The sequence below is a fragment of the Kitasatospora sp. NPDC051170 genome, assembly GCF_044455705.1.
GTDB lineage: Bacteria > Actinomycetota > Actinomycetes > Streptomycetales > Streptomycetaceae > Kitasatospora.
Window position 1 is genome coordinate 109,244 of record NZ_JBITFA010000009.1, and the last position, 55,542, is coordinate 164,785.

Genomic DNA, 55,542 nt, shown 5'->3' on the forward strand with positions numbered 1-55,542 from the left:
CCCGCACGGCGAGGGCTCGATCGCCATGCTGGAACGGCTGCTCTCCTTCTGGCAGGGCAAGCTCTTCGTGCTCACCCTGCTCGGCTTCGCGGCCACCGACTTCATGATCACCATCACCCTCTCCGCCGCCGACGCCACCGCCCACCTGGTGGAGAACCCGCACCTGCACAGCGCCCTGACCGGCAAGCAGGTCCTGCTGACGCTGATCATGGTCGCCCTGCTGGGCGCCGTCTTCCTCAAGGGCTTCAGCGAGGCGATCGGCCTGGCCGTCGTCCTGGTCGGGGTCTACCTGGTGCTCAACGTGGTGGTCGTGGCCAACGGGCTCTGGCACGTGCTCAAGGCCCCGCACGTCTTCCACGACTGGACGAACGCCCTCACGGCGGAGCACGGCAACGTGGTCGCGATGGTCGGCGTCGCCCTGATCGTCTTCCCCAAGCTGGCCCTGGGCCTGTCCGGCTTCGAGACCGGCGTCGCCGTGATGCCCCACATCGAGGGCGACCCGGACGACACCGAGGCCAGGCCCGTCGGCCGCATCCGCGGCGCCCGCAAGCTGCTCACCACCTCCGCCGTGATCATGAGCTGCTTCCTGATCACCACCAGCTTCATCACCACCCTGCTCATCCCCGCCGACCAGTTCAAGACCGGCGGCCAGGCCAACGGCCGAGCGCTCGCCTTCCTCGCCCACGAGTACCTCGGCAGCTCCTTCGGGAGCGTCTACGACCTCTCCACCATCGCCATCCTCTGGTTCGCCGGAGCCTCCGCGATGGCCGGACTGCTCAACCTGATGCCCCGCTACCTCCCGCGCTACGGCATGGCCCCGCACTGGGCGCGCGCCGTACGGCCCACCGTCATCGTGCTCACCCTGATCGCCTTCCTGGTCACCTGGATCTTCGACGCCAACGTCGACGCCCAGGGCGGCGCCTACGCCACCGGCGTCCTGGTGCTGATCAGCTCCGCCGCCATCGCCGTCACCATCGCGGCCCGCAAGGCCGGTCAGCGCAACTGGACGATCGGCTTCGCGGTGATCTCCGCCGTCTTCCTCTACACCACGGCCGTGAACATCGCGGAGCGCCCGGACGGCGTCAAGATCGGCGCCTGCTTCATCGCGGGCATCATGCTGGTCTCCTTCCTCTCCCGCCTCAAGCGCGCCTTCGAACTGCGCGTCACCGACGTGGTGCTGGACGGCACGGCCGAACGCTTCGTCCGCGACTACCAGCACCGCCCGATGCGGCTGATCGCCAACGAGCCCAACAGCCGCGACCTCGCCGAGTACCGCGACAAGCTCCGCCAGATGCGCGAGGACAACGACATCCCCGTCGAGGACGACCTCGTCTTCGTCGAGGTCACCGTCCTCGACCCCTCCGACTTCGAGGCCGAACTGACCGTCCGCGGCGAAGTCCTCCACGACCGCTACCGGGTCCTGTCGATCCAGAGCTCCAGCGTGCCCAACGCCCTGGCCGCCCTCCTCCTCCTGGTCCGCGACGTCACCGGCCAGCAGCCCCACATCTACTTCGAGTGGACCGAGGGCAACCCCTTCGCCCAGTTCCTCCGCTTCTTCCTCTTCGGCCAGGGCGAGATCGCCCCCGTCACCCGTGAGGTCCTCCGCGAGGCCGAACCCGACCGCACCCGCCGCCCGGCCGTTCACGTCGGCTGAGGACCGTTCGCCTCAGTATTCGCCTCAGCAGCGGAAGGACGCCTCGTCCCCGCGTATGTGCAACAGGAACCCGTCCACCGGACCACCGGGAGCGACCGGGGGCATCGACTCCCCGATCGGGTCACAAGCGCGCTCGAACCCGTCGAAGTCCTCGGCGTCCACCAGGGCCGCCGACTCGTCGAACCAGTGCTTCACCGGCATGGCGCACCTCCCCTTCGGACCCGTCCACCCGGGCCCGAAGGGGAGTCTTGCACCTGCCACTGACAATCCGGCTGCCGGGGCTCAGCGTCTGGGGTGGGACTTGGCCCAGACCGGGGCGACGAAGGCCACCAGGGCGACGGCGAAGCCGATCTGGAGGAAGTGGCGGATCCAGTCGATGCCGGAGGTGTGCCGGACGCCGATCCAGCCGGAGACGGCGTTGCCGAGGAGGGCTCCGCCGGCGCCGAGGAGCATGGTGAGCCACCAGGGGATCGACTGGGGCCCGCGCAGGATCAGTTTGGCGAGCACGCCGAGCACGAAGCCGATGAGCAGAATCCACAGGAGCTGGAACATCGCGGTCCACCTATCGCCGAAGACGCGGTTCGTCCCATGATCGCCCGGGTCCGCCGAACGGGCACGTCGAGGAAGGCGGCGCTCACGGTTCGCGGACGTCCTCGACCGCGCGCCGCACCGTCGGGTGCGGGTCCTCCGCGAGTCGGTCGAGCAGTTCGGTCACGCCGGGGGTGGACCAGCCCTGGACGGCCCAGACGAGCTCCCGGCGCACTCCGAAGTCCGGATGGTTCGCCAGCCGCGCCAGCACGTCCACCGGGCCGCGCCTGCGGCGCAGGCCGAACCAGTGCAGGGCTTCGCGGATCGCGTCCACATCGCCCTCGCCGTCGCCGGGGTCCGCCGACGGGCTCTCTGCGTCGGCGAGGGCGATGGGGGCTGCGGGGGCAGTGGCGGCGCCGGGGACGGCGGGTGTGCGGAACCCGGCCCAGGCGGCCTCGAGCCGGGCCAGCAGGACGGGTACGGGCGGCGGCGGGCCGTCCAGCGGGTGGGGGTGGCGCTCGCGCAGTCGGCGGTCGCCGTAGCCGCCGCGCGACCTGCAGCCCTGGCAGTTGCACGGCCGGCTGCCGTGCGCTCCCGGCACGTAGCGCCAGCCCGCGACCTGCGGCACCGCGCGGATGCGGTGCACCTCCCGGGCGGTGACGGCCCGTGGCAGGACCACCTCCCACCCGCGCGGGTCCGCCAGCGCGCCGATCCGGGCGACGGCCTCGGCGGCGGAGCGCCACTGCTGGCGGTCCATCCACTTGTCGCCGTAGTGGCCGGTCAGCACCTGCTCGTCGTCGTCCAGCCGTACGTGTACGGCGATCAGCGAGCCCTTGGGCCCGAACCGGGCCAGCTCGCGCAGCCACTGGTGGGTGAGGGTGTAGGAGGGCAGGACCGGGAAGCAGTAGACACCGCGCACCCCGCCCTGGCCCGGGCTCTCGGCCCGGATCCCGGCACGCCGGATGCGCGGCGCGTTGGCCGCGGAGGTCAGGTGGACGAACATCGCCATGGCGGCCGATGCTAGCGCCGCGTCAGGCAACCTTCGCCCCGTCGCGGCCCCCGGCACGCACTCTCGCCGCACCGGCCGAAAGCCCAAGTACGTCCAGTACGAGGGCTTCCGGCCGGCACGCCGAGAGCACGCACCGGACGCCGCTCCTTGAGGGGCAAAGGTTGCCTGACGCGGCACTAGCGCCCGGGGCGGGCCGGGGCGCAGCGGTTTTCCGGTGCCGGGTCGGCCGGCGCCTGGCCAACGTCCGGTCGGCAGCCGGTCGTTCAGTGCTGAGCGGTGATCCGGGTGCCGCCGTCGAGCTGGGCCTCGACCTGGACGGGGGCGCGGGTGGGGCGTTCGAGGGCGAGGGTGCGGTCCGGGGCGGCGCGGTCGGCGGACCAGTCGGGGCCCTTGACGGTGAGCCGGGTGGTCCGGCGGCTGCCGGCCGCGAGCAGGTACTCGGTGCCCTGCGGGGAGCGCCACCAGGCCCAGGCCGCCACCTCCGGTTCGTAGCGGCTGCACGCCCGGCCCTGGCCGCCGCCGGTGCGCTGCGGGGTGCGGGCGCCCGGCAGCAGGACGGCGGTGGCGGCGCTGCCGTCCCCGTTCCAGCGGTCGGCGCGCAGGCAGTACCAGGCGGCGGTGCCCGCGTTCTGGGGGAGCTGCTGGGTGGCGAAGGCCCACAGGCTCAGCTGCCTGACCCCCGGGCCGGCGTCCGGGACGGCGCAGCCCGCGCGGGCCCACGCCTGGAGGGCGTCCTGGGCGACGGCCTCGCGCGGCCCGGCCTCGGGCTGGGGCTGCGTCTGGTTGGTGTGCTCCGGCGGCGGGGACCAGGTGAGGTGGGCGGGCAGGAGGCCGCCCAGGTCGGCCAGCAGGAAGGCGCCCCGGTCGGCCATCGCGGGGGAGGTGTGCAGCTGGAGCACGGTGGCGCCGTGGCAGTCGGCGAGCCCGCCGCCGGGGGTCGGGGCGGTGATCCCTTCCGGGTGCTCCAGGGCGCGGGCGGGGGCGTCGGGCTGGTCGATCCGGCGGGTGTCCGCGTCCTCCACCCAGGGCGCCAGCAGGTAGCGGACGGTGGCGCCCTGACGGCGCAGCACCAGCGCCCCCGCCGTCGTGGGGTCGGCGCCGTCGGCGCGGGCGAGGTCCAGTCCGCCGCCGGGCCCGTCGGTGTACCGGGCGAGGCGACGGCCGTCGTGGAGCACCACCACGCCCGTGCCGTCCACGGTTCCGGCGTACAGCAGGTGGGGCGCCGCCGCGGGCGGGGCGGGGTCGGCGCCCGGTTCGGCGTGGACCTGCGGCCCGGGCCCGGCCCAGGCGGCGAGGGCGCGGTCGAGCAGGGCGGTGTCCTCGCGCCGGTCGCCCCGGGCGGGCCAGACGTCGAAGTCCACCCGGGTGGTGTGCTGCCAGGCGTCCGGGGCGACCTGGACGAGGCGGGCACGGCCGACGGCGGCACCGGGCGGCGGGGCTCCCTGAGGCGCGGCGGCGGGTGCCGAGTCGCCCAGGACGGCGGCGGTGGTGGTCAGTCCGAGGACGGCCACCGCGAGCGCGGCGGTGAGGGTGCGTCGGCGGCGCAGCAGGTCGGTGGGCTGGACCCGGACGGCGCACGGGTCGAAGGCGGGCGGCTCGGGCGACGGCCCGTCGGGCGCCTCGACGGCCGCGGCGACGGCCTCCTCCGGCCGTTCGACCCCCGCGGCGCGCAGCACCTCGGCGGCGGCCTCCGGTGCGAGGCCCTCCACCGCACGGAGGGCGTACGCCGCCCGGGTCGGCGCGTCCAGGGCGGTGAGCGCGTGGTCGAGCGCCGCGTCCTCCTCGCCGCCGTGCGGGGTGAACAGCCGCAGGCCCCACACCCGGGGCGTCGACAGGCGGGGTGCCGGGAGCCGGTGTGCGAGGAGCCCGTGTGTGAGGAGCCTGTGCGCGAGGACCCGCTGCGCCGGGTGCGGGCGCAGAGCGGTGCGCAGCACGCGCAGCCGCAGCCGCGCGTACACCTCGTCCTCCGTCGGGGCCGGTTCGGCGCGGCGGGTCCAGGGCGGGGGCAGGGCGCGCTGGACGGCGGCGTGGGCGGCGAGCACCCGGGTGTGCCGGTCGCGGTCCGCGGGCAGCGCCAGGTAGGCGAGGCGCACCAGTCTGCGGTAGTGGCGCACCAGCGCGGCCTCCGCCAGGGCCACCGGGCGCTGCGAGACGCCCCGGCGCCGCCAGGGCGCGCCCACCGTCCGTGCTGCCAACGGGCCCTCCCGGTGCCGTCCGTACTGTCCCTCGTGCCGTCCTTCGTGGTGGACGGTCCAACGAGTCGATCATGTGATGGTTGCGCTGTCCGGGGCGGTGGGGTCTTGCGGGGGGCGGCGGCGGGCCGTTCGCCGGTGCCCTGTGGGACCTGTGAGGGTGTGCGGGCCCAAGGTCCCACCCGTTCGGCCCAATGGGCCCTGGCCTTTCCGCCCGGCGGGCGCGATGCTGCGGGTACCGGCCGGGACGATCCGCACCCGGCGGGCCCAGCGTGGTGGACGAGGTGAACCGGCGTGCGGCATGCCAGCGTCGAATCGGTGATGACCAGCCCCGTGGTCCGGGTCGCGCCCGAGACCGGCTTCCGGGAGATCGTGGCGTTGCTCACCGAGTACGACATCACCGGCGTACCGGTGGTCGACCCGGACGGGCGGCCGCTCGGCGTGGTCTCGGAGGCCGACCTGCTGCGGACCCTGGCGGCGCAGGAGGACCCGCACAGCCTGCTGCCCGCCCCCGAATCGGCGTGGGCCGGCGACGGCGGCTCGGTCACCGCGGCCGACCTGATGACGGCCCAGCCGGTCTGCACCACACCCGGGACCAGCGTCGTCGCGGCGGCGCGGCTGATGAGCCGGCACGGTCTCAAGCGGCTGCCCGTGCTGGACGCCGACGGGCTGGTCGTGGGGATGGTCAGCCGGGGAGACCTGCTGCGGGTCTTCCTGCGCGAGGACGTGGTGATCCGTCGGGAGATCGTCGAGGAGGTCCTCGGCCGGATCGAGGGCGTCAGCCCGGCGCAGGTGGGGGTGGAGGTCACCCAGGGCCGGGTCGTCCTCAGCGGCACCGTGCCCGAGCCGCACCTGGTGCCCATCGTGCTCAACCTGTGCCGGTCGGTGGACGGCGTGATCTCGGTGACCGACCGCCTGGAGGCGGGCGAAGCGTCGTCAGCCGTCGGCTGATCCCGTTCGCATACTGCGGAGCGTATCGGGTAACTCACTCTGTGTGCCCGGCTTCGCAGACTGCCGTGGCACCGGGACCCCGGGGAGGCGGCCGTGACAGTCGTGTTCGACGCGGATTTCACTTCGACCAGGCAGTGGATCGCCGGGCGCAGCAGCGCCTACCCGAGGATGGGGCCGACCAACCGGAGCGACCACAAACTCGACTTCCTCAGCCGGGCCCACTGCCCCGGCGGCGTGTTCGCCGCCACCAGGCGGCGCACCGGCGGGCTGTGGACCTGCAACCTGCTCACCACCGAGGGCAGCCCCGACGGCTTCCAGGTGCGCACCGGGGACGTGCTGTCGGCCGTGGTGACGCTGCCCGCCGAGCTGGGCGCCTGGCCCGCCATCTGGACCTGGCGCGACGGCGGCAACGAGGTGGACGTCTTCGAGTACCACCCCGACAACCCGGACCTGCTGGAGATCTCCAACCATGTTCGCGGCGGCTTCCGCTACTGGCACGGTGGCGGCGCCGGAGTCGCCCCCGGCGCCACCCTGGGCCTGCAGGTGGTGCTCGGGTCGCACTCGGTGGACTGGTACGTGGAGGACGAACTCGTCTACGCGGACCTGCACGGGGTCGGGCCCGGCTGGCACGCCTACCTGATCGTCAACCTCTCGGTGGCGGACGGGACGTACCACGACCGGCCGCCGCTGGACGGGCCGGACCGGCTCAGCTGGGTCTGCCACAGCCTGCGGGTGGAGCGCTGAGCCGACCGATCGGGGAGGGCCGGTCAGGGAAGACCGAGCGGGGAAGACCGAGCGGGGAAGGCCGGTCAGGGAGGGCCGTTCAGGGAAGGCCGGTCAGGGAAGGCCGGTCAGGGAGGGAACATCGCGGTGATGGGCCCGCGTGGCCAGGAGCGCCGGAACCAGACCGTCCTGCGGTGCGGGCCGATGTGGGCGGGGTCCGTCTCGTACAGGTCGTCGTGCGGGGCGCCCTCGTTGCCCGGGGCGAGCGCCGCGTCGCGGGCCTGGGCGGCGAGTTCGCGCAGGAGGGCGGTGGCGGTGGCCTCGGCCGCGGTCGGCGCTATGGCCAGGGCGGCGAGCGCGGCCCACAACGCGGTCGAGACGTACGAGACCGCGGAGCCGCCCAGATTCGGGTGGGCGGTCGGGTCCCCGTGGGGGCGCAGCAGCCCGGCCGCGACGAGCTGCTCGGGGGAGCGGTCGTCGGTGGGCGGGTGCTGGCGCATGGTGGGCACGCTACCCGGCGGGGCGCTCACCCGGTGCCGGAACGGATTCTCAGACTCTCCTCATGCCGCTCCGACCGGTCCCGGGCGCAGGATGGTGATAGGCGCTGATCACCTCGGCGGGCCCGATGGGGCCGGAGGAGGAGGTCCTGATGAGGCACTGGCACGGATATGGGCACGGGTACGGCCACGGGCCGGGCGGCTGGGGCATCGCCGTGATGACGATCGGCTCGCTGCTGCTCCTCGCGCTGCTGGTCCTGCTCGCCGTCGCCCTGTTCCGGTACGTGTCGCGGTCGCGGCAGCCGCTCGCGCACGGCGCGGCGGGCGCGGCTCCTGGGCCGGGCCGGCGGCACGGCTGGACGGGCGGGCCCGGTGGGCCCGGCGGCGCGGTGTACGGGCCGGCAGCGGAGCAGGTGCTCGCGGAGCGGTTCGCCCGGGGCGAGATCGACGAGGAGGAGTACCGGCGCAGGCTCGACGTCCTGCGCTCGGCCGACGGGCCGGGGAGCGGGCCGGGGAGCGGGCCGAACGGGCCCGGGGGTGGCTGATGGGTGACCGATGACCGGTGACCGAAGACCAGTGACCGGTGGCCGGGGCGGGTGGTCGGCCACGTGCCGACCACCCGGTCACCGGGGCACCGGGTCATCCACTGGCCCGGCGGAACGACTACTCGACGACGAGCTCGACCGGGATGTTGCCCCGGGTGGCGCGGGAGTACGGGCAGACCTCGTGGGCCTGCTTGACCAGCAGCTCGCCGGACTCGCCCGCGAGGGACTCCGGCAGTTCGACGCGCAGCACGACGGCGAGGCCGAAGCCGGCGCCGTCCTTGCCGATGGACACCTCGGCGGTGACGGAGACCTCGCTGGTGTCCACCCGGGCCTGGCGGCCGACCAGGCCGAGGGCGCTGGCGAAGCAGGCCGCGTAGCCGGCCGCGAACAGCTGCTCGGGGTTGGTGCCGTTGCCGTCTCCACCGAGCGCCTGGGGCATCGCCAGGGCGAGGTCCAGTCGGCCGTCCGAGCTGACGGCGCGGCCCTCTCGGCCGTTGGCGGTGGCGGCGGCGGTGTAGATCGCGTCCATGGTGCGTCCCTTCGGAAAGCTGCGGTGCGTTGGCAAGGACAAGTAGAGCACGCAATTGAGTTGTGCACAACTGAGTGATGCATCTTTTGGTTGCGTGACACTCGATGGTGTCGCAGCGATCGCTACCATGGAGGCATGACCACGCTCCCCGGTATGGCGGACGAGGATCTGCTCCGCCTCGACCAGCAGATCTGCTTCTCGCTGAACGCCGCCTCGCGCGCCTTCGGCGGCGTCTACCGCGTCCTGCTCCGGGATCTCGGGCTCACCTACCCCCAGTACCTGGTCATGCTCGTGCTCTGGGAGGACGGCGACCTGCCCGTCAAGCGGATCGGCGAGCGGCTGCGGCTCGACTCCGGCACGCTCTCCCCGCTGCTCAAACGGCTGGAGGCCGCCGGGCTGGTCCTCCGTGAGCGCAGCGCCGAGGACGAGCGCTCGGTGACCGTTCGTCTCACCTCCGAGGGCGCCGCCCTGAAGGAACGCGCCGGGCAGGTGCCGCGCCGGCTGCTCGCCGCGACCGGGCTGCCGGTCGAGGACCTGGCCGCGCTGCGCGGGCTGCTGGACCGGGTGACCGCCGAGCTGGACACGGCGGTGGTGGAGCCCGCGCCGTAGCGCCGGGGCGGGTCGGAGTGCGCTCCGCCGCGCTTGTCAAGCCGGGCGCCCGCGTGCTGTGATCTGGGTCACGTGGCCGTGGTCCGGTGAGGGTCGATCGGGTCGAACCGGCAGGTCAGCGGGGGTGATCGAAAGCGAACGGAAACGTTCGGCAATTGTCCGCCCGATCCGGTCGACAATCCGTACCTTCCGGACGGTTACACCACGAGCCCTTCCGACGGGCCGTCGGCGTGCCACCCGGTGGGCCGACCAGTTGACCCATGAAAGGGGGACGGGTGTGAGCACCCCCGAGCCGGGCGAGGAGCGGGCCCTGCGGGCGGATCCGCTCGCCGGCCTGCCGGCCGACTTCGAGGCATTCTTCACCCGCGAGAACCCCGGATACCTCCGCTACGCCCAGCAGCGCCTGCACCACCGCGAGGACGCGCAGGACGCCGTCCAGAACGCAGGCGCCACCCTGTACAAGAACTGGCGCCGCGCCCTCGCCAGCGACGACCTGCAGGCGTTCGGTTTCAAGATCCTCAAGGACGCCGTCGTCGACGTCCTGCGCGACCGCCGCCGCACCGAACGCAAACGGCTGCGCGTCATCGCCCAGCGCCGCCCCGACACCAGCCAGGACGAGCTGGAGGAGCTCGCCGAACTCGACGCCCTCGACTGGGCGATGGACGAACTCGCCCGCGCCGCCCCCGTCCAGGCCGACGTCGTCCGGCTGCGCCAGGCCGGCCTGTCCTACCCCGACATCGGCCGGGCGCTCGGCATCGCCCACACCACCGCCCGCACGTACTACAGCCTCGGGCGGCGCCACCTCGACTACCTGCTGGAACACCCGGACGACGAGGAGGCGCGGTGAAGGCCGCCGAGCTGCTGGACGTTCACGCCGCCGAGCTGGAGCGGGAGTTCCGCGACCACGACCCGGTGGACTTCACCCGTCGGCTCGCCGAGCGACTGGCCGCCGCCAGGCGGCTGGTGCCGCCGGTGCGCGAACGCCCGGCCCGTCCGCCCGCCACCGCCCGGCCGCCGCACGGCGCGGGCCCTGGTTCGGGTCAGGGATCGGGCCAGGGTCCGGGCCAGTGTTCAGGTTCCGGGGACCCTCCCGGGGGCGGTTGGCGCGCCGAACTGCGGCGGGACCTGCGGTACCTGTGCGCGGCCGTGGCGGGCGCGGCCGAACCGGGGGAGCTGGCGCTCGACCTCGAGCTCGCCGAGAAGACGGCCTTCCGCACCCTCGGATGCCTGCTGTACGGCCTGGGGCGCGCGGGCGACGGCGTGTTCTGGTGGAGGATCGCGGCCCAGTACGGCGACCAGCTGGCCGTGCACTGCCTCGCCGTGCACTACGCCGCCGAGGGCGAGGCGGGCGACGCCGCTCGCTGGGCCGTCCAGGCGCAGGACCTCAGCGCCCCGGGCCGGCTGCCCGAACTGGCCCCGCACGCCCGCCCCGGCGGCGTCGCCCGGCTGGCCCGGTGCCTGGCGGAGGACTACGACGGCGAGATCCTGCTGACGCTGAGGGACGCGGTGGCGGCGCGGCAGCGGGCCCGAGCGGGAGCGGCCCTCGTCGACGCCCGGCTGGGCGTGCGCACGGTACGCGGCCGGGGCGTCGTGCGGATACGGTGACCGGCGGCCCGAGCCGGCCCGGGGGCGGGCCGGGCGGGCGAGGCGGCTGGGCGGTCGGGGCGGATCGGGGCGCTCGGGCGGGCTCTCGGGCGGCCTCTGACCGCCGGCCCGGACGGGCGCGATCTCCCTGGCGGCCGATGCTCGGCGTGACCGTCCCGGCGCTGCCGTTCTGCGGCGGGCGGGAAAGGGTGGTGACCGCCGCACCCCGTGCGGGTACGGCGGTCACCACCCTCGGCAACGGGTCGGGCTTCGGCCGGGGCTTCCCGCGGGCGGCCCCGGCCGGGCCTCGGGGGATCAGTCGGTGCCGGACTCGATCGCCGCGTGATCCAGGGCGCTGGACTCGGCGTCGTCACCGGTGCCGGCCGCGATCGGCGCGGCGCCACCCGGGGCGAGCTCGCCGATCAGCCCGGTCCACGGCGCCAGCTGGCCGTGGACGGCGTACTGCTCCAGCTTGCTGCGGGAGTCGGCGATGTCCAGGTTGCGCATCGTCAGCTGGCCGATCCGGTCGTCCGGGACGAACGCGGCGTCCACGCTGCGCTCCATCGACAGCTTCTCCGGGTGGTAGCTGAAGTGCGGGCCCTGGGTGTCGATCACCGAGTAGTCCTGGCCCCGCCGCAGCCGCAGCGTGACGCTGCCGGTGACGCCGTGGCCGACCCACTTCTGCAGGCTGTCGCGCAGCATCAGCGCCTGCGGGTCGAACCAGCGGCCCTCGTACATCAGCCGGCCGAGCCGGCGGCCCTGGGTGTGGTAGGTGGCGAGGGTGTCCTCGTTGTGGATGGCGTTGAGCAGCCGCTCGTAGGCGATGTGCAGAAGCGCCATGCCGGGGGCCTCGTAGATGCCCCGGCTCTTGGCCTCGATGATCCGGTTCTCGATCTGGTCCGACATGCCCAGGCCGTGCCGGCCGCCGATGGTGTTGGCCTCGTGCACCAGCGCCACGTCGTCGGCGAACGCCTGCCCGTTGATCCGCACCGGGCGACCGAACTCGAACTCGACCGTGACGTCCTCGGTCGCGATCTCGACCGACGGGTCCCAGAAGGCCACGCCCATGATCGGGCTGACGATCTCCATCGAGGTGTCCAGGTACTCCAGCCGCTTGGCCTCGTGGGTGGCGCCCCAGATGTTGGCGTCGGTGGAGTAGGCCTTCTCGGCGGAGTCCCGGTAGGGGAGGTCACGCTCGGTGAGCCAGGCGGACATCTCCTTGCGGCCGCCGAGCTCGGTGACGAAGGCCGAGTCCAGCCACGGCTTGTAGATGCGCAGGCTGGGGTTGGCGAGCAGGCCGTAGCGGTAGAACCGCTCGATGTCGTTGCCCTTGTAGGTGGAGCCGTCGCCCCAGATCGAGACCTCGTCCTCCTGCATGGCACGCACCAGCAGGGTGCCGGTCACGGCACGGCCGAGCGGGGTGGTGTTGAAGTACGTCTGCCCGGCGGAGCGGATGTGGAAGGCGCCGCAGGCGAGGGCGGCGAGGCCCTCCTCGACCAGCGCGGCCCGGCAGTCCACCAGTCGCGCCTGCTCGGCCCCGTAGGCGCGGCCACGGGCCGGCACGTCGGCGAGGTTCGGCTCGTCGTACTGGCCGATGTCGGCCGTGTAGGCGAACGGGACGGCGCCGTGCTCGCGCATCCAGGCGACGGCCACCGAGGTGTCCAGACCACCGGAGAATGCGATGCCGATCTTCTCTCCGACCGGCAGCTTGCTCAAGACCTTCGACATGGGTGCACCCTATGACCCGCGCGGTGCGGGCCCCTGACTCAGCGATGTTGACTAGCGACTGTGGGGATCTCGATGTATCCGATGCCCGTACTCTGGCATAACTTTGCAGAGTTCCGCAAGACAATACGGTGGGGTCGGTCGGGATGGCGGTCCGGAGTGCCACTTCCGGCGACTCAACTGTGCTGAGGCCCGCGCGAGTTGGGCCGGATGGTGCCGCAGGCCGGGCTCCCGGGGGAGTCCGGCCTGCGGGCGCCGCGCTGCGATGGGCGCTGGGTGGCGAGTTGGGCAGTGGTTGCGCGGTGGGTGGCGTCAGACCTTGCGGCCCACGGCGGCGTACATCCAGCGGGTGGAACCGTGGGTGGAGCCCTCCGGGCGCCAGAGCGGGACGAAGTCCACGCCGGGCTCCAGGAGTTCCCAGCCCTCGAAGTACCCCTCCACCGCGGCCCGGCCGCGCAGCCGGATGCCGGAGGCGGTCCTGTCCCAGGTCTTCGCGGCCTCGGCGGCGCGCACGGGGTTGCCCTCGGCGGTGCTGTGCGAGACCAGCAGGTAACTGCCCGGGGCGAGCCGCTTGTGGACGGCCCGGACCGCGGCGGCGGCCTGCTCGTCGTCCACGAAGTGCAGCACGGCCACCATGAGCACCGCCACCGGCTGGGAGAGGTCGATCAGCTCGCGCAGCTCGGGCCGGTCGAGCAGCTCGTCGACGTCGCGCAGGTCGCCCGTGAGGACGGTGGTGGACCGGTTGTCGGCCAGCAGAGCCCGGCCGTGGGCCAGCACGATCGGGTCGTTGTCGATGTAGACCACCCGGGAGTCGGGGGCGATCTCCTGCGCCACCTCGTGGACGTTGCCCTGCGCGGGCAGGCCGGAGCCGATGTCGACGAACTGGCGGATGCCCGCCTCGACGCAGTGCCGCACGGCGCGGCGCAGGAAGGCACGGTTCTCCCGGGCGGCCTGCGGGATGTCCGGGGAGACGGATATGGCGTGCTCGGCCGCGGCGCGGTCGGGCGGGAAGTTGTCCTTGCCGCCGAGCCAGTAGTCGTAGATCCGGGCCGGGTGCGGCCGGTCGGTCTCCAGCGACGCCGACTGGGCGGCGTCCGCCGCCCTGAACGCCTCGGCGGCCTGGTGCGCGCCTGCCGGTTCCGTCGTGTCCGTGCCGTTGTCGGGCGTGATCATTCGGGTCCCCCTCCAGTGACCTGAACGGCTGTCACCACACCTGCGCCGACAACCGGTTGAACGTTCACGCATGATAGCCGTCGACTATCGGGCGGGAGTGGCCTCCCCCGCTATCGACGCGGAAAGGGTCCGGTGCGGTTCAGGTGACGCACCCGTGAAGGGGCAGGCGGGCGGGGTCGGTTCGGTTCGTGAACCGAGGAGGCTTGGGCCGAGCGGTCATGGCACGCGGTCAGCGGCTCCTGCGTGCTCTGGCGCGGAGCCACACCGAACGGGAGGCCAGCAGGCCGAGCCCGAAGGCCACCAGGTGCCCGGCGTCGGCGAGCTGCTGGTTCGTCGCCCACGCCCCGGCCAGCGCGAGGGCGAGAGCCGGCGGGCCGTACCGGCGCAGCGGCGCCGGGCCGAGCGCGATGAGGCAGGTGGCGGTGGCGACCAGCCCGTAGCTGATGCCGACGTCCCGCGCCCGGGACAGGGCGCCCGGGATGTGGGCGACGAGCATGACCCACATCGCACCCTCGGTGAGCAGGGTGGCACCCAGATGCCCGAACAGGAACACCGCACCCGCCCGCAAGGGGCCCCAGCGCCACTCGGCCAGGCCCAGCACCACGGCCACCGCCGCGATGCCCGCCCAGGCCGGCACGCCGTCGACCACCAGGGCACTGGTGAACATCGTCCACCACTTGCCCACTTCCATGTGGTGCACGTTGCTGCTGTTGTGGCGGACGAAGCGGGCGCGCCCGGCATGGCCCTGCCCGGCGAGCCAGGCGGCCGTCACGGTGAGCAGCAGGACGTAGACCGTGGTCAGCCGGAGCCGGGACAGTACGCGGACGGCCGGTCTGGCGGCGCTCTCCGCAGCCGGGGCGGTCCGTTCGTCCGTGGCGAGGTCGTCCCTCATGGTGGGTGGTGCCTTTGCTGTGCGGCCCGGGGGGTCAGATCGCCAGCGTACGCCAGCCGGAGGTGGGGAAGGATCGGGCGCCGGCGCTGCCGGCTCACCCGAACGATGCAGCGCGCCGACGCACCCCCGGGGCGCCCGGGCGAGGGTGAAGGCGAGGGTGAAGGGGACCGGTGAGGAGGTGTCGATGACCGGCAGCACCGGCGGGTCGGTCCGGGAGCGGCAGAGGCCCTGGTGGACGAGGGCCGGGCGGGCCGTGTGGGCCTACGTGCGCAGCGCCCCGGGCACCTACGCCTGGCTGGCCGTGCTGCTCGCCACCACGCAGGTCATCCGGCACGTCGACCCCGTGACGGCCGACCGCATCCTGGAGCGGCGCTCCACCAACCTGCACCACCTGCAGGTCTCGCCCGTGCGTGTCCTGGTGACGAGCGCACTGTGGATCGCCGGGGGCGGCTGGCTGAGCTACTTCGTGCTCTACAACCTCTTCCACGTGCCCGTAGAGCGCTGGCTGGGCACGCTGCGCTGGATCTCGGTGGCGATGATCGCCCACGTCGGAGCGACCTACCTCAGCGAGGGCGTGCTCGGCTGGGCGATCCACCGGGGCCTGGCCCCGCCGAAGGCCGTCTACACCCTGGACTACGGCGTCAGCTACGCCCTGGCCGGGGTGGTCGGGGTGCTGACGTACCTGATCGTGAAGCCCTGGCGGTACCTGTACGTGGTGGGGGTGCTGGCCGTGTACGTGTTCGGGGTGCACCAGAGCCGTGACTACACCAGCATCGGGCACCTGAGCGCGGCACTGATCGGGCTGGCCTGCTACCCGATCACCCGGGGGCGCCCGGGATCCTTCGACCCGGTCGCCTCGGCCCGGGCGCTCCACCGGAGGCTTCGCCGCCGGTGAGCGCGTCAGCGGGCGTGCGCCCTGCACGCGTCTGCGGGCGCGTCGCCGCCCGGGCGCCGGACCGCTCGTCGACGGAGCGGGCCGGTGCCTGAGGCCGGAGTGGACGAGCGGGGTGCTACTTGCCGGGCCGCTCGGCCACGCAGAGGATGTTGCCCTCGCTGTCCTTGAACCAGGCCGCGCGCAGGCCGTTGCTGCCCGTGGCGACTCCGTTCTCCGTCTTGAGCCCGGGGAAGTCGTAGTCCTCGAAGGTGATGCCGCGGCCGCGCAGGGCGGCCATCTCGGCGTCGAGGTCAGCGACCTTGAAACTGGCCAGGGTGTGCGCGGCCTGGCCGCCGCTCGGGGTCTCGTACATGCCGAACTGGATGCCACCGCTCTCGAAGGTGACGTCCTCGTCGGTCTCGTCGACGAGCTTGAGGCCCAGGGTGTCGGTGTAGAAGGTCTTGGCCCGCGCCAGATTCGTGGCGGGGATCATGGCCAGTACGGGTGCGTCTCCCAGCATGGTGATTCGCCTCCTCCTTCCTCCAGGCTAGGGAGTTGTGGGCGGGATGCCCACGGCTGGGAGCGACCGCTTCGGGCCGTGTGCGCGCGGTGACCGGGGGGCAGTGGCGTCGGCTGCCCCGAGGGGTTCGCGCGGGGACATGATGCTGTTGTCAAGGAGCGGTCCGTAGGCGGCTCGGCAGGCCGTGCGGACGTCGGCCGCCGTCGAGCGGGAACGTGCGGAGGGGCGCGAGAGCAGTTCGACGAGGAGATGGGCGGTGGGGTCGCCGTACAGCGCTGCGGAGGTGGCGGGCGTGGATCTCAGGGCAGGCGCGGCTCACGCGTCGAAGCGCGAGCCGGGGTGTCGCCCAGCATGAGGCCCGGCGCTGCGGCGGGTCGTATGACGCTCGGCATCGTGGGGCCTCCTTTCCGAGGTCTCAAGGGTTCCAAGGTGCTGGTCCGGCGAGGTGGTTCGTACGCTGCCACACCAAGTGGCCCGTCCGCAACCGATTTTCACTCTCCGTCAGATGAGTGGGAGCGGCCCGGCCAGTCGTGCGGGACGCGCTCCAGCACGCCCTCGCCGAAGAGCTCGTACAGCGGCAGCGTCTCGAGGTGGACGTAGCCGATGTGGCAGTCGCAGACGGGCAACGGGCAGGCGCGCGGCCCGAGTCGGGCGCGGAAGGAGCCGTCGTAGAGGTTGCCGAGCTCCTCGCGGACGAAGTGGCAGCGGCGCACGGTGCCGTCGCCGTCGACGGAGAGCACCGACTCGCCGGTGCGGCAGGGCAGGCCCGCGCTGGGGTGCGCGTGCCGGCTGTAGGCGAAGTGGGGGTCGATCGAGGCCCAGTCGGAAGCCTCGGCTTCGTCGTACGAACGGCCCTCGGCCGCGTTGACCCACAGGTAGACGCCCTCGGCGAGCTCGGCCCGCAGCCGGCGGGCCTCGGCCAGGTGCCCGGCCTGGCCGACCACGCCGACGCTGTACCGCACGCCGAGCGCGTCCAGCTCGCGGCATTTGGCGAGGAAGCGCTCCCGGGCGACCTGGCCGGGGTGGTAGGTGACCCAGAGGGCGAGGGTGTCGAGGTCGGCCTCGGCGAGCCAGCCGGTGCGGCAGCTCAGGTTGGTCTGGATCGCGACCCGGCGCACGTGCGGGAGCCGGCTCAGCTCGACCAGTGCCCGCCGGTACCAGGAGCGGACCAGCCCCTCGCCCCAGGGGGTGAACAGCACGGCCAGGGTGTCCCCGGTGCCGGCCCGGCCGGCCGCCCAGGCGGTGAAGCGCTCCAGTGCGGCCCGGTCGGTGCGCAGCTGCTCGGGGGTGTCGCGGCGCTTCGCGAACGGGCAGTACGGGCAGTCGTAGTCGCAGGAGGCGAGCGGGCCGCGGTAGAGGAGGGTGAGGTCGCGCGGGCCGTCCGTGAGCGTGAGGGCGGGTACGGCGGGCACGGAGGCGACGGTCGGCAGGCCGAGGAAGGTCACTTCGCCTCGTACCCGTCCATCAGGGCGCGCACCTCGGGCGAGAACAGCACCGGGCCGATCGCGTCGGAGTGCGCCAGCCCCTCGGGCGTGAGGCGCAGCCGCCGCGCGTCGTCCTCCAGCCAGCCGCGCTCGGCGAACCGGGCCAGCTCGGCGGGGAAGTCCTCGGCCGGCGAGGCGCCGAACCGGGCGCGGTAGTCGGCCAGTGGCAGGCCCTCGGCCTGCAGCAGCGACTGCACCAGGTGGCGGCGGCGGGCCTCCTCGGGGTTCATCGGGTATCCGTGGCGGGCGTGGTGGAAGTCGTCGGTGGCCACGTACTCGTCGATGATGGCGCGCACTTCGGTGGCGTTCACCGCGTAGTCGAAGGAGTAGTGCAGCCGGGAGGTGTAGGAGCGGGCCCCGCAGCCCAGCCCGATCATGCCGTCCGTCTGGCAGGCGTACTCGCTCGCCCCGGCCTGCGGGGAGGCGGCGCGGCGGAACATCCGCATGGACACCTGCTCGTAGCCGTGGGCGAGCAGGTGGTCGCGGCCCGACCGGTACAGGGCGAGGCGGCGTTCGTCCCAGGCGGCCTGGGTCTCCTGCTCGCCGCGCCGGGCCAGGCCCGTCAGGGGGCGGACGTACAGCGGATAGAGATACAGCTCCTCGGGCCGCCAGGCGAGGGCGGCGTCGAGGGAGCGGAGCCAGCTGGCCTCCGTCTGGCCGTCGATGCCGTAGATGAGGTCGATGTTGAGCACCGGGAATCCGGCGGCGCGGATGCGGCCGAGCGCGGCCTCGACCTCGGCGCGCTTCTGCGGGCGGACGGCCGAGCGGGCCTCGGTGTCGTCGAAGGACTGCACGCCCAGGCTCAGCCGGGTGGTGCCGCGGGCGGCCAGCACCTCCAGGCGGTCGGCGGTCGAGGTGGCGGGGGAGGCCTCCACCGAGAGCGGTATCGCCCGCAGGTCGGCGCCCATCCGCTGCTCGGCGATGTCGCACAGCCGCTCCAGCTCGGCGGCGGTCAGGTACGTCGGCGTGCCGCCGCCGAAGGCCGCGAGCGCGAAGCGGGCGCCCTCGTCCAGGGCCGAGCGGACGGCGAGGGCCTGGCGCTCCAGGGCGTCCAGGTAGGCCCCGGCCAGGCCGTCGGGGCTGCCGATGCGGGTGAAGAGGTTGCAGAAACCGCACCGCACCTCGCAGAACGGGATGTGCAGGTAGAGCGAGAGCGCGTGCTGGGGCTCGCCGTTCCACAGCTCGCTCAGCGGCGGGCGCTCGGGCAGCGCCCGGTAGGCGGTCTTGTGCGGGTAGGCGTAGACGTACGACTGGTACGGCGACTCGGGGCGCGGGGGTGCGGTGGTCATGCGCGCTCCTCCTCGGAGACGGCGGCGCTGGGCCGGTGGGGGAGGGTGAAGTGGGCGTACGGGACGGTCCAGACCACCTCGTGGCCGATCCGGTGCCCGACGTAGCCGTCCTCGCCGTACGCCGTGCCGTGGTCGGAGCAGACGATCGCGAAGCAGGGGCGGCGGGCGCTCATCGCGGCGAACAGGCGGCCGATGTGGGCGTCCACGTACTCCAGGGCGGCGGCGTGGCTGGCCCGGGAGTCGCCCGATTCGCGGGTGGCGCCGGGCAGGTGGAACCAGTTCGGCTGGTGCAGGGCGGAGACGTTGAGGAAGAGGAACAGCGGCTGTTCGGCGGGCTGTTCGGCGGCGACCCGCTCGGCGCGGGCGACCTGCTGCTCGAAGGAGGTCGGGGAGGGCACGCCCATGCCGGGCTCCCAGTGGCTCTCCTGGAACAAGCCCGGCAGGACGGAACCGAGCGGGCCCTGCTTGTTGAAGAAGCCGACGCCGCCGATGCACACCGTCCGGTAGCCGGCCGAGGCGAGCGCGGTGGGCAGGTCGGGCGCGTCGAAGACCCAGGTGCGCGGGGCGGTGCTCTCCGAACCGGCGAAGCGGGCCGCGAACAGACGGGGGTGTGGGCCGTCGGGGGAGGCCGGGGTGGGCAGGAAGCCGGCCAGGATGGCCTGGTGGGAGGCGTAGGTGAAGCTGCCGGGCGCGTGGCGGCGCTCCCAGCGGCCGCCGGGCAGGTGGGCGGCGAGGTTCGGGATGCGCCCGGCGGCGGCCAGCTCCTCGGCGACGTCGAAGCGGAGCGTGTCGAGGGTGACGAGCAGCAGGTCGTGGCTGCCCACGACGGCGTTCATGTCGGCGTTCATGTCGGCGTTCATGTCGGGGGACGGGACGGGCGGCGGCGAGGGGGCGGTGCGGTGGTTCATCGGGCGGGTTCCAGGTTCCGGTCGTTCGTCGGGGTGGAGCGCAGCAGCGCGGCGAGCTGGGCGCCGTACGTGTCCAGGCCCTCGGCGGGGCCGCCGGGCAGGCCCGTGAGGTTGGGCAGCAGATCGCCGAAGGCGTTCACCTCGCCGACCAGGGCCCTGCGCCAGCCGGCCGTGGGCAGGACGTCGACCCCGACCATCGGCGACCGGGGGAAGCAGGCGGCCGCACGCTCGGCCGTCTCCAGCATGGCCGGCCAAGAGGCGCCGGCCGCCTCCCGGGCCAGGTCGAGACTGCCGCGGGCGCCGCCGAGGTGGAGGTTGGTCATCGGCTGGGCGGCCGTGCGCACGACGACGTGGGTGGCGCGGCCCGCGACCACCACCACCCTCAGGTCCGCCGAACGGCCGGACTGCGCGGCCTTCGGCACCCACTGCTCGACGTGCAGCCCGTCCGGTGCGAGGGCGTCGACGATCGCCGCGACCTCCCGGACCTCGCTGTAGCGGCGCACCCGCAGCGAGTTGTGCAGTCGGCCGTCGTCGAGTTCGACCGAGGTCGTGGCCAGTACCCGGCCCTGCGGGCCGAACTCCAGGGCCATCACCCCGGAGGCGGAGGAACCGTGCGCGGGCTTGACGAAGACCCGGCGCATCCCGGCCTCCGCCAGGCGCTCGCGCAGATGCTCCCAGCCCGTCACCTCGCCGCTCAGCGCCCTGGGCACCGGTACGTCGGCGGCGGAGAGCAGGGCGTGGGCGCGGCGCTTGTCGAACATCACCGCGATCTCCTCCGGATCGCCCAGCATCCGCACGCCGGGGCGGGCCGCCAGGGCGCGCAGCGCCGCCGTCACCCCCGCGTACCAGGCGGCCGTGCCCTCGACCCGCGTCGGCGCGTAGCCGCGGCCGAGCACCGGGCCGCGCAGCAACTCGTCGACCCGGGGCTCCTCGCCGGGCGACTCGACGCGCAGCAGCACGCCCTCAGCCGCCTCGGGCAGGCGGGCGTGGCCGCGCAGCACGTCCAGCCAGGGCAGGACGGCGGGCTCGGGCAGGCCCGCGGCCCGGGCCGCGGCGGCGAACAGTGTGACCCGCCGGTGGCCGGGGTTGCCGAGGACGGTCAGCCGCAGCGTCATGGTGCCTGCTCCCGCCTACTCGGCGACCGCGACGTAGCGGTCCTCGTCGTCCTCGTGGCTCTCGTCCTCGGAGAGGTCCACCTCCACGCCCGGCAGGGCTTCGCGCAGGCGCTGCTGCATCTCCTCGCTGAGGTAGTGGTGGTGCAGGTCGAGGGCGCGCAGATGGGTGAGCGGCTGCCCCTCCAGCAGCGCGGTGGCGCCCTCGTCGGTGAGCACGCCCATGGACAGGTCGAGCGTCTCCAGCCGGGCGACCACGGGGGCGTGGGCAACGGCGGCGGCGATCTGGTCCTGGAACTCGCTGTTGGCCAGCGCGAGGTGGCGCAGCCTCGGCAGGCGCGAACCGTCGAGGAAGGGCGCGAGGTCGTCCATCGTGGTGTCGCCGTTGTACTCGTCGACGCCGAGCCACAGCTCCAGCCGCTCCAGGGCGGGCAGTTCGGAGGCCGAGACCGCGCGCACCACGGGGGCGGGCAGGCCGCCGGCCTCGAAGCGCAGCGCCTTCAGCGCGTCGTGCCGCAGGGGCTGGAGGCGCAGGCCCGTGCCGCCGCGCACCACCAGGGAGGTCAACTGCGGGAACACGGTGAGGACCCGGGTGACGTCCGTCATCTCGAGCCAGGAGATCTCGCACTCGTCGTACGTCACCTCGCCGAGGAAGAACGCCTCCAGGGCGGGCAGGCGCTCGGCGTCGTCGAGGACGGTCTCCATCGTGGCGCGGACGGGCTCGTAGCCGTTCTGCCACCAGGGGCCGATCACGAGGGCGCGGACCCCGGCGGTGTCGACCGTGTCGAGGAAGGACTGCCAGAGCTCGCCGAAGTCGATCTTCGAGTCGTACTCGACCGCGAGCCGCCAGGCGGCCGCGCCGGGCGCGGGCCGGGTGTCGGCGTCGTGCTCGGGGGCGAAGTCGTGGATCGGCAGACCGTGGAAGTCTTCGATGTGGCGGGAAACGGACATGGCGGCTCCAGTCGGCGTGGTCGGAGGAGGGACGGGGGCGGGGCGGCTGATGCGGTCGCGGCTACTCGGCGACGGCGACGTAGCGCCACCGGTCGTCGGGCTTGCCGGCCTCGGAGAGGTCCACCTCGACCCCGTTCAGGGCCTGGCGCAGGCGCTGCTGCATCTCCTCGGTCAGGTAGTGGTGGTGCAGGTCGAGGGCGCGCAGGTGGGTGAGGGGCTGGCCCTCCAGCAGCGCCGCGGCGCCCTGGTCCGTCAGGACGCCCATCGACAGGGCGAGCGACTCCAGGCGGGCGACCACCGGGGCGTGCGCCACCGCGGCGGCGATCTCGTCCTGGAACTCGCTGTTCTGCAGGCCCAGGTGGCGCAGCTTCGGGAAGCGCGTGCCGTCCAGGAACGGCCTGACGTCCTCGATCGTGCTGTCGCCGCCGTAGCCGTCCACGCCGAGCCACAGCTCCAGCCGCTCCAGGGCGGGCAGCTCGCAGCCGGCCACCGCGCGCACCACCGAGGCCGGCAGGCCGCCGGCCTCGAAGCGCAGCGCCTCGAGGGCCTCGTGGCGCACCGGCTGGAGCGCGAGCCCGCCCTTGCCCTCCCAGTCCTCGGCGGCTCCGCGGATCACCAGCTCCCTCAGCGCGGGGAAGGCCGTCAGCAACGGCGTCACGTCGCACATCTGGAGCCAGGAGATCTCGCACTCGTCGTAGGTGATGTCGCCGACGAACAGGGCGCGCAGGGCGGGGAACCGCCCGGCGGAGGCGACGATCGCGTCCAGCGCCCCCTGAAGGCCCTCGGGCTCCTCCGGGGCCCACAGGCCGATGACCACCGCGCGGACCCGCTCGGTGTCGACCGTGTCCAGGAAGCGCTGCCACCACTCGACGAACGACCGCTCGCTCTCGTAGTGCAGGCCGACCTTCCACGCGACCCCGTCCGGGCCGGGCAGTTCGGCGGCGCCACCGTTCGCCTCGGCCTCCTCCAGGGCGGGGACGAACTCGAAGACGGGGAGCCCGTGGAACTGCTCGAGATGCTGGTTGACGGTCATGCGCTGCTCCTTCGGTGGACCGGGCCGAGCAACTGTCTACCAGCAGGGACGGACAATCCGGTGGCCGGGTCGCCGTCCGGGCGCGTTGTCAGACCCATGCTCTATGTTCCGTATCGACTCCGGAGAGTCACCGCGAACGGCGGTGCGGAGCCAGGGGGTCCGGTGTCCGCCGGAGTCCGGTCGGACGGCGAGGGAGGACTCGATGTACCGCCAGGGAGACGTGCTGATCGTGCCGGTGGAGCAGGGCGCCGTGCCGCCGAGGGTGCTGGACCTGCCCGCGCAGCCCCGGGACGCGCGGGGCCGGATGGTGCTCGCCCTCGGCGAGGTCACGGGCCACGCGCACGCCGTGGTCGGCCCCGGCGAACTGCGCCGGGAGGCGGGGCCGTTCGGCTCGGGCTGGCTGCGGCTGCCCGAGGGCGGGCGGGTGGTGCACGAGGAGCACGCCGCGATACCGCTGCCCAAGGGGTGGTACCGGGTGGTCCGTCAGCGGGAGTACACCCCGGGCGCGGTGCGGGTGGTCGCGGACTGACCTCCGCCGCGTCCGCCGCGCCCGGTGGCGAGGGCCGGGCGGGGGCGGGCGGGGGCGGGCGGAGGCGGTCCGCGAGGGTGCGCGGAGCGGGGCGAGGAACGGAAACGGACGGCCGGGCGGGGAGCCCGGCCGGGAACGGAGCGGACGATGCAGACGGTGAACCCCGAGGAGACCACGGGCGCGCGGGAGGCGGGCCGGCACGCCGAGGTGACGGCCCGCTGGCGGGCCAGGGCCTCGGCCACCGGCCCGGGCGACCGCGCGGCGGCCGAGAGCGCGGTGCGGGCCGCCTACCGGGAGGCCGGGCTGCCCGAGCCGGCCGAGGTGCGCTGGCACGGCTCGCCCCTCTCGGCGGTCGAGGCGGCCCTGGAGCTGAGGGCGGCCGGCGCGGTCAGTGTGCGCGAGGCCGTGCGCACCCTGCCCTGGGAGGCGGCCCGGCGCAGGGCCGTCGAGGAGGTCGGCCAGGCGGGCTGGTCGGCGCACTGGGCGCTGACCGGCGGCGAGCTCGGCCCGGTCACCACCCCGCTCGCCGACCGCCTCCGCAACGCCGTCCTCGACCGGCTCGCCCCCGAGGCGGACCGGGATGAGGACCCGGACGAGGCCGTCGAGGAGGCCCGGGCGCGTCGTACCGTCGTGCGGCTCGCCCTGCTCGACGCGGTGCGCGGCCAGCACGACGCACCCTGGTTCGCCGCCTTCGAGGCCGCGGGAGCGGCCGCCGAACCCGTGGCGCCGCTGATCGCGACGGCGCGCGAGGCGGGCTGGTGGTGGCCCTACCAGGACGTGGTGCTGATCAGCGAACGCCCCCTCGCCCTGCACCGGGACGAGGCCGGGCGGCTCGACCGGGCGGACGGGCCCGCCGTCGAGTACCCGGACGGCTTCGCCCTGCACGCCTGGCGCGGCATGCCCGTACCCGCCGAGTTCCTGGCGGGCCTGGCCGAGGTCAGCGTCGAGCGGATCCGCACCGAGGAGAACGCGGAGCTGCGCCGCGTCCTGCTGGAGCACTACGGATACGAGCGCTACCTGGCCGACTCCGGCGCCGAGCCGATCGACCGCGACGAGACGGGGGTGCTGTGGCGGATCGTCCTGCCGGACGACGAGCCGGTGGTGATGGTCGAGGTGGTGAACTCCACCGCGGAGCCCGACGGCACCTTCCGGACGTACTGGCTTCGCGTCCCGCCGAGCACCCGTACGGCGAGGGCCGGCGTCGCCTGGACCTTCGGGATACCGGAGGCCGACTACCACCCGCAGCGGGAGACCTGAGCGGGCGGCGGTCGGCCTGGTGCGGGGCGAGTGGCCTCGCCTGACCGACGGGCGGTCAGGCGAGGGCCTGCTCCAGCCAGTCGCGGACGATCCCGTTGCGCAGTTGCGGCGCCATGGGAGCGCAGTGGTCGCCGGCGCCCTGGTCGGCGGTCAGGACGATGTGCCGTTTCGGACAGCGGAGGAGGTCGAAGAGCCGGGAGCCCTGGCCCGGGATCATCGCCTCGGTCTCGTAGCCGAGGACGAGGGTCGGGCAGGTGACCAGGTGGGCCACGTCGTCGCAGCGGAAGCGTTCGATCGTGAGGTCGACGCTTTGGGCGTCGCTGCCGTTGACGAGGATCAGCGTGGGTCGGCGCAGGGGCCGGCCCGGAGGGGAAAGGAGGTACGCCGGTAGCCCGATGTCCTCGTAGGGGATCGACAGCTGTTGGACGGGTGGGTCGAGGAGTTCGCCGGCGCGGTGCCAGCTGGTGCGCATCTCGGCGAAGACCGCCGGTTCGTCGGTCGGACGGTCGCTGCCGAGCACGGAGAACAGGGCGAGGGACAGGTACTCGGCGGCGCGCAGGTGGGCGCCGCGGGCGACGCCCGGACGGCTGCGGCCATGGCCTCGGCGTCGAACGGGCGGAAGGCGCCGCTGCGCTGGCCGTCGAGGAGGTGCCGGACGAGCAGGGCGGTGGGGGTGCCGAAGTCGGAGGTGCTGACCATCGGGCTGCCGTCCTCCTGGCGGGCGTTGGCGAGGACGTCGACCAACGCCCGTACCTCGACGGGGTGTTCCGCGATGAAGTCGAGGTTGGACTCGATGTGGGCGGCCAGCATCGCGGCCGGTTCGCGGTGGGCCCGGATGCGCGGCTGCATGAAGGCGCGCGCCCGTTCCTGGACGGTGTCGACGACGGCCTGGAAGAGGTCCTCCTTGTCGGAGAGGTGGTAGGAGATCATCCGCACGCTGGAGACCCCGGCCTTGCTCGCGATCTTCGCGAACGAGGTGAGGGCAGGCGAAAGCGCGCGGCCGCTCCCGGAAGGTCCGGAAGCGGCTGCGCGACGTGAAGGAGGGAGCCGGAGGCTCAGGTCGTCCGGGCGATCAGGAGGGGCTGGAAGAAACCGGTGTGCTCGGGCTGCTCCCAGGAAGCCCCGGTGAACCCGCACCCCTCGGCGAAACCCGTCAACTGTTGGGAGGTGAGGGCCCAGTAGGTGGAGCGGCCGACCGAGACCTGCCAGGTGTCGGTCTCGTCCGGGGCCAGGCGGAACAGCTCCAGGTCGTAGCGTTCGCCGTCCTCGTGCCAGCTCCAGAGCTGGAAGATCACGGACCGGCGGCCGTCGTACTCGGCGGTCTGCGGCGCGGTGGAGGCGGGCCGGGAGCGGCGCAGCTCGTCGTACGGGCGGGTGCTGACGAGCAGCAGGCCGCCGGGGCGCAGCACCCGGTGCATCTCGGCGAGGGCGGCGCGGACGTCCTCGGCGGTGAGCAGGTGCGGCAGCGCGTTGTCGGCGCAGACGACCACGTCGAACCGGCCCTCCGGGAACGGGAGTCGGCGCATGTCCGCGGCGGCGGTGGGCAGGCGGAGGCCGCGCCGGGCGGCCTCCGTGGTGGCGCGGGCGGCGGCGATCGGGCTGAGGTCGGTGCCGGTGACGCGATGGCCCTGGGCCGCGAGGCCGATCGCCTGGGTGCCGATGCCGCAGGCGCAGTCCAGCACCTCGGCGGGGCGGTCGCCGAGGTGTGAGCGGATCAGGGTGTCCAGCGCGGCGCCCTGGCGAGCGAGGGAGGCGTCCCAGTCCGGGTAGAGGAGGTGGTAGCCGGGTGCGAACTCGTCGTAGAAGCGGCCCAGGAGTGAGGAGTCGGTCATCGGGTCGAGGTCTCCGGTGAAGGCGGGGCGGGGGAGTGGCGGGCCCGATGGGCGTTCGCCCGGGCGGGCCGGACGTTCGTCATGGGGCATTCTCGTCTCGCTTCCGGAACGGCGACGAGCGGACTTCCGTGGGGCATTCGTGGGGCATCGGGCGAGGGAGACCAGGCCCAGGTACGAGTCCTGCCACAGGTCCTCGTCGCCCTCGGGGAGGAGGAGTACGCGGTCGGGGCGGAGGGATGCGATGGCGTCGGGGTCGTGGGTGACCATCACGATGGCGCCCGGGTAGGAGCCGACCGCGGCCAGGACCTCGGTGCGGGAGGCCGGGTCGAGGTTGTTGGTCGGCTCGTCGAGGAGCAGGACGTTGGCGCCGCAGTGGACGAGTCCGGCCAGGGCGAGCCTGGTCCTCTCGCCGCCGGAGAGGACCGAGGCGGGCTTGTCGGCGTCGTCGCCCCGGAACAGGAACGCGCCGAGGACGCGGCGGAGTTCGCCGTCGCCGAGGTGGGGTGCGGCCTGGGCGAGGTTGTCGCGGACGGTGTGCTGCGGGTCGAGCGTGTCGTGCTCCTGGGCGAAGTAGCCCAGGCGCAGGCCCGGGCCGGGGACGACGCGGCCGGAGTCCGGGGTCTCGTGGCCGGCGAGGATGCGCAGCAGGGTCGTCTTGCCGGCCCCGTTGTGGCCTAGTGCTGCGTCAGGCAACCTTTGCCCGTCAAGGAGCGGCGTTCGGTGCGTGCTCTCGGCGTGCCGGCCGGAAGCCCTCGTACTGGACGTACTTGGGCTTTCGGCCGGTGCGGCGAGAGTGCGTGCCGGGCGTCGCGACGGGGCGAAGGTTGCCTGACGCAGCACTAGGACGACGAGCCGGCTGCCCCGGTCCACGGCCAGGTCGAGGCCCGTCAGCACCGGCCGGCCGGCGTAGGACTTCGTCAGGCTGATCGCGCCCAGCGGCATCCGCCCGCAGGGGGCGGGCTCGGGCAGCCGGATGCGGGCGGTGCGGTCGGCCTGGCGGACCGGTTCGAGTGCGGCGAGCATCCGGTCCGCCCGCCGGGCCATGCTGCGGGCGCTGGTCGCGGTGGCGACGTTGGCGCGCATGCGGTCGGCCTGGGCGTGGAGGGACGCGGCCTTGCGTTCGGCGTTGGCCCGCTCCCGGGTGCGGCGGCGCTCGTCGGCCGCGCGCTGGGCGAGGTACGCCCGCCAGCCGGTGTTGTGGACGTCGATGGCGGCGCGCTGCGGGTCGAGGTGGAAGACCCGGTTGACGGTGTGCTCCAGCAGTGCGAGGTCGTGGCTGATCAGGACGAGGCCGCCCTGGTGGGCGGCGAGGAAGCCGCGCAGCCAGGCGACGGAGCCGGCGTCGAGGTGGTTGGTGGGCTCGTCCAGCAGCAGGGTGCCTTGCTCGGCGAAGAGGATGCGGGCCAGCTCGACGCGGCGGCGCTGGCCGCCTGAGAGCGTGCCGACCGGCAGGTCCATGACGCGGGTGGGCAGCCCGAGGCCGGCCGCGACCCGGGCGGCCTCCGCCTCGGCCGCGTAGCCGCCCCGGGACTGGAACCGGGCCTCGGCGCGGGTGTAGGCGTCCATGGCCCGGCGCTCCAGCGCGGGCGAGTCGGCGCGGGCCATCGCCTCCTCGGCGGCGCGCAGGGCGCGGACGGCGTCGGCCAGGCCCCGGGCGGACATGATGCGGTCGGTGACGGTGACGGCCGGGTCGGCGGCCCGGGAGTCCTGCGGGAGATGGCCGACGGGGCCGGTGTGGGTGACCGCCCCGGCGGCGGGCGGCAGTTGGCCGGCGAGGGTGGCGAGCAGGGTGGTCTTGCCGGCGCCGTTGCGGCCGACCAGGCCGATCCGGTCGCCGGGGGCGATGTGCAGGGTGACGTCGGACAGCAGGAGGCGGGCGCCGACGCGCACGTCGACACCACGGGTGGTGATCATGGGATAACGCTCCGAAACAGCGGATGGACACACGGGTGGCGTGGGAGTGGGTCCGTCGGCTAGGAGATTCGGGGCGTAGACATGCGGGTCACGCTAGCGGGCGCCCGGATCGGGCGCACCCGAATTTTCGGGGCACGTGGGCAGGTGCGCGAACGGCGGCCGCCGCCTCTCCGGAGAGGCCTGGACAGGCCTGGCGAGGCCCGGAGAGGTCCGGGGACGCCCGGGGGAGGCGGCGGCCGGGACGCTCAGCCGCGCAGGATGCCGGCGAGGACCTTCGGGCGCAGCAGTGCGCTCGGGGGCGAGGCCATGGCGAGCACCTCGTGGAACGCCGAGGTGACCACGGGGTCGTGGGTGGCGGCGGCCAGGACCCGGTCGAGGGCGCGGTGCTGGAGCCGGATCAGCGCACCGCTGGGGCCTCCGGTGGTGGCGGGGAAGCGCACGTCCTCGGAACTGGACATCATCCAGGGGGCCTTGGACGCCTCCATGATCCCGCGCTGGGCCTCCCGCACGGTGGCCGGTCCGAGGTCGCCGCGCCGCACCAGGCTGCGGCGCAGGGCGCGGGCGGAGAACGCGGCGACGGTGATGCCCTGGCCGTACACGGGGTTGAAGGAGGTCGCGGCGTCGCCGGTGACGAGCAGGCCCTGCACCGGGCTCCGCTCGTAGTGGCGGCGCACGCTCGGGCCGGGGCGGAAGCCGCGGACCTCGGTCGCCGGCTCGGCCTCGCGCAGGGCCTCGCTCAGGATCGGGTGGCGCAGCTCGGTCAGGAGCTTGTCGTAGCCCTCCTCGCCCGGCTCCGGCTCGGCCCCGCGCATGCCGCCGAGGCCGACGATCCAGCGGTCGCCCTCGATGGGGATCAGCACCCCGAGGGTCTTGATGTGGGGCGCGGCGGTTTGGACGTAGGCCGACTTCCAGCCGGGGTCGAAACCGGGCGGGCGGTGGAAGAGGCGGGTGGCGTAGGCGACCCCGGCGTCCACCTGCTCCTCGGGCACGGGCGGGCAGCCGAGTTCGGCCAGCCAGGCGGGGGTCGTGGCGCGGCGCCCGGTCGCGTCCACCACCAGCTGGGCGCGGATCTCCTCGACGGCACGAACTCCAGCGGAACGTCCGCCGCCGACGCCGTCGTCATCCAAGGCACCGTCCAAGGCACCGTCCAAGGCGCCGTCTGAGACACCGTTGCCGCCGCCGCCGACGCCGCCCGAGGCGCCGTCCGAGGCCCCGCGCGTCCGGATCCTCACGCCCGTCACGGCCCGGGACGAGCCGAGCAGGCCGACGACCTCGGTGCCCTCGAGGAACTCGATCGACCCGTCGGCGCGGACCCGGTCCAGCACCACCCTGTCCAGCAGCGGCCGGGTGCAGCAGAGGAAGGAGAGCGACGCCGGGTCGTAGTCGGCCATCCACCCGGCCGAGCTGAGCCACCGCAGGTCACGGGTGGCGGAGACGAACTCGGCCCCGGCGTCGGTCAGCTGCCGCCTGATGCCGGGCATCATCTCCTCCAGTGCGCGGTGCCCGGCGTCCATCACCAGGTGCGCGTGCCGGGCCTGCGGAACCCCGGGGCGGTACGCCAGGCCCTCCGGGTAGCGGTCCCGCTCCACCACGATGATCCGATCGGCGAACCCCCGCAGGGCCCAGGCCGCCATCAGGCCGGCCAGGCCCCCGCCGACCACGACAGCGGTGCGTGTCCCAGAAACAGTCATGTCCGCAGCTTAACCAGGATGCCGCCCCGCCATCGTTGAGCTGGCCAACCATCCGTCATGTCAAGGAATTTGACGGATAGCCGGCCGCACGGGCCTCGCCCGTGCGGCGACCCCCGGCAGCGTCACCGGTGTGCCGGATTGACAACCCCCCTTGCCGTCCCGGCGAATTGACGGCATGGCCGACGAAGACTTCGACAACGTCCTGACCACGGTGGGCCCCCGGCTGCGGGCGCTGCGCCGCGAGCGCGGCACCACGCTCGCCAAACTGTCCGCCGCGACCGGGATCTCGCTCAGCACGCTGTCCCGCCTGGAGTCCGGCCAGCGCAGGCCCACCCTGGAACTGCTGCTGCCGCTGGCCCGGGAGTACCGGGTGCCGCTGGACGAGCTCGTCGGCGCCCCGGCCACCGGGGACCCGCGCGTCCACCCGCGCCCGGTGACCAGGAACGGCCAGACGATCGTGCCGCTCACCCGTCACCTCGGGGGCCTGCACGCGTACAAGCACATCGTCCCGCCCGGCAAGGGCACCGGGCCCGACCTGGAGCTCAAGGTGCATGAGGGCTACGAGTGGCTGTACGTGCTCTCCGGCAGGCTGCGGCTGGTGCTCGGCCCGCACGACCTGGTGCTCGCGGCGGGCGAGGCCGCCGAGTTCGACACCCGCACCCCGCACGCCTTCGGCAACGCCGGCCCCCAACCGGTGGAGTTCCTCAGCCTGTTCGGGCCGCAAGGCGAGCGGATCCACGTCCGCGCGCGGCCGGGAACCTCTGTTCGGTAGGTTCGTTCCCCGACAAGGGGGTCGCCCGTTCCGGGCCTCCCGTCGGGCCGTCGGGAGGGGCCGAGGGAATGAGTGTGCGGCAGAGCACGGAACCGGACGAGGGCGGCGGCGCGAAGAGCGCCGGAGAACGCAGGCCACGCCGGAAGCTGACGTTCTGGCAGGAGCTGCCGATCCTCGTCGTGATCGCCGTGCTGCTCGCCCTCGGCATCAAGACCTTCTTCGTGCAGGCGTTCTCGATCCCCTCCGGTTCCATGCAGCAGACGCTGTCCAAGGGCGACCGGGTGCTGGTCGACAAGTTCACCCCCTGGTTCGGCGCCGAGCCCGAGCGCGGCGAGGTGGTGGTCTTCCACGATCCGGGCGGCTGGCTGGAGGGCTCGCCGCCCGGCTCCGGGAGTTCGTTCGGCCGGGACGTGCAGAAGGTGCTGAGCACCATCGGCCTGATGCCCTCGGGGGACGAGAAGGATCTCATCAAGCGGGTCGTCGCGGTCGGTGGGGACACCGTGGAGTGCAAGGCGGGCAGCCCGGTGAAGGTCAACGGCGTGGCGCTGGACGAGCCGTACGTCCACCCGGGCGCCAAGCCCTGCGACAACGACCCGGTGGGCACCGTGACCGTACCCAAGGGCAAGCTCTGGGTGATGGGCGACCACCGCGACGACTCGCGGGACTCGCGCCCGCACCACAACGAGACCGGGGACGGCTTCGTGCCGGTGGACGACGTCGTCGGACGGGCCTTCGTCGTCGCCTGGCCCATCTCGAACTGGTCCACCCTGCCCGTTCCCCCGACCTTCGACAGGGTGCCGGACGCGCCCGGCGGCTCGGCCGCCCCGGTGGGGGCGCCCGCGGGCCCGGAGGCGGCCGCCCTGGCGGCGGTGGTGCCGGTCGCGCTGTGGCGCCGGCGCCGCGCCCGGAAGGACGCCTCGCGGGGCCGCTGAGCGGGCACCCGTGGCCGACGCATCCGTGGCCGACGCATCCGTGGCCGACGTACTCGTGGCCGACGGCAGCCGGGACCGGCGGGCACCTGGAGACCGGCAACGCACCCGGTGCCCGACGGCATCCGGAATCGGCGGAACCGCCTCCGCCGTGCTCTACGCCGCTGTAGTGTGCGGGCCGTGACGGAGAGTTGGTGCGACCCGCCGGGCGGCGGCGCGGGCCCGGGGGCGGACGACCCGGGCGTCGAGTGGGACTACCGGCCGGTCGAGGTGGACCTGGGTGACGGCACCTGGGCGCCGGGACGGATCAGCGGCTGGTGGCACGACGGCACGGGCGAGCACTGGTGCCGCCTGCGGATCGCCCGCAGCGGCCAGCCGGCCCACTGGCGGCGGTTCGACCCGTCGACGGTGCTGATCCTGCCGCTGTCCGGGCTCTGAAGGGTTCCGGAACGGGCCCTTCGTCATCCGGAGCGGTGGTTCGTGAACACCCCCCGTACGGAAGGTTCTTGGCGGAACCGTTCGGTGAGCCCTATCGTCCCTGGGAGCGACCGCCGATCAGGCAACCCTCCACTTTCCGGGGACGACGTGAGTTCCGAGATCAACTTCAGCAGCAACTACCGCGACCTGTGCGAACAGTACGGCACCGGGGCGGGTTTCCAGTTCGAGTTCTACTGCTACCGCTGCTCCGACACCTGGCGGTCCCCGTTCGAACGGTTCACCACGGGTCAGGTGGCCGGATGGCTCGGCAAGGGCGTCAGCGCCGCGTGGAACCTCATAGGCGGCAACGCCAACACGATCAGCAACGCGGCGGACGGCCTCGCCGGCCAGACCTGGGGCACCTCGCGCGACGCCGCCTTCCAGCGCGCGATCGAGAACGCCCAGAACCACTTCAACCGCTGCGGCCGCTGCACCACCTACGTGTGCGGCCGCTGCTTCAACGCCGACCAGGGCCTCTGCTTCACCTGCGCCCCGGACACCGCCGCCGAGGCGCTGGCGGCCCAGCGGCGCGGGCTCAACGACGCCGTCTCCGAGCGGGCGTTCAAGGCCGGGCAGGCGGCGGGCGCGGAGTTCGACGTCAACACCCCGCGCCAGCTGGTCTGTCCGCAGTGCCAGACCGAGACGCACGGCACGCCGTTCTGCCCGGGCTGCGGCTTCCGGCTGGCGCAGCCCGTCCAGTGCACGTCGTGCCACAAGGACGTCCCGGAGGGCTCGGCGTTCTGCCCGTCCTGCGGCACCAGGCGCTGAGCCGGAGCTCTGAGCCGGAGCTCTGACCCGGAGCTCTGACCGCGAGCCCTGGAAGCGACTGCGGGGCGCCACCGGAAGTCCGGGGTGGCGCCCCGCGGTCGTGTCCGGGCGGATACCCGGCCCTCAGCCGTACGAGATGTTGGCGCAGGGGTCGTCGTCCGCCGAGCGGGCCGCGCTCGCCACGCTGGTGGGCAGCGGCGCCGGGGCGGCCGGGGCGCCGGGGGTGGAACCGGTGGCGCCGGCGCCCGGGTTGGCGGCGGCGTAGTCGTGGCCGAGGACCACGCTGACGCCCTTCGCGGCCCCGCCCGGCTGGACGGAGGCGCCGGGGAACAGCTTGGCCAGCGCCTCGGCGGCGCTCTTCTCGCCGGTGCCGTACTCGACGACCGTGGTCGCCCGGCTCTTGCCGGGCGCGTTGCCCACGCTCGCGACGGTGTAGCCGGCGCCCTTGAGGGTCTCGGCGGCCTTGCCGCCCACGCCTGTCGCGCCGCTGCCGTTGAGGACGGTGACTTTCACCTCGGCGGCCTTCGGGTCCGCGGGAGCGGGCGGGCTCGGCACGGTCTGGGCGGCGGGGGCGGTGGGCTCGGCCGTGCCGCCGGCGGCGGGGGACTGCGCGCTGGCGTCCTGGCCGTCGATGGTGCGGTCCGCCTTGAGCGCGGCCCACAGCTGGTCGACGTCGGGGTGGACGAGGGCGACGCGGGGGCCCTCGTAACGCCACGGCGTGGTGAGGAACTTGATGTCGTGCAGGTCGACGTCCTTGATCGACATCGCGAAGGACATCAGCTTGGCCGCCGAGCCGAGGCCCGGGTCGACGGTCAGCGAGCGGGTGGCGGCGTCGGCCAGCGGCAGCAGGGTGGTCGGGTCCATGCCGCCGGACTTGACCTGCTTGATCAGGGAGGACATGAACGCCTGCTGGCGCTTGGTGCGGCCGATGTCGGAGCCGTCGCCTATGCCGTGGCGCACCCGCACGTAGTCGAGCGCGGCCTGGCCCTCGACCTTCTGCTTGCCCTTGGCGAAGAGCAGCTTGCCCTTCCTGCCCAGGTTCGGGTTGAGGTCTCCCTCGTGGATGTCGGAGGGCAGGCAGACCTCGACGCCGCCCACGGCCTTGGTCATCGAGGCGAAGCCGTTGAAGTCCACGACGATGGTGTGGTCGACGCGCAGGTTGGTCAGCTTCTCCACGGCGTTCTGGGTGCAGGCCGGGTTGCCCTGCTCGGTGTCGCCGACCGAGAAGGCGCTGTTGAACATCGCGTTGGGCTGCTCCTTGGTCCACTTGCCGTTGGGGAGCTTGCACGACGGGACGGTGACCAGGGAGTCGCGGGGGATGGAGATGCCCACGGCGTGCTTGTGGTCGGCGTAGACGTGCAGCAGGATCGCCGTGTCCGAGCGGGCACCGCCGTCCCCGCCGCCGCCGAGGTCGTTGTTGCCGTTGCCGCGGCTGTCGGATCCGATCAGCAGGACGTTCACCGGGGTGCGGCCCTGCGCGTCCGGGGCCGCGGCCTCGGGGCGGTCCTTGCTGAGGGCGTCGCCGTCGAAGGTGGTGATGTTGCTGTTCAGGCGGTAGTAGACGGCGCCGCCGGCGAGGACGAGCAGCGCGGTGCAGCCGGCGGTCACCCAGAGGACCTTCTGCTTGGTGCTGCGCTTGGGCTTGGGCTTGGCACGGCCGCCGCCCCCGCCGCCTTTGTCCGCTTTGCGGCGGTCTGCCCGGGTGCCGCCGGAGTCGGTCGGCGGATTCTCGGGTGCGGGGGAACCCCGGCGACCAGACACGTCGTCATCCTCCACAGTTGCCACGGAACCCCCGGATGAGCGGTGGGGCCTGCGTGGCGGGGGCCGCGGCCGAGCCTGGCGGGCCCATCGCTAAACTTTTACATCGGTGTAAAACTTCACTGGAGCATACAAGGTGCAGATGAGAAAACCACTTGATCGGATCACACGTTCGATAGCCGGCGCCCTGGTGGCACTGCTGGCCGCCGTCGGTCTGACCGTCGTGGCGTCGAGCGCGACGGCGGTGGCCGCGGCCAGGCCGGCGGCCGTCGCGGGGGCTGTCGCCGGGAACGGCGGGCAGAGCGCCCAGAGCGCCCAGAGCGCCCAGGGCGCCGTCGGGACCGTCGAGACGGTGAAGGCCGGCCGGAGCGAGAACGCCGCCGTGCACCTCGCGGCCAAGGAGAAGAAGAAGTCCGGCTTCTTCGCCAAGCTCGGCAAGTTCCTCCTCGTCGTGGTCATCCTCCTGATCCTGCTGGTCATCCTGCTGATCTGGGGCATCGTCCACATCGCGAAGCGGATCTTCGGCCGCCGCTGAGAGACGCGGCCGACAGACGCGGCCGACAGACGCGGCCGAGAGCCGCCGTAGGCCGAAGAGGGTTCAGCCCCGAGGCGCGGGCCGGGCGGCGAGGAGGGCGATGTCGTCCTCGGCCGCCCCGCCGGCCAGCCCCTTCAGGGCGGCCTCGAGGAGCTCGTCGAGGCCGCCCGTGGCGGGCAGGCGCAGGTCGGCGAGCCGCTCCAGCGAGGTGTCGATGTCCTCGCCGCGGCGCTCCACCAGGCCGTCCGTGTAGAGGAGCAGCGTCTGCCCGTCCAGCAGCGGGTGGGTGGTCTGCTCGTAGCCGCACAGGCCCGTGCCCAGCGGCGGCCCGGTGGGGATGCGCAGCAGTTCGGTGGGGCGGTCGGGCGCGATGAGGGCGGGCGGCAGGTGGCCCGCGCTGGAGAGGGTCCAGCGGCCCCGACCGGGGTCGGCGAGGGCCAGCAGGCAGGTCGCGGGGCGGGCGGTCTCGTCGCCGGAGATGAGGGTGTCGAGCTGGCGCAGGATGCGGTGCGGCGGCAGGTCCATGCCGGCGATGTCGCGCAGCGCCGAGCGGTAGTGGCTCATGTCGACGGCGGCCTCGACCCCGTGCCCCATCACGTCGCCCATGGCCAGCAGGGTGCGCCCGAAGGGCAGCCGCACCGTCTCGTACCAGTCGCCGCCGACCACCGAACTGCTGCCGGAGGGCAGGTAGCGGGAGGCCAGGGTGAGGTTCTGGTGCGGATTGCCGGGCTCGCTCAGCAGGGCCCGCTGGAGTTCGAGGGCGATGCCCTGGGAGCGGGCGTAGTGCCGGGCGTGGTCGATGCCGATGGCGGCCCGCGCCGTGAGGGCGCCGAACAGGTCGGCGTCCCCCGGGGTGTAGGCGGGGGAGGCGGCGGTACGGCCCAGGGTGAGCAGGCCGACGAGGCGGCCCCGGGCGGTCAGCGGCAGCACGAGCACGGAGGCGGCCTCGGCGGGCAGGGTGTCCTGCGGGCCGGGGGTGGTGAGGGCGGCGACGCCGGTGGCGAGCACGCGGTCGGCGGCGGAGCCCTCGGGGTGGCGGACCGTTTCGCCCTGCTGCGGCAGGCCTCGCGTGGCCTTCGGCAGGGTGGGGCCGGTGTCGACGGCGGCGCGGAGCAGGCGCCGGGGGACGCCCCGGCCGGGGCGGGACGGCTCGGCCTCGGGCGGCAGGACGTCCACCACGGCGAGGTCGGCGAGGCCGTCCACCGCGAAGGCGGCGAGTTCGGCGCAGGTGGTGCCCAGGTCGGCGGTGGTGCCGATCCGCTCGTCGGCGGCCTCCAGCAGCGCGAGCCGCGCGTGGGCCGGGGCGGGCCGGTTCGTGGGCGCCGCCTCGTCCAGGACGGCGACGACCAGCCCGACGGCCCGCCCGGCGCGGCGCAGCGCCCGGTAGCGCAGCCGCAGGCCCGGCGGGACGGGCGGGCCCGCGCCCTCGGGGCCGCCGGTGCGGTCCTCGCGGTCCCGGCCGTCCGCGAGGACGCCGCGCAGGAGCGGGACGGAACCGGCGAAGGCGGTGGCCTCGGCCCGGCGGCCCAGCAGGTCGGCGCGGCGCAGCCCGGTCGCGGCGGTGAAGGCGGGGTTGAGGTACTGCCAGCGCAGCCGCTCGTCGAGCAGGGCCAGGCCGACGGGGGCGTCGGCGAGGACGTCGAGGAGGAGGTCCGGACCACTGCTTCGGTCACCCTCCGCGGTCGAACCGAGGGTGGCGGCGAGGGCTGCGGCCGTCTCCGCCAGGGAGCGCGGGCCCGAGGCTGCGCCGCGTCGTTTTCGGTGCCGGAACTGCATGGGTCAATGATCACGCGCCCGGGCGCGCCGCGCCCGGATGAGAGTCAAAGTTTGACTGCTCGGAGGCAGTGTTGTAACACTCCGCGTCCGCACTCTGCGTACGCGTTGCACGGCCGGGGCAGGCGGTGGTGGAGAGCGCATGATCGCCGGTCATACTGAGCGGCGATCATCCGGGCCCCGTACGACCGGCGGCTGTCGGCGGTACTCCCGGGCCCCGAGGAAGCGATGGCCGCGAGGAAGCGATGACCGGGAGGAACCGATGACCCGCCACCCGCAGACGGGGGCCCCGGTGGTGCCGTGGAACCGGCAGCGGCTGCGCAGCAACAACGAGTGGCTGCTGCTGGAGCTGCTGCGCACCGGCGGCGGCTCCTCCCGGGCGCAGCTCGCGCGGGACACCGGGCTGTCGAAGCCGACCGTCTCCGCCGCGCTGGCGGAGCTGGAGCGGGCCGGGCTGGTGCGCGAGGCCGGGCTGGTCGCGCCCGAGCGGGGCCGTACCGCCGTGCTGTACGAGGTGGAGCCGGGCGCCGGGCACGTGCTCGGCGTGGACATCGGCCGGGCCCGGCTGCGGGTGGCGGTCGCGGACCTGGCGGGGACGGTGGTGGCCCGGCGTTCCGTCGCCAACCGGGGACGTACGGCCGACGCCGTCGCGGACGCGGTGGTCGCCGCCGCGCGGGAGGCGATCGAGGAGGCGGGCCTGACGGCCGGGGACGTGGTGCACGCGGTCATCGGCACCCCGGGGGTCTGGGACGAGCAGCGGCGGGGCGTGCGCTTCGCCACCAGCCTGCCGGGGTGGGGGCGGCCCGGACTGTTCGACCGGATCGGGGCCGCTCTGGGGACGGAGGTGTCGGTGGCCAACGACGCCAACCTCGCGGCCCTGGGCGAGTACACCCTCGGCGCCGGCCGGGGCAGCCGGATGTTCGCCTACCTGCTGGTCGGCACCGGGCTGGGGGTGGGCGTCGTCAGGGACGGAGAGCTGCTGCTCGGGGCCCACGGCGCGCTCGGCGAGATCGGGCTGGTGCCGCTGCCGCCGCTGCCGCCGCGGCCGGGTGAGGAGGGCGAGGAGCGCGGGCCGAGGACGATCGAGCAGGAGGCGGCCGCGGGGGCGGTGGTGCGGGCGGCGCTGGACCTCGGGATGGAGGGCACCGCCGGGCGCGTCACGGCGCAGCGGGTCTTCGAGCGGGCCCGCGCCGGGGACGCGGCGGCGCGGCAGGCCGTGCTCGGGGAGGCCGAGCGGCTCGCCTACGCGGTGGCGGTGCTCTCGGCGGTGGTCGACCCGGACGTGGTGGTGCTCGGAGGAGGTCTCGGCGCCAGCGCGGACCTGCTGCTGGAGCCCCTGGAGCAGGCCCTGCACCGGCTCACCCCGCTGCGTCCGGCGCTCGCCGCGAGCCTCCTGGGGGAGGACGCGGTGCTCCTCGGGGCGGTCTCCACCGCCGTGGAGACCGCCCGGCCGGAGGTGTTCGAGCGCCGGACGGCGGGGCTGCGTCGCTGACAGGTTGCTGACAGGCGGTCGGCTGACGGCGAGGTCAGCCGACGGCGAGGTCAGCCGATGGCGAGGCTCAGCCGGTGGCGAGGGTGAGGCCGTAGACGCTGAGGATCGGGTTGACGGGCTGGAAGTACGTCTCGCCGCCCGAGGAGCAGTCGCCGGAGCCGCCGGAGGTGACGCCCTGGGCCTGGTTGCCGGAGATGAACGACCCGCCGGAGTCGCCCGGTTCGGCGCAGACCGTGGTGCGGGTGAGGCCGTAGACGCTGCCTTCGGCGTAGTTGACGGTCGCGTCGAGCTCCTGGACGGTGCCGCAGTGCCAGCCGGTGGTGGAGCCGGAGCGGCAGACCGAGCCGCCGACCGACTGCTCGGCCGAGCCGGCGACCGTCACGACGCCGCCCGCGTAGTCGTCGACCTGCGGCTGGGCCGTCCAGTCGGCTCCGGCCGCGACCCAGGAGTAGTCGTTGCCGGGGAAGGTCGAGCCCTGGAAGGTGCCGATCGAGTAGCCGGAGGCGTCGGTGGCGTTGGAGCCGGGCTGGCCGCAGTGGCCGGCGCTGACGAAGCCGGGCTGTCCGCCCTGGGTGACGGGGAAGCCGATGGAGCAGCGGGCGGCGTTGTCGATGTAGTACGCGTCGCCGCCGCGCAGGTCGGCGAGCGGGCGCGGCGCGGCGGTGGCCCGCTCGACGCGGACCAGCGCGCGGTCCACGCCGGACTGCCGCAGGAACGTTTCCGTCCGCGCGTCGTCGGTGGACTGCACCACCACGGTGTTGGCCCTGACGTCCACGTACCAGAGCGGCGTCGCCCCGGGCGAGGAGGCGTCGGAGGCCCGGTCGAGCGCCTGCTTGGCACCGTCGAGCACGGCGAGGGTGTGGCGGACGAGGCTCGCCCGGCCGCCGTGGGCGGTGACGGCCCGGGCGGCGGAGGCGTCGGTGGTGGCCACCACCAGGGTCGCGTCCCGGCCCTCCAGCCAGGCGCCGGCCCAACTGCCGTGCAGCGTACGGGCGAGGGCCTCGCGCACCTGGGTGGCCCGGGCCTCGTGGGCGAGGCGCGCGCCGGCGGCCTGCGGGGAGAGGCCGAGGTCGCGCTCGTAGGCCCGCAGCAGGGCGGGCGGTGCGGCGGGGGCCCGACCGGCCGGGGCGGACAGGGCGGCGGCGATGGACGGTTCGTCAGCGCCGGTGGTGGGGGCCGGGGCGCCGATGGCGGGAGCGGCGGTCAGCACGACGCCCGCGAGGGCGGCGGCGGCCGTGAGCGCACGGAAGCGGAGCATGGGGGATCTCCTCGCTCGGGTGGGGGTTGCCGGAACCGTAGCCACCGCGCCGCGACGGCCGGAACTTGTCGAAACGCCCCGCCCTCGGGCGCTATACCCCTTGGGCGCTATACCCCTCGGGTGCTGTGCCCCTTGGGCGCCGTACCCCTCGGGCGCTGTACCCCTCGGACCGACCCTCGCCGTAGCCGTTGCCGCTCCCTCGCCGATTTCCTCCGCAACGCCCTTGGCAATCCGCCGTGTTCGGAAGATCTCGATCCGTCAACGGATGCCGCTTCCGTGTCCGACCGGTGTGCGCGCTCTGCTTGAATCACACGCCTCACCCACACGGAACGGAGCGTTCTCCTCCATGTCTTCACGGATATCCGGGCTGCTCGGCCGGCTCGGCGCGGTGCTCGCCGTCGCCCTGGCGCTGGCGGCCTGCGATCCGTCGCCGAGCGACGGCGCGACGACGGCCGCCTCCTCGGCGGCCGTCACCACCCCTGCGGCGCGCACGACTTCGGCCGCCGCGCCTGCCACGCCCGTCGCGCCCGCCACCACGGCGCCGGTAGCGCCCGCGCCCGCCGAGCCGTCCGCGGCGCAGCCCTCGGCCACCAAGGCTCCGGCCCCGGCCGCGCCGCAGTCGAAGGTGACCGCGGCCAAGCCGCCCACCGACGCCGAGCCCCAGCACACGGAGGCCGCCGCCGGGGGCGCCTGCGAGATCCGCTCCAACGCCGGGAACTGCTACGAGGCGGGTCAGTTCTGCCGCAACGGCGACCTCGGCAAGAACACCCACGACGCGGCCGGGCGGGTCATCACCTGCCGGATGGTCAGCGGGAAGCCGCACTGGCAGGCATGACGGTCCGGCCCGACCCCGTGGCGGGTCGGGCCGGGCTCCCTCTCCCGTGCCGGGGCTTCAGCGGGCCGCGGCTTCGAGGGTGTCCCAGAACAGGTGCTCGTAGGCCTGGAGCAGCAGTCCGTACTCCCGCGCCGTGGCCACCGTGGCCGGGTCCAGGGGGTCGGGGCCGAGGGCGTCGGAGGCCTGCTGCTCCAGCTCGGTGGCGGGCTGGGCGAAGAAGTCGAAGAAGGCGCAGGCTTCGGCCGGGAAGCCGTAGTGCGTGCGCAGGGCCTGGCCGACGGTGGCGCAGTAGCCGCCCCACGCCGCGAAGTTGGCGACGAGTGCGGCGGCGGCCGAGGCGGGCCGGCCGTTGAGGGCGAGCCAGGCGAGGTGGGCCGGGTACGCCTGGCAGCCCGGCAGGGGCGGGCGCTCGCCGAGGGTGTCGGGGTCGAGGCCCGTGGCGTCGGCGAGGGCGGGCAGGGTGCGCAGGGCGGCGCTCTCGCCGTCGGCCAGGGTCGCGAACCAGGCGCCGAGGGGCTGGTCGGCGCAGCGGGCGGCCAGGTAGAGGAGGCTGCGGCGGTCCGAGGTGATGATCCGGTGCTGCTGGGCGGCGAGTTCGGCCAGGGCCGAGCTCGGGGCCCGGCCGGCGGCGAATGCGGTGACCAGGGCGGGTTCGGCGTCGCCGGGCGCCAACTCGGCGCGCAGGGCCTGGATCTGGTCGAGGATCGGGTGGTTCACCGGTGCCTCCGGGGTGCGGGTCGGTCCGGAGCCCATTCCTACCGTCTCCGGGCGGGCGGAGGGCGGCGACAGGCCGTCCGCGCGTCGGACGGGCTCCCGGGGGGACTTCCGGGGGGACTTCCGGAGGTGGCTCCCGGCCGTGCCTCGGGCACGTCCGGGAGCGGGGCGGTGCGGGTCCGTGCGGGTCGGTGCGGTCTGTGCGGGTCCGTGCGGTCTGTGCGGGGTGGCGCAGGGTCAGGGCGGGTCCGGCGCAGGTCAGCCGGCGCAGGCCTTGGTGACGTCACCGGAGGCGTCGCGGATCGCCCCGTAGTCGGGGGTCTCGCCCTTGGAGACCTTGTTCATGGCGGAGTCGAGCGCCTTGGACAGCTTGTCGGTGGCGGAGTTGAGCTTCCCGTCCCCGTCGTGGTGGAGCTTCTTCACGTCGTCGACGATCTTCCGCAGTGCGTCGAGCGTGTGCCGGCGGCGGTCGGTGTCGGTGATCTGGCCGACGTTGGTGGCCGAGTCCATGAGGTCCTGGACATCGCCGGTGAGGCTGATGGCCCGCTTCCCGCAGTCCAGGGCGTCGTCGGCGTTCTTGCAGGCGGTGAACAACGGGGCGGCCACGAGCAGCACCAGCGCGGCGGCGGCCAACCGGTAAGGCTTCCTTGTCATGTCAGTATCCCTCCCGCTGTCACCAACGCCCCCGCGGGGCACGGCGGTTCCGTCGAGGCGGGTGAATGATCGGTGAAGCCTCCCCGGATTTGACGCGACGTCAGATTCCGGTCACCGGGCGGCGGCGCGGCCTCGCCGGGTGTCCGGATCCGAGGGGTCGGCGGCGCTCAGGGAGACGGCGCCGAAGGTGAACGGCGGCTCGTGGCGCGCCTTTCGTCCGGCTGTGGGCGGGCGTGGCGCCGAGCCCTGGCGGTGGAGGTGGAGCGGACCGTGCCGGACGGCGCCGTGGCCCGGGGCGAGGTCGGGCAGGGCCAGTCCCTCGGCGCGCAGGGCTTCGACCACCTCGTGGGCCGGCCAGCCGAAGACGTCGACGCCGTACAGGCCGACCGGGCAGGGCGGGCGGTCGTCGTGAGGGTTGCGGGAGATGAAGACGACATCGAGGCCGTACGCCTCCTCCGGCTCCTCCAGTTCCTCGAAGCGGCCGGGGTTCCTGGCGCAGAGGGTGACGGTGAGCCCGGGGAGGTTGAAGGACAGGGCCCAGACCGTGCCGCAGACGAAGGTGTCGCTCAACCCGTCCGGCAGCACGTCCCCGTGCGGGGCGAAGAGCCTCAGCAGCTCCGCCCTGCCGAGGCCGAAGGCCGGTTCGGGCAGCGGTGCGGGCGGCCGGACGCCGCGACCGGGGATCAGGTCGATGGTCACCCGCCCATGATTCCCGGCCGGGGTGCGCCGCTCAAGATCGGCTCCAATCGTGCTGGAGGGCCGGTGGCGCCGAGGTGGGGGCCCATAAGATACGGGGTGGTTGGTTTCTTTCAGTGCGGAGCGCCGGGACGGGGGACGATTGCGGTGGTGCGGCAGGAACGGGCGGTCCGGACGCGGCGGCTGATCCTGGAAGCGGCGGCCTCCGTCTTCGACGAGCACGGCTACGAGGGCGCGACCATCAACCAGGTCGTCGCCCGGGCGGGGGTGACGCGCGGGGCGCTGTACTTCCACTTCACGTCCAAGCGGGAGCTCGCCCGGGGCGTGCTGGCGGAGCAGTTCGGCCGCACCGACGTCCCCCGGCGGCACTGCCGCCTCCAGGAGTTCGTCGACCTCGGGATGCTGGTCGCCCACCTGATGCCGCGCGACCCGATGCTGAGCGCCGGCGCCCGCCTCTCCCTCGGCCGCCACCCCCTCGGCGAGCCCGAGGGCGGCGCGTCCCCCGGCTGGATCAAGCGCGTCGAGGCGCTGCTGGAGGCGGCCGACGAGGCGGGCGAACTGCTGCCGCACGTCGTGCCGGCCGAGACGGCCTGGCTGATGACCGGCGCCTGGACGGGCGTGCGGATCCAGTCCCACAAGACCGCCGACCGCTCCGACCTCGAACACCGCGTCGCCGTCCTCTACCGCCACCTCATGCCCAGCATCTCCGTCCCCGGAGTCCTGGCCGCCCTCGACCTCGGCGAGGACCGCGGCGAACGCGTGGCCGCCGAACTGGCGCAGGCCCGGGCGAGCGGAACCCCGGACAGGGCCTAGGAAACGGGACGTGCGGTTCTGCGGGCGAGGGCGGTCGCGGGATCCTCACTGCGAGGCGGGCGCCGAGCGATCCGCCGGCCGCTCCCTGAGCAGCAGGGACAGCAGGGCCGGGACCACCATGACGCACGCGGCGATGGCGAAGACCGTGTCCGTGGAGGAGGCGACGGCCTCCAGGGTGGCCCGGTGGGGTGATCCGAGCACGGAGGCTCCCGCGGATTCGCCGAGGCGGGCGGTGAGTTGGCGGTTGAGGACGGTGCCGAACAGGGCGAGCCCGGCCGAGGCGCCGAGTTGCTGCACGAAGCGGACGGAGGTGGTGGCGACGCCGAGGTCCTCGGCGGCCACCGCGTTCTGGGTGATCGCCAGGCCGACGCCGAGGCAGAGCCCGAGGCCGAGGCCCAGGAGGAGCAGGCCGAGGCTCAGGTACCAGAGCGGGGTGTCGACGCCGAGGCGGCTGAACATCAGCATCGCCCCGGCGACCAGCAGGTGGCCTGCGAGGAGCTGGTAGCGGCGGCGGCCCGCCGTCGCGGCCGCGGCCCGGCCGGAGAGCAGGCCGACGGCGGTCATGCCGACGGCCATCGGGAGGAGGAGCAGCCCGGCGTCGGTCGGGTTCATGCCGCGGACCTCCTGGAAGTAGCCCACCAGGTAGGCCACCGAGCCGGCCAGCCCGATGCCGCCGAAGAAGCCGAGCGGCACCATGACCCGGAAGGTCGGGTTGCGCAGCAGTGCGAGGGTGAAGACCGGTTCGGCGGCGGTGGCCTGGCGCCACAGGAAGGCGGCGAGCAGGAGGGCGGCGGCGAGCACCAGGCCCAGAATCGTCGGCGATCCCCAGGCGTAGTCCTTGCCGCCCCACTGCGAGACCATCAGCAGGGCGCTCGCGGCGGCGGCCACGAGCAGGGCGCCGGGGTAGTCGACCCGGCGCCGGACCGGGGTCACGGGCAGCCGGACCAGGGCGAGCGAGGTGAGGAACGCGGCGATCCCCAGTGGGAGGTTGAGGTAGAAGACCCACCGCCAGTTCAGGTGGGTGGACACCAGGCCGCCCACGGCCGGGCCGAGGACGATGCCGATTCCGACCATGACGCCGCCGAGTCCGGCCTTGCCCTCATCGCCCTCACCCTCACCCTCGGCGCCGCCGCCGCCGCCGCCCGGTCGGAACAGCAGCCCCAGGACGACCATGGTCACCGACATCAGCCCGCCGCCGCCGAGGCCCTGGAGGGCGCGGAAGGCGATCAGCTCGGGCATCGTCCGGGCCAGGCCGCACAGCGCGGAGCCGGTGAGGAAGATCCCGAGGGCGGCCAGGTAGACGCGCTTGGCGCCGTACACGTCGGCGAGCTTGCCGTACAGCGGGAGCACGACGCAGTCCGCGAGCGTGTAGGCCGTCAGCAGCCAGGGCAGGCGGGCGACTCCGTGGGCGGGGTCGAGGTCCTGGACCATCGTCCACGACACCGCGCTGACGATGTTCTGGTCGAGCAGCCCCAGCAGCAGCGTGGCGAAGCAGCCGGTGGCGGCGATCACGACATGGCGGCGCGGCATCGGCGGCGCGGCTCCGCCGGAGCGCACGCCCGGTGCGGCGGTCTCGGTCATCACGACACCCGTCCTTCGGTAGGTCGACGTTCGGAGGTCCGGAGGTCCGGAAGTCCGGAGGTCCGGAGGCCCGGGTGGGGCACCCCTTGAGCAGATTTCTATAGTGAGCAAAACCTTTGTGTCAATAAAAGTTTGTAGCGACGAAAGCGAGCAGGGTAGGGTGAGCCCATGAGCGAGCGGATCGGCCTGCGGGAACGCAAGAAGCGGCAGACGCGGCGTGCCATCTCCGAGGCGGCGATCGCGCTCTTCCTGGAGCGCGGCTTCGACAAGGTCTCCGTCGCCGACGTCGCGGCGGTCGCCGACGTCTCGACGGTCACGGTGTTCAACTACTTCCCGACCAAGGAGGACCTCGTCCTCCACCGGTTCGAGGACCATGTGGACGACCTGGTGGATGTCGTGCGAGGGCGCCGCTCCGGCGAGTCGGCCGTGGCGGCCGTGCGGCGGCACTTCCTGGACGGGCTGGAGCGGCGCGACGCCCTCACCGGGCTCGACGGGCGCCCGCAGGTCCTCGCCTTCCATCGGATGGTGCTGGCCGCGCCCGGTCTGCGGCTGCGGGTGCTGGACCAGGCGATGCGCAGCGTGGACGCGCTCGCGTCCGCCCTCGCGGAGGAGGCGGGGGAGGAGGCGGAGGCAGCGGGCGAGGCGGGCGCGGGGTCCGACGGCCTCGCGGCGCGGACAGCGGCGGCCCAACTGTGCGCAGTCCGGACGGAGTTGGTGCGCGAGAACGTCCGCCGGCTCGCGGCGGGCGAGGAGGCCGAGGCCGTCCACGCGGACGCCGTGGCGGCGGCGCGGCGGGCGTTCGACCAGCTGGAGTACGGCCTCGGGGCGTACTGCGTGCGGTGATGACGTGCCGCGTCGGCCCGGCCGGTATCACGGTTGGGTGACGCACTGTCAGTGCTCCATCGAATCCGGCCAAGTTGACGACGGTCGTCCGGTGGCCGGAATGTCGATGTCCGGATAGCGGACGGCGAAATGGACGTGACGCGCGTGGACCGGCCCGAGGCGGCCCCGGGCCAGCGGTGGAGGGGAGGGCGGCAGCTCTGCCGGGCCGTTCGGGGGCGCGCGGGGTCGTCGGGGGCGCGGGAGGACGGGCGGGCCGGTGGCGCGATCCGGCCGAGCTGCGGGTCGTCCGGATTCGGAACCCGGCGGTTGCCCGTGTCGAATCCGTGACCGAGAGTCGCACCGATGAACGAGACGACGCCCCACCCTCGCCCGGCCCGTCTGTTCGGTCACCGCGACTTCCGGCTCCTGCTGAGCGGAGCCGCGGCGGCCCAGACGGGCAGTCAGGTCACCCTCGTCGCCCTGCCGCTGGTGGCGGTGGTGGTGCTCGACGCCTCCGCGTTCGAGGTCGGCCTGCTGACCGCCGCCGAGACCGCCGCCTTCCTCCTGGTCGGCCTGCCGGCCGGCGCCTGGCTCGACCGGATGCGCAAACTGCCCGTCCTGATCCGCGCCGACGTGGTGCGCTGCCTCGCCGTGGGCTCCATCCCGCCGGCCGCGGCGCTCGGGGTGCTCGGCATGCCGCAGCTCTACCTGGTCGCCCTGGTCACCGGCGTGGCGACGGTGTTCTTCGACGTCGCCCACCAGTCCTTCCTGCCCGCCGTCCTGCCGCGCGAGCACCTGGTCGCGGGCAACGGGGCGATCGAGACCGTCCGCTCCTCCGCGCAGATCGTCGGGCCCGGCCTCGGCGGCGGGCTCGTCCAACTGCTCGGCGCGGCCGCCGCGATCGTCGCCGACGCCTGCGGCTACCTCGCCTCCGCCCTGCTGCTCTCCCGCATCAAGGCCGAGGAGACGGTGCCGCAGGCCCGGCCCGGGCGGTCGCTGCGCGCCGAGATGGCCGAGGGCCTGCGCTTCGTCCTCGGCCACCCGCTGCTGCGGGCGATCGCCGCCGCCACCGCCGTCTCCAACCTGTTCGCCGCCGTCCTGACCGCCGTGCAGACGGTGTTCTGGGTCCGCGTGCTGGACCTGGCGCCCGGCGCCATCGGCGTGCTGCTCTCCGTCTCCGCCCTCGGCGGGCTGGCGGGCGCGCTGTGCGCGGGGTGGCTGGCCCGCCGGCTCGGCCAGGCCCGGCTGATCTGGCTGGCCACCGTCGTCACCGCGCCGTTCGCGCTGCTGTGGCCGCTGGCCGGGCGCGGCGCCGGGGTCGTGCTCTTCGGCCTCGCCTCGGCGGTGGTGCTGTTCGGCGCGGTGGCCTACAACGTCGCCCAGGTGAGCTTCCGCCAGAGCGTCTGCCCGCCCGACCTGCTCGGCCGGATGAACGCCACGATGCGCTTCCTGGTCTGGGGCACCCTGCCGCTCGGCGGGCTGCTCGGCGGCGCCGTCGCCGACGCGGCCGGGCCGCGCACCGCGCTGTGGCTGTGCGCGGCGGGCTTCGCGCTGGTGCCGCTGCCGCTGCTGTTCTCGCCGCTGCGGGGCATGCGCGACCTGCCGGAGACCGTGACCGGGGCTGTGACCGAGGCCGTGACCGGGGCCGAGGCCGTGACCGTGACCGGGGCCGGGAGAGAGGCCGGGGCGGAGAACGGGGTCGTCGTCGCGGAGGAGGCGAGCGCCGCCGGCCCGACGACCACCTGACCGGACGATACGACGAACGCCCAGAACGGAAACCGGAGACCAGCCCCGTGCCCCCCGTGTCCGCCAGCATCACCGCCGCCTACCTCGCCCGGTACTGCGCCCTCGCCGCCGACTCCCCGACGGAGTTCCTCCCGCTGACCGGCGCCCAGCGCCGCTTCCTGATCACCCGCCGGCTCGCCCCGCAGGGCGCCCGCTCCGACCTCGTCCCGCTGTTCTTCGCCTACCCGCGCGGCACCGTCGACCCCGAGCGCCTCGCCCGCGCGGCCATCGCCGTCGCCGCCCGCCACCCCGCCCTGTGCGGCGCCTTCGCCACCGTCCGCGGCACGCCCGTGCTGCGCGTCGGCGGGCCCTCGGCCGAAGCCGTCCGGGTGCCCGTCGCCCCCGGCACCACCGCCCGGCAGGCGCTGCTCGCCGCCCTGCGCGACTGGCCCGAGGACGGGCCGGCACTGCGCCTGCTGCTCGCCGCCGGAGACGACGAGGAGGAGGAACTCCTCGCCCTCGCCCTCGACCACGCCGCCTGCGACGAACAGTCCCTGGGCGTGCTCACCGCCGAGCTGACCGAGGCGTACGCGAGCGGCGAGCAGCCCGCCACCGGCCCCGACGGGCGGGCCCTCGACGCCTACCGCGAGGCCGTCCACCTCCAGCTGGCCGCCGAGGACGCCGCCGCCACCCCCGCGGCCCAGGCCCACTGGGGCCGCAGGCTCGCCGCGCTCACCGGCGCCGGCGGGGGAGCGGCCACCGCCACCGCCATGCTCAGCGCCCGGCTGCCCGCCGCCGAGGGCGCGGCCCGCAGCGCCGTCTTCCCGGCCCTGCTGGCCGCCGTCGGCAGCGCCGCCCACCGCCTGTACGGGACGGACTCCGAAGCCGGGGCGGACGGGCCGCTCGCGCTCGGCTACCCCTGGGGCGGCCGCCCGCCCGGCGCGCCCGCCGCGCTCGGCTGCTTCCTCAACACCCTGGTCCACCCCGCCACCCGGGAGAGCGCCGACCTCGAAGCCCTCGCCGACCACTGGTGGGACGACCTCGACCACGCCGGCACCCCCTTCGACGAGGTCGTCCGGGCCGCCCGCGCCGCCGGAGCCGGGTGGACCGGCTCCCTCGACGCCATGCTCACCCTCGAGGACCTCCACCGCCGCCCGCCGCTCGCCTTCGACGGCGTCGCGGGCCGCGAGACCCACCTGGCGGGCCGGCCCCTGGCCGCGCCGCTCGCCGTCTCGGCCTCCCACGGCGCGGAGCTGCTCGTCAAGTTCGCCTGGGACGAGGGCCGCTTCCCGGCGGCCGCCGCCCAGGGCGCCTTCGAGCACCTGCTCACCACCCTGGACGAGCACCTCGCCTGAGCGGTACGCCCCAGCCCGACCACCCACGAACCTCCGGGCGGCGCCCCCATCCCGTCACGCCGCCCGGCCCCACCGGCCCGGTGCGGGCCCACCCGTGCCCCGCACCGGCCACCCGTACCACCGACATGCCAACACACCCACCACACAAGGGAGTCGCCCATGTTCCCACTCTCCCCGTCCCAGCAGATCGTCTGGCTCCACGAACAGATGCTGCCCGGGAGCCGCGCCTACAACTTCACCGCCGTCCTCGACCTCCGGGGCACCCTCGACCGCGAGGCGCTGCACACCGCGCTCGGCGCCCTCCTCGGCCACCACCCGGGCCTGCGCCTGGAGTTGGTGCACCGCGCCGAGGAACTGCCCGCCCAGCGCGTCGCCGAGGACGCCCAACCCCTCCTGCGCGAGAGCGACTTCACCGCCGAGCCCGACCCGGAGGCGTCCTTCCGCACCCTGCTCGCCGCCGAGGCCGAGGAGCCGCTGGACACCACCCGCGCCCCGCTGCTGCGCCACCACCTCGTCCGCCTCGGCGAGGACCACCACCGGCTGATCCACGTCGAGCACCACCTGATCCACGACGGCCACTCCTTCGCGGTCCTGCTGCGCGACCTGTTCACCGTCTACCGCGCCCAGGTGCTCGGCGAGGACCACCGCCTGCCCGTCGCCCCCTCCTACGAGGACCACGCCCGCGCCGCCGCCGACACCCCCGGCGAGCGCGCACTCGCCTTCTGGGAGCGGGAGCTGGCCGGCGCCCCGCGCGAGATCACCCTCCCGGGCCTGGCCCGCCCCGGCGCCGAACGCCGCCACCACGGCGGCCAGTTGCGCCAGTCCATCGGCGCCGACCTCGCCGTGCGGCTGCGCGAACGCAGCCAGGCGGACGGCCACACCCCCTTCACCACCCTGCTCGCCCTCTTCGCCGAACTGCTGCGCCGCCACGGCGGCCACCGCGAACTCGTCGTCGGCACCGCCGTCGGCAACCGCCCGCAGGGCTTCGAGGGCACCGTCGGGATGTTCGTCAACACCGTCCCGCTGCGCCTGCGCCTCGACCCGGACGCCCCCGGCACCGAGGCCGTGGACGAGGTCACCGACGTCCTGATGCGCGCCCTGCCGCACCAGGACCTGCCCGTCCAGGAGCTCACCCGGCGCCTGGGCCTGCACACCGGCGGCGCCGACAACCCGCTGTTCAACGTCATGTTCAGCGCCCACGACGCCTCCCTCCCCGACGTCCAGGCCCCCGGCCTCGAGGTCTCGCTGTACGAGGGGTTCAACACCGGCACCACCCGCTTCGACCTGGACCTGGTGCTGCTGCCCGACGACCGCCGGGTGGTCGGCGAGAAGCACGGCGCCGCCGGCATGACCCTGGTCTGGGACTACGACGCCGACCTCTTCGGCGAGCCGCAGGCCCAGCTCCTCGCCGACCGGATGCTGGACCTGCTGCGCGACCACCTCGACCGGCCGGAGGCCCCGCTCGCCGCGCTGGCCCCGACGGCCGTGGCCGCTCCGGCGGATCCCGCCCCCGAGCTGCCGGCCGCGCTCGACCCGGCCGCCGCCCAGGACCCGACCGCCCTCGCCCTGCTCGCCGGCGCCGAGCGGATCACCTACGGCGAACTCGACCGGCGCGTCGGCGAACTCGCCGCCCGCCTCGCCGCCGCCGGCGTCACCCCCGGGCAGCCGGTGGCCACCGTGCTGCCGCGCGGCACGGACAGCGTCGTCGCCCTGCTCGCCTGCCTGCGCCTCGGCGCCGTCCACGCGCCGCTGTCCACCGAGGACCCGGCCGCCCGGCTCGGCCTGCTGCTGGAACGCCTCGCCCCCGCCCTGGTCCTCGCCACCCGCACCAGCGCCCTGGCCCTGCCCGCCGAGGGCATCACGCCCGCCCTGCTCGACGGGCCCGCCTTCCCGAAGGCCGAGCCCGCCGCCGTGCTGGACGGCGCCGCCTACCTGATCCACACCTCCGGCTCCACCGGCGTGCCCAAACCCGTCCAGGTCTCCCGGGCGGCCCTGGCCGGGTACGTCGCAGCGATCGCCGAACGGTACGAACTCACCGCCGAGGACAGGGTGCTGCTCTTCGCCCGGCCCTCCTTCGACGTGTCCCTGGAGGAAGTGCTGCCCGCGCTCGCCGTCGGCGCCGGCCTCGTCCTGCCGCAGCGCGAGGTGCCCACCGGGCCCGAACTGGTGGCCGTGCTCGCCGCCCGCGGCGTCACCGTCGCCAACCTGCCCACCAGCTACCTGCTCGCCGTCCGCGAGGACCTGCGCGAGGCCCTGGAGGACGGACGCTGGAAGCCCCGGCTGCTCGTCCTCGGCGGCGAACGCCTCCCCGCCAAGGCCCTGGCCGGGCTCACCGGGCACACCACCGTCCTCAACGCCTACGGCGTCACCGAGGCCACCGTCACCTCCACCGTCCACCGGGTCGGCGAGGACGACCTGGCGGAGGGCGCGGAGATCCCCCTCGGCACCGAGATCCGCGGCGCCCGCGTCCACGTCCTCGACGACACCCTGCGCCCGCTGCCCGACGGCTGCGTCGGCGAACTCGCCATCGGCGGAAGTCTGCTGGCCGACGGCTACCCGGGCCTGCCCGAGCCGACCGCCGCCCGCTTCGTCACCGCCCCCGCCCTCCACGGCGCCCGCGTCTACCGCACCGGCGACCGCGCCTACCGGGGCCTCGACGGGCGGCTGCGCTTCCTCGGCCGCTCCGACCACCAGATCAAGCTGCGCGGCCACCGCATCGAACTCGAGGAGATCGAGGCCGCCGCCTCCGCCGAACTCGGCGGCCGCTCCTGCGCCGTGGTCCTGCACGGCGACCCTCACGGCGGCCCGCTCGCCGACCCGCACGGCGAGTTCCGGACCGGCCCCCGCCTCGTCGGCTTCCTGGAGGGCGCCGACCAGCCCGACCAGACGGCCCTGCACCAGGCCCTCGGCCGGCGCCTGCCCGCCGGGCTCGTCCCCGCGAGCTGGACGGCCCTGCCCGTCATGCCCACCCTGCCCGGCGGCAAGCCCGACCGCGCCGCCCTCGCCCGGCTCGCCGCCGAGGCCCCGCAGGAGAGCGGGCAGAGCGAGCCCGGCGCCTTCACCGACCCCGGCGAGCAGCTCATCGCCGACGCCTGGCGCGAGGTCCTCGGCCACGACCGGTTCACCGCCGACTCCCACTTCTTCGAGGTCGGCGGCCACTCCCTGCTCGCCGCCCAGCTCGCCGCCTGGCTGGAACCGCGCCTGGGCACCCGGCCCCCGCTGCGCACCCTCTTCCGCCACGCCGTCCTCGCCGACCAGGCCCGCGCACTGACCGGGGGTGCGGCATGAGCAGCCCGTCCTCCGTCCTCGAGGACGGCCACCGCGAGATCGTCGAGGCGTTCGAGACCTTCGTCCGCCGCGAACTCGCCCCGCTCGCCGCCGAGTTGCCCGAGACCGAGGATCAGGTGCCGTACGACCTGAGGGCGTACGTGCGCAAGCGCTCCGCCGCCCTCGGCTTCTACGCCGGCGACTATCCCGAGGAACTCGGCGGCTCCGACATGCCCTTCACCGCCGTCGTCCTGCTGCACCACGCCGCCGGGCGCAGCGGCTGCGTCCTCGCCCCCTACGCCCTGGCCGGCTCCGACGGGCCCAGCCCGCTGCTGCGGAGCGGCACCCCCGAGCAGGTCGAGCGTCACCTCGTCCCGCTGGTGCGCGGCGAACAGACCCGCTGCCTGGCCCTGACCGAACCGCAGGCCGGCTCCGACGCCTTCCACCTCACCACCACCGCCGTGCGCACCGGCGACCAGTGGGTGATCAACGGCCGCAAGACCTTCGTCAGCAACGCCGAACACGCGGGACTGGCCCTGGTCGTCGCCGCCACCGACCTCGGCGACGGCGCCGGCCCCACCAGCGGCGCCACCGCCTTCGTCATGCCCATGGACCAGCCCGGCCTGCGCATCGGCCAGCGCTACGAGGGCATGTCCGGCGAGCCGCTGTTCGAACTGCTCCTCGACGGCGTGCGCCTGGGCCCGGAGGCCGTCATCGGCGGCGAGGACGCCGTCGGCGCCGCCACCGCCCTCGCCATCGACAGCCTCTCGCGGGGGCGTCTGGTCGTCGCCGCGATGTGCAACGGCATCGCCGAGCACGCGCTGCGCCTCGGGGTCGAGTACGCCCGCGAACGGCGGGCCTTCGGCCGGGTGATCGGCGACTACCAGCACGTCCAGGAACACCTGGTCACCACCCGCGCCGAGGTGGAGGCGTCCAAGCTGCTCACCCTCGCCTGCGCCCGGCTCGTCGACGAGGGCACCGAATCCCCGGAGAACGCCGCCCTCGCCAAGCTCACCGCCTCCGAGACGGCCGTGCGCGCCGTGGACCGCTCGCTCCAGGTGCACGGCGCCACCGGCTGGGTGCGCGGGCACCCGCTGGAGTCCCTGTACCGCTACGTCCGGATGACCACGATCATCGAAGGGACCTCCGAGGTCCAGAAGGTGATCATCGCCCGTTCCATGGGCCTGAACTGACGATTCGTCAGATGACTGATACGTCCGTCACGTCCGTCACGTCACGTTACCTGGAGACTCCGATGGAACCCCTGAGCAGCATCGGGTACGGCCGACCGCACCAGGACGGCGCGGTCCTCGACCTCTTCACCACCTGGGTGCACCGCACCCCCGACGCCCCCGCCCTGATCGACGGCGGGCGCACCTACGGCTACGCCGAACTCGACCGCCTCGCCGACACCGTGGCCGACGCCCTGCGCGGCAGGGTCGGCCCCGGCGACCTGCTCGGCGTCTGCCTCGGCCACTCGGCGGCCCTGGTGGCCGTCACCCTCGCCGCCGCCAAGCTCGGCGCCGTCCACCTGCCACTCGGCCCCCGCCCCGGCGAGCGCAGACTGCAGGCCGTCGCCGAACAGCTGCGCCCCGTCTGCCTCGTGGGCGAACCCGGCGTCCTGCCGGACGGCGGCGAGCGCCTGCCGCTGGGCCTGCAGGTGGGCCTGCCCGGCACCGTCCAGGCGTCCCTCACCCCCGGCGGCCAGGAGGCCGTGCCGCGCGGCACCCACTACGCCGTCCTCACCTCCGGCTCCACCGGCACCCCCAAGGCCGTCGCCGTCACCGAACCGGCCCTCGGCGCCCTCCTCCGGTGGTACCGAGGCCTGACCGGACTCGGCCCCGGCGAGCGGCACAGCCTGGTGATCGGCGTCGCCTTCGACCCGCACGTCATGGAACTGTGGGCCGGCCTCACCTCCGGCGCCGCCCTCGTCGTCGCCCCCGAGGCCGTCCGCTGGGACTCCGGCGCCCTCACCGACTGGTGGCGCGAGGCCGGGATCACCGTCGCCGTCCTGCCCACCCCGCTCGCCGAACCCGTCCTCGACCGGCCCTGGCCCCCGGGCCTCGCGCTGCGCCACCTCACCATCGGCGGAGACCGGCTGCGCCGCGCCCCCGGGCCTGACGTCACCGCCACCGTGCACAACGCCTACGGCCCCGCCGAGGCCACCGTCACCACCACCGTGCACACCATGGCCCCCGGCGCCGACCACGGCGAGGGCGCCCCACCGATCGGCCTGCCCGTCCCCGGCGCCGTCCTGCTCGTGACCGACGAGGACGGCGTGCCCGTGCCGCGCGGCGAGGCCGGCGAACTGCGCATCGGCGGCATCGGCCTGGCCGCCGGGTACCTCGACCCCGAACTCACCGCCCGCCGCTTCGTCGGCGTGCCCGACGGCGTCCTGGGCACCGACCGGGTCTACCGCAGCGGCGACCGGGTGGTCATGCGGCCCGACGGCGTGATCGAATTCCACGGGCGCCTCGACGACCAGGTGAAGGTCAGCGGCGTACGCCTCGAACCCGCCGAGGTCGAGGCCGCGTTCGAGCGCGACGACCGGGTGCGCCGCGCCGTCGTCGCCGCCGAACCGGCCGCCGCCGGGGGCGTGCGACTGCTCGCCTTCGTCCAGCCCGCCGCCGAGGGGGTCGAGCCCGCCGACCTGGTCGAGGCCGTACGGCCCTGGCTGCCCGAGCAGGCCGTGCCCTCGACCGTCCGGCTCGTCGAGCGGTACCCGCTGGACGCCAACGGCAAGGTCGACCGGGGCGCGCTGCTCGCGACCGTGGCGGCGGAGCCGGTGCCGGCGGAGTCCGTGTCGGAGGGAGAGACCCCGGTCGAACGGACCGTGCTCAAGCTCTGCCGCGAGCTGATCGGCCGCGCCGAACTCGGCCCCGAGGACAACTTCCTCGCGGCGGGCGGCAATTCGCTCGCCGCCGCCCGGCTCCTGGAGGCGCTGGAGAGCGAGTACGGCCTGCGGCTGCGGGCCTCGCTCCTGCTGCGCCAGCCCGACCTGCGCGCCGTCGCGCGGCTGGTCGAGGAACGGCTGGCACCCGCCGCCACCGCCTGACGACTTCGAGCAGGCGCCCCGGCCCGCGCGGCCGGGGCGCCCGGAAGGGAACCCCCGATGAGCGCCCTGCCCGCGCCCACCACCGTCCAGCCCGTGCACCCTGATCTCACCGTCCCTGTTCTCACCGTCCCCGAGCTGATCGCCCGCCACGCCGAGCGGACCCCGGACGCCCTCGCCCTCCTCGACGGCACCACCGCCGTCACCTACCGCGAACTCCACGAGTCCGCAGGCCGGTTGGCCGCCGTCCTCGCCGCCCGG

Annotated in this window: 52 protein-coding genes (2 of these 52 only partly in view); 26 read left to right on the forward strand and 26 right to left on the reverse strand. The window is 74.4% G+C overall.

Annotated elements, in window-relative coordinates:
* Window positions 1-1,654: the 3' portion of an amino acid transporter gene (locus tag ACIBCA_RS19970; protein ID WP_396284452.1), read on the forward strand. Its footprint begins 227 nt before the window's first position; the window shows 1,654 of its 1,881 coding nt (coding positions 228-1,881); its start codon lies off the left edge, out of view; it ends in the stop codon at window positions 1,652-1,654.
* Between the two features lie 24 nt (window positions 1,655-1,678).
* On the opposite strand, the gene ACIBCA_RS19975 is transcribed toward ACIBCA_RS19970, so the two are convergent.
* From ACIBCA_RS19975 to ACIBCA_RS19990, 4 genes are all read right to left on the reverse strand, one after another.
* Window positions 1,679-1,855: a hypothetical protein gene (locus ACIBCA_RS19975; RefSeq protein WP_396284255.1), complete on the reverse strand. Its 177-nt coding sequence runs from the start codon at window positions 1,853-1,855 to the stop codon at window positions 1,679-1,681.
* A gap of 81 nt (window positions 1,856-1,936) precedes the next feature.
* Window positions 1,937-2,206: a GlsB/YeaQ/YmgE family stress response membrane protein gene (locus ACIBCA_RS19980; protein ID WP_396284256.1), complete on the reverse strand. Its 270-nt coding sequence runs from the start codon at window positions 2,204-2,206 to the stop codon at window positions 1,937-1,939.
* Between the two features lie 82 nt (window positions 2,207-2,288).
* The gene (locus tag ACIBCA_RS19985) at window positions 2,289-3,191 is read right to left on the reverse strand and encodes a HEAT repeat domain-containing protein (protein ID WP_396284257.1); all 903 of its coding nucleotides are present in this window, start codon (window positions 3,189-3,191) and stop codon (window positions 2,289-2,291) included.
* Between the two features lie 263 nt (window positions 3,192-3,454).
* Window positions 3,455-5,386 (reverse strand): hypothetical protein, encoded by a 1,932-nt coding sequence (locus tag ACIBCA_RS19990; RefSeq protein WP_396284258.1) that lies wholly within the window; start codon window positions 5,384-5,386, stop codon window positions 3,455-3,457.
* Window positions 5,387-5,677: 291 nt separating this feature from the next.
* On the opposite strand from ACIBCA_RS19990, the gene ACIBCA_RS19995 reads away from it, so the two are divergent.
* Window positions 5,678-6,334, forward strand: a complete 657-nt coding sequence (locus ACIBCA_RS19995) for a CBS domain-containing protein (protein WP_396284259.1) — start codon at window positions 5,678-5,680, stop codon at window positions 6,332-6,334.
* A gap of 93 nt (window positions 6,335-6,427) precedes the next feature.
* Window positions 6,428-7,078 (forward strand): beta-glucanase, encoded by a 651-nt coding sequence (locus tag ACIBCA_RS20000; protein ID WP_396284260.1) that lies wholly within the window; start codon window positions 6,428-6,430, stop codon window positions 7,076-7,078.
* Window positions 7,079-7,185: 107 nt separating this feature from the next.
* Here the strand turns inward: ACIBCA_RS20000 and ACIBCA_RS20005 are convergent, their stop codons facing one another.
* Window positions 7,186-7,557 carry a hypothetical protein gene (locus ACIBCA_RS20005; RefSeq protein WP_396284261.1) on the reverse strand — a complete coding sequence of 124 codons (372 nt, stop codon included), beginning with the start codon at window positions 7,555-7,557 and terminating at the stop codon, window positions 7,186-7,188.
* A 149-nt stretch (window positions 7,558-7,706) separates the two neighbouring features.
* On the opposite strand from ACIBCA_RS20005, the gene ACIBCA_RS20010 reads away from it, so the two are divergent.
* A complete protein-coding gene (locus ACIBCA_RS20010; RefSeq protein ID WP_396284262.1) occupies window positions 7,707-8,099 on the forward strand; it encodes an SHOCT domain-containing protein in 393 nt (130 codons plus the stop codon).
* A gap of 118 nt (window positions 8,100-8,217) precedes the next feature.
* Here the strand turns inward: ACIBCA_RS20010 and ACIBCA_RS20015 are convergent, their stop codons facing one another.
* Window positions 8,218-8,628, reverse strand: coding sequence for an organic hydroperoxide resistance protein (locus ACIBCA_RS20015; RefSeq protein WP_396284263.1), 411 nt, complete (start codon window positions 8,626-8,628; stop codon window positions 8,218-8,220).
* 135 nt (window positions 8,629-8,763) lie between these two features.
* Here ACIBCA_RS20015 and ACIBCA_RS20020 point away from each other — a divergent pair, with 135 nt between their 5' ends.
* From ACIBCA_RS20020 to ACIBCA_RS20030, 3 genes are all read left to right on the forward strand, one after another.
* Window positions 8,764-9,237 (forward strand): MarR family winged helix-turn-helix transcriptional regulator, encoded by a 474-nt coding sequence (locus ACIBCA_RS20020; RefSeq protein ID WP_396284264.1) that lies wholly within the window; start codon window positions 8,764-8,766, stop codon window positions 9,235-9,237.
* 277 nt (window positions 9,238-9,514) lie between these two features.
* On the forward strand, window positions 9,515-10,084 hold the full coding sequence (locus ACIBCA_RS20025) for an RNA polymerase sigma factor (RefSeq protein WP_396284265.1): 570 nt from the start codon (window positions 9,515-9,517) through the stop codon (window positions 10,082-10,084).
* Window positions 10,081-10,842 (forward strand): hypothetical protein, encoded by a 762-nt coding sequence (locus ACIBCA_RS20030; protein WP_396284266.1) that lies wholly within the window; start codon window positions 10,081-10,083, stop codon window positions 10,840-10,842. Before ACIBCA_RS20025 ends, ACIBCA_RS20030 begins: the two co-directional genes overlap by 4 nt.
* A gap of 294 nt (window positions 10,843-11,136) precedes the next feature.
* On the opposite strand, the gene argG is transcribed toward ACIBCA_RS20030, so the two are convergent.
* The 3 genes from argG to ACIBCA_RS20045 form a co-directional block, all read right to left on the reverse strand.
* A complete protein-coding gene (gene argG / locus ACIBCA_RS20035; protein WP_396284267.1) occupies window positions 11,137-12,549 on the reverse strand; it encodes an argininosuccinate synthase in 1,413 nt (470 codons plus the stop codon).
* A 309-nt stretch (window positions 12,550-12,858) separates the two neighbouring features.
* Complete coding sequence (locus ACIBCA_RS20040; RefSeq protein ID WP_396284268.1) at window positions 12,859-13,719, reverse strand: SAM-dependent methyltransferase; 861 nt, start codon at window positions 13,717-13,719, stop codon at window positions 12,859-12,861.
* A 229-nt stretch (window positions 13,720-13,948) separates the two neighbouring features.
* On the reverse strand, window positions 13,949-14,611 hold the full coding sequence (locus ACIBCA_RS20045; RefSeq protein ID WP_396284269.1) for a rhomboid-like protein: 663 nt from the start codon (window positions 14,609-14,611) through the stop codon (window positions 13,949-13,951).
* 184 nt (window positions 14,612-14,795) lie between these two features.
* On the opposite strand from ACIBCA_RS20045, the gene ACIBCA_RS20050 reads away from it, so the two are divergent.
* Window positions 14,796-15,506 (forward strand): rhomboid-like protein, encoded by a 711-nt coding sequence (locus tag ACIBCA_RS20050; protein WP_396284270.1) that lies wholly within the window; start codon window positions 14,796-14,798, stop codon window positions 15,504-15,506.
* 115 nt (window positions 15,507-15,621) lie between these two features.
* Here the strand turns inward: ACIBCA_RS20050 and ACIBCA_RS20055 are convergent, their stop codons facing one another.
* The 7 genes from ACIBCA_RS20055 to ACIBCA_RS20085 all read right to left on the reverse strand — a co-directional run bounded on the left by ACIBCA_RS20055 (window position 15,622) and on the right by ACIBCA_RS20085 (window position 22,782).
* The gene (locus ACIBCA_RS20055; RefSeq protein WP_396284271.1) at window positions 15,622-16,005 is read right to left on the reverse strand and encodes a VOC family protein; all 384 of its coding nucleotides are present in this window, start codon (window positions 16,003-16,005) and stop codon (window positions 15,622-15,624) included.
* A gap of 491 nt (window positions 16,006-16,496) precedes the next feature.
* Window positions 16,497-17,417, reverse strand: a complete 921-nt coding sequence (locus ACIBCA_RS20060; protein WP_396284453.1) for an STM4011 family radical SAM protein — start codon at window positions 17,415-17,417, stop codon at window positions 16,497-16,499.
* A 29-nt stretch (window positions 17,418-17,446) separates the two neighbouring features.
* Window positions 17,447-18,778, reverse strand: coding sequence for an STM4012 family radical SAM protein (locus tag ACIBCA_RS20065; protein WP_396284272.1), 1,332 nt, complete (start codon window positions 18,776-18,778; stop codon window positions 17,447-17,449).
* Window positions 18,775-19,614, reverse strand: coding sequence for an STM4013/SEN3800 family hydrolase (locus tag ACIBCA_RS20070; protein ID WP_396284454.1), 840 nt, complete (start codon window positions 19,612-19,614; stop codon window positions 18,775-18,777). The genes ACIBCA_RS20065 and ACIBCA_RS20070 overlap by 4 nt, the downstream gene beginning before the upstream one ends.
* A 68-nt stretch (window positions 19,615-19,682) precedes the next feature.
* Window positions 19,683-20,801, reverse strand: coding sequence for an STM4014 family protein (locus ACIBCA_RS20075; RefSeq protein ID WP_396284273.1), 1,119 nt, complete (start codon window positions 20,799-20,801; stop codon window positions 19,683-19,685).
* A gap of 15 nt (window positions 20,802-20,816) precedes the next feature.
* Window positions 20,817-21,749, reverse strand: coding sequence for an STM4015 family protein (locus tag ACIBCA_RS20080; protein WP_396284274.1), 933 nt, complete (start codon window positions 21,747-21,749; stop codon window positions 20,817-20,819).
* Window positions 21,750-21,810: 61 nt separating this feature from the next.
* Window positions 21,811-22,782, reverse strand: coding sequence for an STM4015 family protein (locus ACIBCA_RS20085; RefSeq protein WP_396284275.1), 972 nt, complete (start codon window positions 22,780-22,782; stop codon window positions 21,811-21,813).
* A gap of 202 nt (window positions 22,783-22,984) precedes the next feature.
* Here ACIBCA_RS20085 and ACIBCA_RS20090 point away from each other — a divergent pair, with 202 nt between their 5' ends.
* Both ACIBCA_RS20090 and ACIBCA_RS20095 read left to right on the forward strand, forming a co-directional pair.
* Window positions 22,985-23,311: a hypothetical protein gene (locus ACIBCA_RS20090; protein WP_396284276.1), complete on the forward strand. Its 327-nt coding sequence runs from the start codon at window positions 22,985-22,987 to the stop codon at window positions 23,309-23,311.
* Between the two features lie 147 nt (window positions 23,312-23,458).
* Window positions 23,459-24,568, forward strand: coding sequence for a DUF6745 domain-containing protein (locus ACIBCA_RS20095; RefSeq protein WP_396284277.1), 1,110 nt, complete (start codon window positions 23,459-23,461; stop codon window positions 24,566-24,568).
* Window positions 24,569-24,623: 55 nt separating this feature from the next.
* Here ACIBCA_RS20095 and ACIBCA_RS20100 read toward each other — a convergent pair whose 3' ends face one another.
* Complete coding sequence (locus ACIBCA_RS20100) at window positions 24,624-25,088, reverse strand: hypothetical protein (protein WP_396284278.1); 465 nt, start codon at window positions 25,086-25,088, stop codon at window positions 24,624-24,626.
* 128 nt (window positions 25,089-25,216) lie between these two features.
* Between ACIBCA_RS20100 and ACIBCA_RS20105 the strand changes: the two genes are divergently transcribed.
* Window positions 25,217-25,606, forward strand: a complete 390-nt coding sequence (locus ACIBCA_RS20105; RefSeq protein WP_396284279.1) for a hypothetical protein — start codon at window positions 25,217-25,219, stop codon at window positions 25,604-25,606.
* 17 nt (window positions 25,607-25,623) lie between these two features.
* On the opposite strand, the gene ACIBCA_RS20110 is transcribed toward ACIBCA_RS20105, so the two are convergent.
* Window positions 25,624-28,314: an ATP-binding cassette domain-containing protein gene (locus ACIBCA_RS20110; protein WP_396284280.1), complete on the reverse strand. Its 2,691-nt coding sequence runs from the start codon at window positions 28,312-28,314 to the stop codon at window positions 25,624-25,626.
* Window positions 28,315-28,559: 245 nt separating this feature from the next.
* On the reverse strand, window positions 28,560-30,005 hold the full coding sequence (locus ACIBCA_RS20115) for an NAD(P)/FAD-dependent oxidoreductase (protein ID WP_396284281.1): 1,446 nt from the start codon (window positions 30,003-30,005) through the stop codon (window positions 28,560-28,562).
* A gap of 175 nt (window positions 30,006-30,180) precedes the next feature.
* Between ACIBCA_RS20115 and ACIBCA_RS20120 the strand changes: the two genes are divergently transcribed.
* The 4 genes from ACIBCA_RS20120 to ACIBCA_RS20135 all read left to right on the forward strand — a co-directional run bounded on the left by ACIBCA_RS20120 (window position 30,181) and on the right by ACIBCA_RS20135 (window position 32,951).
* Entirely contained in the window at window positions 30,181-30,777 is a 597-nt protein-coding gene (locus tag ACIBCA_RS20120) for a helix-turn-helix domain-containing protein (protein WP_396284282.1), read from the forward strand.
* A 68-nt stretch (window positions 30,778-30,845) separates the two neighbouring features.
* On the forward strand, window positions 30,846-31,709 hold the full coding sequence (gene lepB, locus ACIBCA_RS20125; RefSeq protein WP_396284283.1) for a signal peptidase I: 864 nt from the start codon (window positions 30,846-30,848) through the stop codon (window positions 31,707-31,709).
* Between the two features lie 177 nt (window positions 31,710-31,886).
* Window positions 31,887-32,144, forward strand: a complete 258-nt coding sequence (locus tag ACIBCA_RS20130) for a hypothetical protein (RefSeq protein ID WP_396284284.1) — start codon at window positions 31,887-31,889, stop codon at window positions 32,142-32,144.
* Between the two features lie 147 nt (window positions 32,145-32,291).
* The gene (locus ACIBCA_RS20135) at window positions 32,292-32,951 is read left to right on the forward strand and encodes a zinc ribbon domain-containing protein (protein WP_396284285.1); all 660 of its coding nucleotides are present in this window, start codon (window positions 32,292-32,294) and stop codon (window positions 32,949-32,951) included.
* 123 nt (window positions 32,952-33,074) lie between these two features.
* Here the strand turns inward: ACIBCA_RS20135 and ACIBCA_RS20140 are convergent, their stop codons facing one another.
* Complete coding sequence (locus tag ACIBCA_RS20140) at window positions 33,075-34,712, reverse strand: LCP family protein (RefSeq protein ID WP_396284286.1); 1,638 nt, start codon at window positions 34,710-34,712, stop codon at window positions 33,075-33,077.
* A gap of 139 nt (window positions 34,713-34,851) precedes the next feature.
* Here ACIBCA_RS20140 and ACIBCA_RS20145 point away from each other — a divergent pair, with 139 nt between their 5' ends.
* Window positions 34,852-35,244, forward strand: a complete 393-nt coding sequence (locus ACIBCA_RS20145) for a hypothetical protein (protein WP_396284287.1) — start codon at window positions 34,852-34,854, stop codon at window positions 35,242-35,244.
* Window positions 35,245-35,307: 63 nt separating this feature from the next.
* On the opposite strand, the gene ACIBCA_RS20150 is transcribed toward ACIBCA_RS20145, so the two are convergent.
* Complete coding sequence (locus ACIBCA_RS20150; protein ID WP_396284288.1) at window positions 35,308-37,020, reverse strand: SpoIIE family protein phosphatase; 1,713 nt, start codon at window positions 37,018-37,020, stop codon at window positions 35,308-35,310.
* Window positions 37,021-37,279: 259 nt separating this feature from the next.
* On the opposite strand from ACIBCA_RS20150, the gene ACIBCA_RS20155 reads away from it, so the two are divergent.
* Window positions 37,280-38,509 carry an ROK family protein gene (locus ACIBCA_RS20155; protein WP_396284289.1) on the forward strand — a complete coding sequence of 410 codons (1,230 nt, stop codon included), beginning with the start codon at window positions 37,280-37,282 and terminating at the stop codon, window positions 38,507-38,509.
* A 67-nt stretch (window positions 38,510-38,576) separates the two neighbouring features.
* Here ACIBCA_RS20155 and ACIBCA_RS20160 read toward each other — a convergent pair whose 3' ends face one another.
* Window positions 38,577-39,767, reverse strand: coding sequence for a S1 family peptidase (locus ACIBCA_RS20160; protein WP_396284290.1), 1,191 nt, complete (start codon window positions 39,765-39,767; stop codon window positions 38,577-38,579).
* Between the two features lie 346 nt (window positions 39,768-40,113).
* On the opposite strand from ACIBCA_RS20160, the gene ACIBCA_RS20165 reads away from it, so the two are divergent.
* Window positions 40,114-40,602 carry a hypothetical protein gene (locus tag ACIBCA_RS20165; RefSeq protein WP_396284291.1) on the forward strand — a complete coding sequence of 163 codons (489 nt, stop codon included), beginning with the start codon at window positions 40,114-40,116 and terminating at the stop codon, window positions 40,600-40,602.
* Between the two features lie 57 nt (window positions 40,603-40,659).
* Here ACIBCA_RS20165 and ACIBCA_RS20170 read toward each other — a convergent pair whose 3' ends face one another.
* From ACIBCA_RS20170 to ACIBCA_RS20180, 3 genes are all read right to left on the reverse strand, one after another.
* Window positions 40,660-41,319 (reverse strand): transcriptional regulator, encoded by a 660-nt coding sequence (locus ACIBCA_RS20170; RefSeq protein ID WP_396284292.1) that lies wholly within the window; start codon window positions 41,317-41,319, stop codon window positions 40,660-40,662.
* 255 nt (window positions 41,320-41,574) lie between these two features.
* Entirely contained in the window at window positions 41,575-41,970 is a 396-nt protein-coding gene (locus tag ACIBCA_RS20175) for a hypothetical protein (RefSeq protein WP_396284293.1), read from the reverse strand.
* A 111-nt stretch (window positions 41,971-42,081) separates the two neighbouring features.
* Entirely contained in the window at window positions 42,082-42,669 is a 588-nt protein-coding gene (locus tag ACIBCA_RS20180; RefSeq protein WP_396284294.1) for a hypothetical protein, read from the reverse strand.
* 147 nt (window positions 42,670-42,816) lie between these two features.
* Here ACIBCA_RS20180 and ACIBCA_RS20185 point away from each other — a divergent pair, with 147 nt between their 5' ends.
* Complete coding sequence (locus ACIBCA_RS20185) at window positions 42,817-43,479, forward strand: ScbR family autoregulator-binding transcription factor (RefSeq protein ID WP_396284295.1); 663 nt, start codon at window positions 42,817-42,819, stop codon at window positions 43,477-43,479.
* A 45-nt stretch (window positions 43,480-43,524) separates the two neighbouring features.
* Here the strand turns inward: ACIBCA_RS20185 and ACIBCA_RS20190 are convergent, their stop codons facing one another.
* The gene (locus ACIBCA_RS20190; protein WP_396284455.1) at window positions 43,525-45,060 is read right to left on the reverse strand and encodes an MFS transporter; all 1,536 of its coding nucleotides are present in this window, start codon (window positions 45,058-45,060) and stop codon (window positions 43,525-43,527) included.
* 168 nt (window positions 45,061-45,228) lie between these two features.
* Here ACIBCA_RS20190 and ACIBCA_RS20195 point away from each other — a divergent pair, with 168 nt between their 5' ends.
* From ACIBCA_RS20195 to ACIBCA_RS20225, 7 genes are all read left to right on the forward strand, one after another.
* Window positions 45,229-45,903, forward strand: coding sequence for a TetR family transcriptional regulator (locus ACIBCA_RS20195; protein ID WP_396284296.1), 675 nt, complete (start codon window positions 45,229-45,231; stop codon window positions 45,901-45,903).
* Window positions 45,904-46,245: 342 nt separating this feature from the next.
* Complete coding sequence (locus ACIBCA_RS20200) at window positions 46,246-47,628, forward strand: MFS transporter (RefSeq protein ID WP_396284297.1); 1,383 nt, start codon at window positions 46,246-46,248, stop codon at window positions 47,626-47,628.
* Window positions 47,629-47,684: 56 nt separating this feature from the next.
* The gene (locus ACIBCA_RS20205; RefSeq protein WP_396284298.1) at window positions 47,685-48,962 is read left to right on the forward strand and encodes a non-ribosomal peptide synthetase; all 1,278 of its coding nucleotides are present in this window, start codon (window positions 47,685-47,687) and stop codon (window positions 48,960-48,962) included.
* 159 nt (window positions 48,963-49,121) lie between these two features.
* The gene (locus tag ACIBCA_RS20210; protein ID WP_396284299.1) at window positions 49,122-52,250 is read left to right on the forward strand and encodes an amino acid adenylation domain-containing protein; all 3,129 of its coding nucleotides are present in this window, start codon (window positions 49,122-49,124) and stop codon (window positions 52,248-52,250) included.
* Complete coding sequence (locus ACIBCA_RS20215; protein ID WP_396284300.1) at window positions 52,247-53,422, forward strand: acyl-CoA dehydrogenase family protein; 1,176 nt, start codon at window positions 52,247-52,249, stop codon at window positions 53,420-53,422. The genes ACIBCA_RS20210 and ACIBCA_RS20215 overlap by 4 nt, the downstream gene beginning before the upstream one ends.
* 62 nt (window positions 53,423-53,484) lie before the next feature.
* The gene (locus ACIBCA_RS20220) at window positions 53,485-55,284 is read left to right on the forward strand and encodes an AMP-binding protein (protein WP_396284301.1); all 1,800 of its coding nucleotides are present in this window, start codon (window positions 53,485-53,487) and stop codon (window positions 55,282-55,284) included.
* A 57-nt stretch (window positions 55,285-55,341) separates the two neighbouring features.
* A protein-coding gene (locus ACIBCA_RS20225) for an amino acid adenylation domain-containing protein (protein ID WP_396284303.1) crosses the window boundary here: on the forward strand, window positions 55,342-55,542 show its beginning. It continues 1,653 nt past the right edge of the window; 201 of the gene's 1,854 nt are visible here — the first part of the coding sequence; the start codon lies at window positions 55,342-55,344; its stop codon lies off the right edge, out of view.

Coding starts and splice junctions, on each gene's coding strand:
- ACIBCA_RS20160 (WP_396284290.1), bottom strand. CDS start 39,767: ATGCTCCGCTTCCGTGCGCTCACGGCCGCCGCCGCCCTCGCGGGCGTC.
- ACIBCA_RS20115 (WP_396284281.1), bottom strand. CDS start 30,005: ATGACTGTTTCTGGGACACGCACCGCTGTCGTGGTCGGCGGGGGCCTG.
- ACIBCA_RS20070 (WP_396284454.1), bottom strand. CDS start 19,614: ATGAACGCCGTCGTGGGCAGCCACGACCTGCTGCTCGTCACCCTCGAC.
- ACIBCA_RS20210 (WP_396284299.1), top strand. CDS start 49,122: ATGTTCCCACTCTCCCCGTCCCAGCAGATCGTCTGGCTCCACGAACAG.
- ACIBCA_RS20220 (WP_396284301.1), top strand. CDS start 53,485: ATGGAACCCCTGAGCAGCATCGGGTACGGCCGACCGCACCAGGACGGC.
- ACIBCA_RS20015 (WP_396284263.1), bottom strand. CDS start 8,628: ATGGACGCGATCTACACCGCCGCCGCCACCGCCAACGGCCGAGAGGGC.
- ACIBCA_RS20020 (WP_396284264.1), top strand. CDS start 8,764: ATGACCACGCTCCCCGGTATGGCGGACGAGGATCTGCTCCGCCTCGAC.
- ACIBCA_RS20075 (WP_396284273.1), bottom strand. CDS start 20,801: ATGACGCTGCGGCTGACCGTCCTCGGCAACCCCGGCCACCGGCGGGTC.
- argG (WP_396284267.1), bottom strand. CDS start 12,549: ATGTCGAAGGTCTTGAGCAAGCTGCCGGTCGGAGAGAAGATCGGCATC.
- ACIBCA_RS20085 (WP_396284275.1), bottom strand. CDS start 22,782: ATGACCGTCAACCAGCATCTCGAGCAGTTCCACGGGCTCCCCGTCTTC.
- ACIBCA_RS20165 (WP_396284291.1), top strand. CDS start 40,114: ATGTCTTCACGGATATCCGGGCTGCTCGGCCGGCTCGGCGCGGTGCTC.
- ACIBCA_RS19980 (WP_396284256.1), bottom strand. CDS start 2,206: ATGTTCCAGCTCCTGTGGATTCTGCTCATCGGCTTCGTGCTCGGCGTG.
- ACIBCA_RS20110 (WP_396284280.1), bottom strand. CDS start 28,314: ATGATCACCACCCGTGGTGTCGACGTGCGCGTCGGCGCCCGCCTCCTG.
- ACIBCA_RS20175 (WP_396284293.1), bottom strand. CDS start 41,970: ATGACAAGGAAGCCTTACCGGTTGGCCGCCGCCGCGCTGGTGCTGCTC.
- ACIBCA_RS19975 (WP_396284255.1), bottom strand. CDS start 1,855: ATGCCGGTGAAGCACTGGTTCGACGAGTCGGCGGCCCTGGTGGACGCC.
- ACIBCA_RS20005 (WP_396284261.1), bottom strand. CDS start 7,557: ATGCGCCAGCACCCGCCCACCGACGACCGCTCCCCCGAGCAGCTCGTC.
- ACIBCA_RS20040 (WP_396284268.1), bottom strand. CDS start 13,719: ATGATCACGCCCGACAACGGCACGGACACGACGGAACCGGCAGGCGCG.
- ACIBCA_RS20095 (WP_396284277.1), top strand. CDS start 23,459: ATGCAGACGGTGAACCCCGAGGAGACCACGGGCGCGCGGGAGGCGGGC.
- ACIBCA_RS20150 (WP_396284288.1), bottom strand. CDS start 37,020: ATGCAGTTCCGGCACCGAAAACGACGCGGCGCAGCCTCGGGCCCGCGC.
- ACIBCA_RS20155 (WP_396284289.1), top strand. CDS start 37,280: ATGACCCGCCACCCGCAGACGGGGGCCCCGGTGGTGCCGTGGAACCGG.
- ACIBCA_RS20080 (WP_396284274.1), bottom strand. CDS start 21,749: ATGTCCGTTTCCCGCCACATCGAAGACTTCCACGGTCTGCCGATCCAC.
- ACIBCA_RS20190 (WP_396284455.1), bottom strand. CDS start 45,060: ATGACCGAGACCGCCGCACCGGGCGTGCGCTCCGGCGGAGCCGCGCCG.
- lepB (WP_396284283.1), top strand. CDS start 30,846: ATGAGTGTGCGGCAGAGCACGGAACCGGACGAGGGCGGCGGCGCGAAG.
- ACIBCA_RS20065 (WP_396284272.1), bottom strand. CDS start 18,778: ATGACCACCGCACCCCCGCGCCCCGAGTCGCCGTACCAGTCGTACGTC.
- ACIBCA_RS20050 (WP_396284270.1), top strand. CDS start 14,796: ATGACCGGCAGCACCGGCGGGTCGGTCCGGGAGCGGCAGAGGCCCTGG.
- ACIBCA_RS20120 (WP_396284282.1), top strand. CDS start 30,181: ATGGCCGACGAAGACTTCGACAACGTCCTGACCACGGTGGGCCCCCGG.
- ACIBCA_RS20200 (WP_396284297.1), top strand. CDS start 46,246: ATGAACGAGACGACGCCCCACCCTCGCCCGGCCCGTCTGTTCGGTCAC.
- ACIBCA_RS20010 (WP_396284262.1), top strand. CDS start 7,707: ATGAGGCACTGGCACGGATATGGGCACGGGTACGGCCACGGGCCGGGC.
- ACIBCA_RS19985 (WP_396284257.1), bottom strand. CDS start 3,191: ATGGCGATGTTCGTCCACCTGACCTCCGCGGCCAACGCGCCGCGCATC.
- ACIBCA_RS20195 (WP_396284296.1), top strand. CDS start 45,229: ATGAGCGAGCGGATCGGCCTGCGGGAACGCAAGAAGCGGCAGACGCGG.
- ACIBCA_RS20215 (WP_396284300.1), top strand. CDS start 52,247: ATGAGCAGCCCGTCCTCCGTCCTCGAGGACGGCCACCGCGAGATCGTC.
- ACIBCA_RS20145 (WP_396284287.1), top strand. CDS start 34,852: ATGAGAAAACCACTTGATCGGATCACACGTTCGATAGCCGGCGCCCTG.
- ACIBCA_RS20090 (WP_396284276.1), top strand. CDS start 22,985: ATGTACCGCCAGGGAGACGTGCTGATCGTGCCGGTGGAGCAGGGCGCC.
- ACIBCA_RS20045 (WP_396284269.1), bottom strand. CDS start 14,611: ATGAGGGACGACCTCGCCACGGACGAACGGACCGCCCCGGCTGCGGAG.
- ACIBCA_RS20055 (WP_396284271.1), bottom strand. CDS start 16,005: ATGCTGGGAGACGCACCCGTACTGGCCATGATCCCCGCCACGAATCTG.